Genomic DNA, 57671 nt, shown 5'->3' with positions numbered 1-57671 from the left:
GCCAGCCTGGACAACAAGGCGCGGCAAGACCTGACGCGAGTGCTCGACTATATAAAGCAGCAAGACAAAATGTCTGGGCAAGTGACGCTGGTGGGGTTTGGCGATGCCAAGAGCGACCCGGCACGCGCCGATCTGTTGTCGAAACTGCGGGCCATGGCGGTACGGCGGGAGTTGGTGAAAAGCGGCGTGGTGTTTCGCGAGATACGCGGATTCGGTGCCGAAATGCCGGTGGCGGCCAATAGCGCCGATGAAGGAAGGATCAAGAATCGGCGGGTTGAGGTTTGGGTGTATTGAATCTGATGTTGATGTGCTGGATCGACTGACGCCATCGCGAGCAGGCTCGCTCCCACAAGGGATCAGCGCTCGCCAGTAGATATCTGGCGACACGCGATCAAATGTGGGAGCGAGCCTGCTCGCGAAAGCAGGCGCTGCGGTCTTACTGCCCGCTACGCATCATCTCCTTCGGCACATACTTGCCGATTTCGAACTTGCCGATCGCCGCGCGGTGCACTTCGTCCGGGCCGTCGGCCAGGCGCAGGGTACGCTGCATCGCGTACATGTAGGCCAGCGGGAAATCGTTGGAAACCCCTGCTCCACCATGAATCTGGATCGCCCGGTCGATCACCCGCAAGGCAACGTTTGGCGCGACGACCTTGATCTGCGCGATCTCGCTGCGGGCCACTTTGTTGCCGACGGTGTCCATCATGTACGCCGCTTTCAACGTCAGCAGGCGTGCCATGTCGATTTCCATCCGCGAATCGGCGATCTTGTCGACGTTACCGCCCAGCCGCGCCAGGGGTTTGCCGAATGCCGTACGGTTCACGGAGCGTTTGCACATCAGTTCCAGTGCGCGCTCGGCCATGCCGATCGAACGCATGCAGTGGTGAATCCGGCCCGGGCCAAGACGACCTTGAGCAATTTCGAAGCCGCGGCCTTCCCCCAGCAGGACATTTTCGTACGGCACCCGGACGTTTTCGAACAGCACTTCGGCGTGACCGTGAGGCGCATCGTCGTAACCGAACACCGGCAGTGGACGCAGGATTTTTACCCCGGGGGTATCCAATGGCACCAGAATCATCGAGTGCTGCGCGTGGCGTGGCGCGTCAGGATTGCTCAGCCCCATGAAAATCAGGATTTTGCAGCGCGGGTCGCAAGCACCCGAGGTCCACCATTTCTTGCCGTTGATCACCCACTCGTCGCCATCGCGCACAGCGCGGGCAGCCATGTTGGTGGCGTCGGAGGACGCAACGTCCGGTTCGGTCATGGCGAAGGCCGAGCGGATCTCGCCGCGCAGCAAGGGTTCGAGCCAACGTTGTTTTTGCTCTTCGTTGGCGTAACGCACCAGCACTTCCATGTTGCCGGTGTCCGGTGCCGAGCAGTTGAACGGCTCTGGCCCCAGCAGCGAGCGGCCCATGATTTCCGCCAGAGGCGCGTATTCAAGGTTGGTCAGCCCGGCACCCAGCTCGGACTCAGGCAGAAACAAATTCCACAAGCCTTCGGCCTTGGCCTTGAGTTTGAGTTCTTCCATGATCGCGGTCGGCTGCCAGCGATCGCCTTCGGCGACCTGGCGCTCGAACACGGCTTCGGCGGGATAAACGTAAGTGTCCATGAACGCTGTTACGCGCTCACGCAGTTCCTGAACCTTGGGCGAATAAGCGAAATCCATGAGCGAGATACCTTCTTGGGGGAGGTTGTTTAGGTCATGCAATCGATGCTAGAACAGCGTTGATAATTTACCTAGCCTATTCTCGGCGTGTATAAACATTCATCACCGATATATGATCGACTGATCGTCACGGTCAGTCCGCCCACACAATAAGAGAGCCGCGTAATGAATCTGAGCAAGGTCGATCTCAACCTTTTCATCGTCTTCGACGCGATCTACACCGAAGCCAACCTGACCCGCGCCGGGCAAATCATCGGCATCACCCAGCCGGCGGTGTCGAACGCGCTGGCGCGCCTGCGCGAGACCTTCAACGATCCGTTGTTCGTGCGCACCGCCCAAGGCATGGTGCCTACGCCCATGGCGCAGAACATCATCGGCCCGGTGCGCAACGCCCTCTCGCTGCTGCGCGTGTCGGTGCAGGAAAGCCGCATTTTCAACCCGCTGCAAGCGGTCAAGACCTACCGCATCAGCATGACCGACCTCACCGAAGCGGTGATCCTGCCGCCGCTGTTCCAGCGCCTGCGCCGCCTGGCGCCGACGGTGATCATCGAAAGCTTCCTGTCCAAACGCCGCGAAACCACCAAGGAACTCGCGGCCGGTCGCCTCGACTTCGCGGTCGATGCGCCGCTCAACACCGACCCGCAGGTACGTCACGTCAAGTTGATGGAGGACCGCTACGTGTGCGCCATGCGCAAGGAGCACCCGCTGGCGGGCAAAGAGAAACTCAGCCTGGATGATTACCTGGGCTTGACCCACATCCATATTTCCAGCCGCCGCAGCGGCCTCGGCTATGTCGACCTGGCGCTGGGCAAGATGGGCATCCAGCGCAAGATCGCCCTGCGTTCCCAGCATTACCTGATGGCCTCGCAAGTGCTACAACAGACGGACATGGTCATGACCGTGCCGGAACGCTTCGCCCGGCGTAACGACCTGCACGCCTTTTATCTGCCGGTCAACGATGTGCCGCCAGTGGAAACCCATCTCTACTGGCACGAAAGCACCGACCAGGACCCGGCGAACCGCTGGATGCGCGAGCAGATGATCGAGTTGTGCCAGCAGGTGACGGCGCAGGAGAAAAAGCTCGAGAAGGTGTAGGGCTTGATACCGAGGTGCCCCCATCGCGAGCAAGCTCGCTCCCACAGGGTTCTCTGTCTTACGCAAATATTGTGTTCACTGCAGATCCAATGTGGGAGCGAGCTTGCTCGCGATGGGGCCAGTCAGAACAGCGAAAACCTCTGCCCCTTGACGTAAACGTCAACCTACCATTAGCTTAGCGCCATGACCTTTTGCGAGCGCTTCCATGAGCAGCCAGACCTACAGCATTTCCGACCTCGCCCGCGAGCTCGACATCACCACCCGGGCCATTCGCTTTTATGAAGAGCAAGGCCTGCTCAGCCCTGAGCGTCGTGGCCAGGAACGCATTTACTCTCCCCGCGACAAGGTCAGCCTGAAGTTGATCCTGCGGGGCAAGCGCATCGGTTTCTCGCTGGCGGAATGCCGCGAACTGATCGAGCTCTACGACCCGTCCAGCGGTAACACCAAGCAGTTGCACAGCATGCTGGCGAAAATCAGCGAGCGCCGTGAGCAGCTTGAACAGCAGTTGCTGGACATCGAACAGATGAAGCTTGAGCTCGATACCGCCGAAGAGCGCTGCGTGCAGGCGCTGGAGCAGACGCTCAAAAACCAGGAATCAATTCAGTAAACCCACATTATCCACTGTGGGAGCGAGCTTGCTCGCGATAGCGGAGTGTCATTCACCAAAAATGTTGAATGTGAAGCCCTCATCGCGAGCAAGCTCGCTCCCACAGGGTTCTCAGCGCATTCAGACAATCAGCACAGGTCGATCCCCATGCCCCTCCCCACCCACGTACGCATTGTCGAAGTCGGCCCACGCGACGGCCTGCAAAACGAAGCCCGGCCCATCAGTGTTACCGACAAGGTACAACTGGTCGATGCATTGACCGCAGCCGGGCTCGGCTATATAGAAGTCGGCAGCTTCGTGTCGCCCAAGTGGGTGCCGCAGATGGCCGGCTCCGCCGAGGTCTTCGCGCAGATCCAGCGCAAGCCGGGCGTGGTCTACGGCGCGCTCGCTCCCAACCTGCGCGGTTTCGAAGATGCCCTCGCCGCCGGGGTCAAGGAAGTGGCCGTGTTCGCGGCGGCTTCAGAGGCGTTTTCCCAACGCAACATCAATTGCTCGATCAGCGAAAGCCTGGAGCGTTTCGCGCCGATCATGGACGCCGCCAGACAACACGGAATTACCGTGCGCGGGTATGTGTCCTGTGTGCTGGGCTGCCCCTATGAAGGTAACGTCGCCCCGGAGCAGGTCGCCATGGTCGCTCGCGAACTGTATGCCATGGGCTGCTATGAGGTCTCGCTGGGAGACACCATCGGCACCGGCACCGCTGGCGCAACCCGCAAGATGTTTGAAACGGTAGCAAAGGATGTGCCCCGGAAAAAACTCGCCGGGCACTTCCACGACACCTACGGTCAGGCCGTGGCCAACATCTATGCCAGCCTGCTGGAAGGCATCTCGGTGTTCGACAGCTCCATCGCCGGCCTGGGCGGCTGCCCCTATGCCAAGGGCGCCAGCGGTAACGTCGCGACCGAAGACGTGGTTTACCTGCTCAACGGCCTGGGCATCGACACCGGAATCGACCTCGACGCCTTGATGGTTGCCGGTCAACAGATTTGTACCGTACTGGGTCGCCCTACCGGTTCCCGCGTGGCCAAGGCCCGAAGCGCACAGTGAGTGCGCTGACTGTGTCCGGGTGTTACCGCACGGACACAAACGTGGGCGCAAGCGAGTAACACGGAAACAAAATGCAGGGTTTTACCTGGAGCGCAAAACCCTAAAAATCTTCAAATCATTGATTTTAAAGACTTTTAAAAAGTTGGCATGGCTCCTGCTATATCTATCGCACAACAAGAATAAAAAAATTGCGGCAAACCTAATAAAAACAAGACGTAACGACTCTGACATAACAAAAACAACACGGCAGAGACGCAGCTAACAGATTTTTTTGGAGAAGATGTGCTTTTCAGGGTGCTTTTAGGAGTTACCCGCAACCGGACAGAGAATAATAAAACTACCTTCAGGTAGCTCCCGTATCGGTTGGATCGCTCAGCGAGAAAGTAGATCAGCGCTCAAAAAAATACGTTTGCTCTTGATCCCGAATGGGGATCGCCAAAAACAGCGGTAAAGGGCAACGGTTGCCAAAAACAACAACAGACCGACCCTCAATAATAAAAAAAGAGCACGCGCAACGAAATTAAAGGGGAGCTTCGGCTCCCCTTTGTGCTGTCTGGCATTTGTGTTTTACACCAATCCCTGTGGGAGCGAGCTTGCTCGCGATGGCGGCGGATCAGTCAGCACAAATGTTGAATGTCACACCCTCATCGCGAGCAAGCTCGCTCCCACAGGGGATTGTGGTCAACCCTGCTTGCTACGCAACTCCGCGACGCTGATCTCGCGCATCCGGAATTTCTGGATCTTGCCGGTCACGGTCATCGGAAACTCCTCGACGAACTTGAAGTAGCGCGGCGTCTTGAAGTGCGCGATGCGCTCCTTGCACCAGGCTTGCAGTTCTTGCTCGGTGGCGCTGTGGCCGGGGTGGAACTTGATCCAGGCGACGATCTCTTCGCCGTAGCGCGAGCAAGGAATGCCGATCACCTGAACGTCCGCAATGGCCGGGTGAGTGAAGAAAAACTCCTCCAGCTCCCGCGGGTAAATATTCTCACCGCCACGGATGATCATGTCCTTGTTGCGCCCGGCAATGCACACGTAACCCTCATCGTTCATGCTCGCCAGGTCACCAGTGTGCATCCAGCCAGCCTGATCGATGGCTTCTGCGGTGCCTTCGGGGTTATTCCAGTAACCGAGCATCACGCTGTAACCGCGGGTGCACAGCTCACCGATGGTGCCGCGCGGTACCAGGTTGCCCGCTTCATCGATGATCTTGCTTTCGAGTTGTGGCTGGGTGCGGCCGACGGTGGTCACGCGCAGTTCCAGATCGTCTGAAGGGCCGGTCTGCAACGACACCGGACTGGTTTCCGTCATGCCGTAGGCAATCTGCACTTCGCTCATGTGCATTTCGCTGATGACACGACGCATCACTTCGATAGGACAGGTTGCGCCCGCCATGATCCCGGTGCGCAGGCTCGACAGGTCGAACCCGACACGCTGGGGTTGATCGAGCATGGCGATGAACATGGTCGGTACACCGTACAGCGCCGTGGCTTTTTCTTCCGCCACAGTGCCGAGGGTCAGCAACGGATCGAATGCGTCGTTCGGGTAAATCATCGTACTGCCATGGGTGATGCAGCCCAGGTTGCCCATGACCATGCCAAAGCAGTGATACAGCGGCACCGGGATCACCAGCCGATCGGCTGCCGTCAGACCCAGGCTTTCGCCGACCATGTAACCGTTGTTGAGGATGTTGTAGTGACTGAGGGTCGCACCCTTGGGAAAACCGGTCGTGCCAGAGGTGTACTGGATATTCACCGGCTGATCGAAATGCAGGCTGTCCTGGCGCTCATGCAGTTGCTCGACCGTCACGCTGCCCGCCAGACCGGCCAAGTGCGACCACGGCAGGAAACCGCTCGGCGGCTGCGCATCCAGGCTGATGACGCCACGCAACTGCGGCAACCGTTCACTGCGCAACTTGCCGATGGATTGCCCGGCCAGCTCCGGCACCAGGCCTTGCAGCATCGCGTGATAGTTCGAGGACTTGAAGGCCCCGGCACAGACCAGCCATTGGCAACCGGATTGCTTCAACACGTATTCGAGTTCAGAACTGCGATAGGCGGGGTTGATGTTGACCAGGATCACGCCGATTTTCGCCGTGGCGATCTGGCTGATGCACCATTGCGCACAATTGGGCGCCCAGATACCGAGACGGTCACCCGTCTGCAGACCCAACGCCAGCAGTGCTCTGGCGTGCAGGTCCGCGGCCTCGGCCAATTGCCGCCAGCTGAAACGCAGCTGTTGATGGCGCACCACCAGCGCCTCCCCGTCCGGGTATTGCGCGACGGTGTTGTCGAACGCCTGGCCGATGGTCATCGCCAGCAAGGCTTTGTCCTGGGAACCACGGGTGTAACTGCGTTGCGGGCTTGCACTGGGTTGATCCATGACGACCCCTGTTGTCTTTATTTATGGGCTGCGAATGGTCCACTGTAGGAGCTGGCTTGCCAGCGAAGAGGCCAGCACGTTCAGCATCGATGTCGACGGATCCGACGCCTTCGCGGGCAAGTCGGATCGCCGCACCGCCGCTCCTACAGGATTCATTGACCTTACTCTCGCTCAAGTTGACGTTAACGTAAAGGGTGATTGACAGCCATTCATCGCAGGTTTACGTTAACGTAAAGGTGAGAACCCATTGACAGCCTCGCCAACCGACAAAAAAGCCAAAAGGTGACCCATGAGCTATCCATCCCTGAACTTTGCCCTCGGTGAAACCATCGACATGCTGCGCGATCAGGTCCAGTCCTTCGTCGCCAAGGAGATCGCCCCGCGCGCCGCTCAGATCGACATCGACAACCTGTTCCCCGCCGACCTGTGGCGCAAATTCGGCGACATGGGCCTGCTGGGCATCACCGTACCGGAAGAGTACGGCGGCGCCGGCCTGGGTTACCTGGCCCACGTTGTCGCAATGGAAGAAATCAGCCGCGGCTCGGCCTCGGTGGCCCTGTCCTATGGCGCGCACTCCAACCTCTGCGTCAACCAGATCAACCGCAACGGCAACCACGAACAGAAAACCAAATACCTGCCGAAACTGATCAGCGGCGAGCACATCGGCGCCCTGGCCATGAGCGAGCCGAATGCCGGTTCCGACGTGGTCTCGATGAAGCTGCGCGCCGACAAGCGCGGCGATCACTACGTGCTCAACGGCAGCAAGACCTGGATCACCAACGGTCCGGACGCCAACACCTATGTGATCTACGCCAAGACCGACCTGGAAAAGGGCCCCCACGGCATCACCGCCTTCATCGTCGAGCGCGACTGGAAAGGCTTCAGCCGCAGCAACAAGTTCGACAAGCTCGGCATGCGCGGTTCGAACACCTGCGAGCTGTTTTTCGATGACGTCGAAGTGCCGGAAGAAAACATCCTCGGCGTGCTCAACGGCGGCGTGAAAGTGCTGATGAGTGGCCTCGACTATGAGCGAGTGGTGCTCTCGGGCGGCCCGACCGGGATCATGCAGGCGTGCATGGACCTGATCGTGCCGTACATCCACGACCGCAAGCAGTTCGGCCAAAGCATCGGCGAATTCCAGCTGATCCAGGGCAAGGTCGCTGACATGTACACCCAACTCAACGCCAGTCGCGCCTACCTTTATGCGGTGGCCCAAGCGTGCGAGCGCGGCGAAACCGCCCGCAAGGACGCCGCCGGCGTGATCCTCTACAGCGCCGAATGCGCGACCCGAATGGCCCTCGACGCGATCCAGATTCTCGGTGGCAACGGCTACATCAATGAATTCCCGGCCGGCCGTCTGTTGCGTGACGCCAAGCTGTACGAAATCGGTGCCGGCACCAGTGAGATCCGTCGCATGCTGATCGGTCGCGAACTGTTCAACGAAACCCGCTAAACGGAGCTGCACATGGCTACCCTGCATACCCAGCTCAACCCACGTTCTGCGGAGTTCGCCGCCAACAGCGCGGCGATGCTCAAACAGGTCGACGCCCTGCACACCCTGCTCGCCCAAGTGGCGCTAGGTGGCGGCCCGAAGGCGCAAGAACGCCACACCTCGCGAGGCAAATTGCTGCCTCGCGAACGTATCAACCGCTTGCTGGATCCGGGTTCGCCGTTTCTGGAGATCAGCCAACTGGCGGCTTACGAGGTGTATGGCGAAGACGTCCCCGCCGCTGGCGTGATTGCCGGGATCGGCCGTGTGGAGGGCGTCGAATGCATGATCGTCGCCAACGACGCCACCGTGAAAGGTGGCTCGTATTACCCGCTGACGGTGAAAAAACACCTGCGCGCGCAGACCATCGCCCAGCAGAACCGCCTGCCGTGTATCTACCTGGTGGATTCGGGTGGTGCCAACCTGCCGCGTCAGGATGAGGTCTTTCCGGACCGCGAGCACTTCGGGCGGATCTTCTTCAACCAGGCCAACATGAGCGCCATGGGCATTGCGCAAATTGCCGTGGTCATGGGCTCCTGCACCGCTGGCGGCGCGTACGTACCGGCGATGGCCGACGAAGCGATCATGGTCCGCGAACAGGCGACGATCTTTCTCGCCGGCCCGCCGCTGGTGAAAGCCGCGACCGGTGAAGTGGTCAGCGCCGAAGACCTCGGCGGGGCCGATGTGCACTGCAAGATTTCCGGTGTGGCCGACCATTACGCCGAGAGCGATGAACACGCCCTGGCACTGGCACGCCGCAGCATCGCCAACCTCAACTGGCGCAAGCAAGGTGAGGTTCAGCAACGCACACCAATCGCCCCGCTCTACAGCAGCGACGAGTTGTACGGCGTGGTCCCGGCCGACGCCAAGCAACCGTTCGACGTGCGCGAAGTGATTGCGCGGCTGGTGGATGGTTCGGTGTTCGACGAGTTCAAGGCGCTGTTCGGGACAACGCTGGTCTGCGGTTTTGCTTACCTGCACGGTTACCCGATCGCGATCCTCGCCAACAACGGCATCCTGTTCGCTGAAGCGGCGCAGAAAGGCGCGCACTTCATCGAACTGGCGTGCCAGCGCGGCATCCCGCTGCTGTTCCTGCAGAACATCACTGGCTTCATGGTCGGCCAGAAGTACGAAGCTGGTGGCATCGCCAAGCACGGCGCGAAACTGGTGACGGCGGTGGCTTGCGCCAAGGTACCGAAGTTCACGGTGATCATCGGCGGCAGCTTCGGTGCCGGTAACTACGGCATGTGCGGTCGCGCCTACGATCCGCGCTTTTTGTGGATGTGGCCGAATGCGCGTATTGGCGTGATGGGCGCCGAGCAGGCGGCCGGCGTACTGGTGCAGGTCAAGCGTGAGCAGGCCGAGCGCAGTGGCCAGGGTTTCAGCGCCGAGCAGGAAGCCGAGATCAAGCAACCGATCCTCGACCAATACGAAGAACAGGGTCACCCCTACTATTCCAGCGCGCGCCTGTGGGACGACGGTGTCATCGACCCGGCCCAGACCCGCGACGTACTGGCCCTGGCCTTGTCTGCGTCGTTGAGCGCGCCAATCGAACCGAGCCGCTTCGGCGTGTTCCGGATGTGATTTTCTGTGGGCGCGGGCTTGTGTGGCGAGGGAGCTTGCTCCCGTTCGATTGCAGAGCAATCGTAAAATCGTTTCGCGAACCAGCCCGCCCCCGCAAGGACCGTGGAGACGGACGAATATGAGCGACTTCAACACCCTCGAACTGCTGACCGACCCCCGTGGTTTTGCCACGCTGTGGCTCAGCCGCGAAGAAAAGAACAACGCCTTCAACGCCGAAATGATCCGCGAACTGATCCTCGCCCTCGACAAAGTCGCGAGCGATGCCAGCCTGCGATTTTTGATCCTGCGTGGTCGCGGCAAGCATTTCAGCGCCGGCGCTGACCTTACCTGGATGCAGCAATCGGCCGAACTCGATTACGCCACCAACCTTGATGACGCCCGGGAACTGGCGGAGTTGATGTACAACCTGGCCAAACTGAAAGTCCCGACCCTGGCGGTGGTGCAAGGCGCAGCCTTTGGTGGCGCACTGGGTCTGATCAGTTGCTGCGACATGGCCATCGGTGCCGATGACGCGCAGTTCTGCCTCTCGGAAGTACGCATCGGCCTGGCGCCGGCGGTCATCAGCCCGTTCGTGGTGCAAGCCATTGGCGAACGCGCTACCCGTCGCTATGCCCTGACCGCCGAGCGTTTCGGCGGGCAACGGGCCCGGGAAATCGGTTTGTTGTCGGAGAGTTATGCAAGTGCCGAGCTGGAACAGAAAGTCGAACAGTGGATCGACAATCTACTGCTCAACAGTCCGGCCGCGATGCGCGCCAGCAAAGACCTGTTGCGCGAAGTCGGCGACGGCTCACTGACCCCGGCATTGCGCCGCTACACCGAAAACGCCATCGCCCGCATTCGTGTCAGCCCCGAAGGCCAGGAAGGCTTGCGTGCCTTCCTGCAAAAGCGTCCGCCGAGCTGGCAAGCCGAATCCACCAAGGAGCCCCGCTGATGAGCGCACCTGTCCTCACCACCCTGCTGGTGGCCAACCGTGGCGAAATCGCTTGCCGGGTGATGCGCACCGCCAAGGCGCTGGGCCTGACCACCGTGGCCGTGCACAGCGCCACCGACCGTGACGCCCGGCACAGCCGCGAAGCCGACATTCGCGTCGACCTGGGTGGCAGCAAAGCCGCCGACAGTTATCTGCAGATCGACAAACTGATCGCCGCCGCCAAGGCCAGCGGCGCCCAGGCGATTCACCCCGGCTATGGCTTCTTGTCGGAGAACGCCGGGTTCGCCCGCGCCATCGAAAACGCTGGCCTGATTTTCCTCGGCCCGCCGGCCTCGGCCATCGACGCCATGGGCAGCAAGTCCGCGGCCAAAGCCTTGATGGAAACCGCTGGCGTGCCGCTGGTGCCCGGTTATCACGGCGAAGCCCAGGACCTGGAAACCTTCCGCACCGCCTGCGAACGCATCGGCTACCCGGTGCTGCTCAAGGCCACCGCGGGTGGCGGCGGCAAAGGCATGAAAGTGGTCGAGGACGTCAGCCAACTGGCCGAAGCCCTGGCCTCGGCCCAGCGTGAGGCGCAATCGTCGTTCGGCGACTCGCGGATGCTGGTGGAGAAGTACTTGCTTAAACCACGTCATGTGGAAATCCAGGTGTTCGCCGACCAGCACGGCAACTGCCTGTACCTCAACGAACGCGACTGCTCGATTCAGCGCCGCCACCAGAAAGTCGTCGAAGAAGCGCCAGCACCCGGCCTGAGCCCGGAGCTGCGACGCGCCATGGGCGAAGCCGCTGTGCGTTCAGCGCAGGCCATCGGTTATGTCGGTGCCGGCACCGTTGAGTTTTTGCTGGATGCGCGGGGCGAGTTCTTCTTCATGGAGATGAACACCCGCCTGCAAGTGGAACACCCGGTCACCGAAGCCATCACCGGCCTCGACCTGGTGGCCTGGCAGATTCGCGTGGCACGCGGCGAAGCGTTGCCGATGACGCAAGACCAGGTGCCGCTGGTGGGGCACGCGATCGAGGTGCGGCTGTATGCCGAAGATCCGGGCAATGACTTCCTGCCGGCGACCGGTCGCCTGGAGCTGTATCGCGAATCCGCCCAGGGGCCGGGGCGTCGAGTGGACAGCGGTGTTGAAGAAGGCGATGAAATTTCGCCGTTCTACGACCCGATGCTCGGCAAGCTGATTGCCTGGGGCGAAGATCGTGAACAGGCGCGATTGCGCCTGTTGAGCATGCTCGACGAATTCGCCATCGGCGGATTGAAGACCAACATCAATTTCCTGCGGCGCATCATCGGTCACCCGGCATTTGCCGCTGCCGAACTCGATACCGACTTCATTCCACGCTATCAGGAACAGTTGCTGCCGACGCCAGCGCAACTCAGCGACGACTTCTGGCAAGCCGCCGCCCAGGCGTTTGCCCAGAGCCTGCCGCCTGCCACCCGCGCCGATGACCCGAGTTCGCCGTGGGCGGCGCGTAATGGCCTGCGTGCCGGATTGCCGAGAGCAATCACCCTGCACCTGAGTTGTGAAGGCCAGGACCGGGCGCTCACGCTGAGCGACATCAATGCCCACAGCGCTCGGCTCAAGGGCGAGCAGTTGCTGACCGAGCAGGCGGGTGTGCGCCGTCAACACCGCGCAATACGCCGTGGCGAACAGGTGTATTTGCAATGGGATGGCGAGTTGCGCCGCATCGAGGCTTACGACCCGATCAGCGCCGTCGAGGCCAGCCACAGCCATCATGGCGGGCTGACCGCACCGATGAACGGCAGCATCGTCCGCGTGCTGGTGGAGGCCGGGCAATCGGTCGAAGCCGGGGCGCAATTGGTGGTACTGGAAGCGATGAAGATGGAGCACAGCATTCGCGCGCCCCATGCCGGGGTGATCAAGGCGCTGTATTGCCTGGAAGGCGAGATGGTCAGCGAAGGCAGTGCACTGGTCGAACTGGAAGAAGCGTGAAATGAAGATCGGTCCTGCGCATCGCGAGGACCGATCTGATCAGAACCTGGCAGTTGCCTGAACCACTACGCCGATGATTCGACATTCGTCGGTGTACAAGGCTTTCGGATACGTCGGATTGAGCGGCACCAGATAACGCTGCCCGCCCTCTTCGATGAGCTTGCGGAACGTGGCTTCGGCGCTGTCCGGCCACTGGGCAATGACCAGTTTGCCGGGCACCGCTTCCACCGCCGGGTCCACCAGGATCAGCATGCCTTCCGGGATGCTGATGCCAGTGGGTGCGGTCATCGCATCACCTGCCACTCTCAACCAGAATGCCGGTCCCTGCGCGTGATAATCGGACAATTCAAAGCGCCCTTTCCCATACACCGCGACCTCGCCATCGCGCACTTCGGCAGGTTCGCGCCAGTCACTGACCGGGTAGCGGAAGTACGGATTGTACTTGTGTGTCAGAGGGACTTCGTCGTCCGTTGATGCCTGAGGTTCCCGGATTACCAGCGCCACTTCGAGAAACTCAAGGCCCAGCGCCCGCAGGACACGGTTCATGTCGTCGATGCCGGGTTCACGACGTTTGTTGAGCCAGTGGCCAATGCCGCCCTGGGACATCCCGAGGCGCTCGGCAAGTATCTCTTGAGTGATTTTGAGTTCACTCATCTTGGCCTTGACCAATTCTATCCATTTATCCATGTGCGGCACGATACGTGGGTGACTCCGGCCATCAAAACACAAGTTGTAGTATTTAAATACTCGTCACAAATACAGTACGTATTATTATCAATTCACGGATCTGAAACTGCCACGGAGCTTGCCATCGCCATGAACCAACCCACCAATGAACTGCCGAACATACAAATCGACACCACCCTCACCTCGTCTCTGGACTCAGAGGCGGCACAACGCGCCCTGGACTATTACTTGAAACCAGCTATTTCAGAGGAAGTGACCGAACCGCGTTTTTTTGATGTGAACCGCAACATCAGTGGCGAAGAGGCGCTGGTCCATGCTTTGGACCTGTTGCGCTGTGCCGCCGCCACCGCGTACGAATCAGCCAATCACCTGCAAGGCGCAAACCGCGACCTGGCATTTTCGACGGTGCACATGATCGACATGGCCAAGGCAATGGTCGATCGATCACTGGAGGGGTATGCAAACGGCTGAGGTGAAATCGCAAAATAGGAGGGCAGGAAAGAATTTTCCTATAGGACAGGTAAAATCGCTTGACCCTCAAATAGGAATGATTATTATTGTCATGGCTGATCGCAAGATCAGTCGATGGACCAGGTGACCTTAGGTCGGTCTCCTGGACTATCTCCTCATCAGGCTAATCACGGTTTTTGACCCGGCTTTTTGCCGGGTCTTTTTTTGCCAGTTTTTGAGAATCAGTAGCACACTCTCCAAGCTGCGGCAGCTTCAAGGAGGATGCCCTCAACGCCTCGCCCTCTCTCGTGTTCTTTAATACACCGCTATATGTGAGTCCGTTCGTGGCTCTGTCCCGCCGCATAACACGCCGGTTTCAGGATCGCGCAAGATGATCTGCCCACGCCCGTAACTGGTGAGATCGCACGCCACCTGAACCTGGTGCCCGCGACGCGCCAGTGCCGCAACCATATCCCGCGAAGCGTCCTGCTCAATACCCACCTTCATGTCCCCCAACCATTGCCAACGCGGTGCGTCCAGCGCGGCTTGAGGGTTGAGTCCGAAATCCACCAGATTCATGACCATCTGCACATGCCCTTGCGGTTGCATGTAGCCGCCCATGACACCAAAGGGGCCCATCGCCTCACCGTCTTTTGTAAGGAACCCTGGAATGATGGTGTGGAAGGTCTTTTTGCCAGGCGCCAGGCAATTGGCGTGCCCGGGATCAAGGCTGAACTCTTCACCGCGGTTTTGCAGGGCGATACCGCTGTCAGGCAACACCACGCCGGAGCCAAAGCCGTGATAGTTGCTCTGGATGAACGAAACCATGTTGCCCTGCGCATCGGCGGTGGCCAGATAGACCGTACCACTGGCGTGGGGATCACCCGGCAGGGGCGCCACGGCCTGCTCACCAATCTGCGCCCGGCGGTGAGCGCAATAGTGGTCGCTGAGCAGATCGTCCACCGCCACCCGCATGTGCTCCGGATCGGTGATGTAGTGCAAACCATCGCTGTAGGCGAGTTTCATGGCCTCGAGTTGACGATGCCAGGTCTGCTGGCTGTCGCGATGATCGAAATCAAAGCCCTCGAGAATCTTCAGCGCCATCAACACCACGAGTCCCTGACCACTCGGAGGAATCTCCCAGACGTCGACACCACGATAGTTGACCTTGATAGGCTCAACCCACTGGGCGCTGTAGTCCTGCAAATCACTGGCGCGCAGATAGCCGCCCGTGGCCCGCGAATGCGCATCCAGCCTCTGCGCCAGCGCGCCACGATAAATACTTTCACACTCGGTGGCGGCCAATTCGCTCAAGGTCCGTGCCTGGGCCGGGTTGCGGAACAGTTCGCCGGCGCGGGGGGCACGGCCTTCGATCAGGAAGGTCTCGAACCAGCTCTCGAGCACGTCGCTACGGTCCGGAGTGAAATCCTCCAGCGCGGCTTGCCACTGCAAGGCCACCACTGGCGAAACGGGAAATCCGTCCCGCGCCAGACTGATCGCCGGCTGCAGCAAGTCCGCAAAGGGCAGACGACCGAAACGCCGGGACAATTGCGCCCAGGCCGACGGGCAGCCGGGCACAGTGACAGGCGTCCAGCCATGCAGCGGCATTTTTTCATGACCGGCCGCTTTCACTGCCTCAATGCTCAGGGCTTGCGGGGCGGCGCCGTTGGCAGCAAGGCCATGCAGTTTGTCTTGGGTCCAGACCAAGGCAAAAGCGTCACCACCGATACCACAACCGGTGGGCTCGACCACCGTCAATGCGGCTGCCGTGGCGATGGCCGCATCGATGGCATTGCCGCCGCGACGCATGATTTCAATTCCGGCTTCGGCCGCCAGCGGTTGCGAGGCGGCGATCATGCCGCGCTTGGCGAAAACGCTTTGACGTTGTGAGGTGTAGGGATACTCATGGGCAGAAAACTTGAACATGGCAGGACTCACACAAAAGTAATGTTCATAAAAACCTGCAGGAGCGAGCCGGCTCCGGGCGGCGTTCCGACGATGGACTCAAGAGCACCGCGTTTTTCCAGGAAGCCCGCTTCATCGTTAACGTCCATCGCAAGCAGGCTCGCTCCTACAGCACGCGGCTGAGGAACGCCCGGGTACGGGCATGGCGGGGTTGGCTGAAGATCTGTTCGGGTGGCCCCTGCTCGATCAGCTCGCCTTGATCGAGGACCACCACCCGATCGGCCACTTCGCGGGCAAAGCCCATTTCGTGGGTGACCACGACCATGGTCATGCCCTCCTCGGCCAACTCCTTCATGACTTGCAGCACTTCACCCACCGTCTCCGGGTCAAGGGCGCTGGTGGGCTCGTCGAACAACATCGCCTGGGGTTTCATCGCCAGCGCCCGGGCGATGGCCACCCGCTGCTGCTGCCCACCGGACAGCATCGAAGGGTAGTGATCCGCCTTCTCGGCCAACCCGACCCGCTTGAGCAACGCCTGCGCCTGCTGCACCGCTGCCGCGCGAGGCACGCCGAGCACATGGATGGGCGCCTCGATGATGTTTTCCAGGGCCGTCATGTGCGGGAACAGATTGAAGCGCTGAAACACCATGCCGATGTCCCGGCGCTGACGCGCAATGTTGCGCTCCGAGTCCCGGACCAGGCTGCCATCGGCACGGGTGCGATAACCCATGGGCTGGCCGCTGACACGGATTTGCCCGGACTGAATGTCCTCAAGCAGATTGATGCAGCGAATAAAGGTGGTTTTGCCTGAACCAGAGGCGCCGATCAACACCACCACTTCACCCCGTTTCACTTGCAGCGAAATGCCCTTGAGAATTTCCAGGTCACCAAACGACTTGTGAATATCCAGCGCTTCGATGACCAACTCTTCACTCATGTGCGCCATCTCAACGCCCTCTCAACAGTTTCATGGTGTTGCGACCGAACATGCGGCTGGCGGCCGGAGCCGGACGATCGGATTGGCCGAAGCGCGCCTCTAGCCAGCGCTGGAAAAAGCCCCAGAGCGTGGTCAAGGCCAGGAAGTAAATGGCAACCACCAGGTACAACTCGAACACCCGGAAGGTCGCCGAGGTCACCATTTGCGTGCTGAGCAACAACTCCTGCACGCCGATCACGCTGACCAGCGTGGTGTTTTTCAACATCACGTTGAACTCGTTGCCCAGCGGCGGAACGATGACCCGGAAGGCCTGGGGCAACACGATACGGCGCATCAACTTGGGAAACGTCATGCCCAGGGACCGCCCGGCTTCGTACTGGCCCTTGTCCACCGCACCGATGCCGGCCCGAATGATCTCGGCCATGTACGCGCCTTCGTTGAGGCCCAGGGCAATGATCGCAGCCTGAATGTTGCCCGGCACGATGAACCAGCCGAGGTCCAGGTCTTCGAAGCGGAAAATGCCACCGGCCGCCAACGCCGTGTACAGAAATACGATCTGCACCAGCAACGGCGTGCCGCGCATCAGCCAGACATAAAAGCGCACCGGGTATCGCAACAGCGGGTTACTCGACAGTTTCATCAACGCCGCGATCAACCCCAGCACACAGCCGAGCAACATCGCCGACACACTGATCAGGCACGTCAGCCACAACCCCGTCAGGTAGACATCACTGGGCTGTAACAGGTATTGCCAGAACACATCCCAATTGAAGTTCATCAGGTTCGTCCTCAGTCCAGTTTGTCGCTGCCGACATGCCATTTACTGAGGAGTGCTTCGTAACTACCGTCGGCACGCATGCCTTGCAAGACTTCGGTCAGCGCGACAGTCAATTGCGGATCACTTTTGCGCACACCGAAACCGGTCAGGATGCGGTTGAACGCAGGCACCGCCGATTGAAACAAGTCAGGGGCCAGTTGCTGGTAGTGGCCGGCAGACTCGACCGTGGTGCCGAAAGCGTCCACCTGGTTGATGCGCAAAGCCTGGAATGCATCGGCATCGACGTTGTAGACCACCAGTTTCATCGGTGCCTTGCCGGCCGCTTCGAGTTTTTCGTTCTCTTTGCCCAGCAGCACGCGGATGGTTGAACCATTACTGACCGCGACCTTGAGCCCCGATAAGTCTTCCAGCGTGTTCACCGATTTCGGATTGCCTTTGGGCACCACGATGGACTGGCTGGAATACATGAAGTTGACGATGTCGATCACCTCACGGCGTTCGGGCTTGTCGAACAGTTGATCGACGATCATGTCGCACTGTTGCGCCAACAGCGCCGGGATCAGCCCGGCGAATGGAGAGATCCGCCATTCGACTTTTTTGTCACCCAGACGCTGGGCAATCGCCTCGCCCATATCCACCTGAAGTCCGACCGGTTTTTGCTTCAGGTCAAACGACACCAGCGGCGGCGAATCCATGCCGGAGCAATAGACGATCTTCTCGCTCTTGCTTAACCGCTCGGGTAACTCGGGGGCGGCAAACGCCCATTGGGAACACAGACTCAAGGTGAACACCGCAACTAACGCGCAAGGCTTTTGCATGGCATGACTCCAGGTGGCTGCAACGAATGCCCTCTGTAGGCGCTGCCGCAGGCTGCGATCTTTTGATCTTTTCAGAAGCAACATCAAAAGATCGCAGCCTGCGGCAGCGCCTACGGGAAATGTGTTTGTTCTTCTATTGATGAGCCTCAAGAAACTGAATCAGGCGCGGAATCGTTCCTTCGATGTGCTCGCAAACCACCGCCGCCGCTTTATCCGGATCGCCGGTACGCAACGCGGTCACGATCGAAGCGTGTTCGTCCCGGGCACTGCGGGGCTTGTCGGCGTGTTGCAGCCACAGGCGCATGTGCGGCTCGATCACCGAATACAGCGCCGAAATTTGCCGCATCAGGCGCGGGCGTTCACTCAGGCTGCACAGGTATTCATGGAAGGCGCGATGACGGCTGACCCACTCGGCACCGTCCTCGCGGTAGTCGTCCATCTCGTCGAGCAGACGCTCCAGATGGCTGAAATGGCGCTCGGTCATTTTGCTGACAGCCACCCGGATAGCGAGCCCCTCAAGGGCACTGCGCATCTCGAACACTTCACGCATTTCGTCGATGTTCAGGCCCCGCACGATGGCGCCGCGGTTGGGCCGCAACGTCACCAGGCCATCGGCATCCAGACGGCGGAACGCTTCGCGCACCGGCATGCGGCTCATGCCGATTTCGCCGGCGATGTCCTCGGCGATCAGCCGTTCGCCGGTGCGGTAACGTCCTTTGCAAATGGCCTCCAGGAGAAAGTTGTAGGCCTCCTCCTCAGCAGTGACAGGCTGGCGCTCGGTATAGGCAGGGGCGAATTTCATCAGTGCACCTTTTGTATTTTTGTATCCAATTATCCATAAATCCAAAACAGCACATTGCGTGCCAGATTCAGCGCATGTATTGCAGGTATTTGATTGCATTGATGTATCAGCCATGACGACGACTGGTTACACCCGAGAGTATTGATCCGGAACGAGTTGAAATGCCCCATCCTGTCACCTGAAGGCCTCAAAACGGTGCTGGTGGTAACACGGATGATCGCTACGCTTGGTTGGAGGACTTCGTGGCAAACCTTGAGTCGCAAAGTGAACAGGCGTCTTGGTGGTGAGACGGTTTTTCTGCGCTCCTAAGGCCCTGCACTTGCGTGTAAAGTGGCCGCCATAAAAATCTTGATCAGGAACCCAACCGTGGCTAAATCCTCCCTCGACATCAGTGCCAATTTCGACAGCGGCAACATCCAGGTAATCGATGTCAGCGACCCGCTCAAGCCCCTGCTGGCGATCCGCCCCGATACCAAAAGCAACCATTTCCAATGGTTCCACTTCAAGGCCAGCGGCCTGCATGTTGGCCAGGAGCACTGGTTTCGCCTGAGCAATGCCAGCCAATCCTCCTATAACAAGGCCTGGACCGGTTATCAGGCGGTGGCGTCCTACGATCACGTCAACTGGTTCCGCGTACCGACCATTTTCGAAGGCGACTGCCTGCGTTTCGTTCTCGAAGCCGAACAGACCCACGCCTGGTTCGCCTACTTCGAACCCTATAGCCGCGGCCGCCACGACTGGCTGATCGAGCAGGCGCTGACCAAAGCCGGCACCGAACTGCTGGCCACCGGCAAAAGTGTCGAAGGCCGCGACATCCAGTTGTTGCGCAAAGGCACCGGGGCCGAGGGCCGACGCAAGGTATGGATGATTGCCCAGCAACATCCGGGCGAACACATGGCCGAGTGGTTCATGGAAGGCGTGATCGAACGCCTGGAAAAACACGACGACCCTGTGCTGAATAAACTATTGGCCAGCGCCGACCTGTACCTGGTGCCAAACATGAACCCGGACGGTGCTTTCCACGGCAATCTGCGCACCAACGCCATGGGCCAGGACCTCAACCGCGCTTGGCAGAGTGCCAGCCAGGAAATCAGCCCGGAAGTCCTGTTCGTTCAGCAGCAGATGGAAAAGTACGGCGTCGACATGTTCCTCGACGCCCATGGTGACGAGGAAATCCCCCACGTATTCACCGCCGGTTGCGAAGGCAACCCCGGTTACACGCCGCGGATCGAAAAGCTCGAGGAGCACTTCCGCAGTCATCTGAAGCACACCACAAAAGACTTCCAGACCAAGTACGGCTACACCCGCGACGAACCGGGCCGGGCCAACATGACGCTGGCCTGTAACAGCGTCGGGCAGAAGTACGACTGCCTGTCGTTGACCCTGGAAATGCCGTTCAAGGATCACGACGATCATCCGAACCCGTTGACGGGCTGGTCAGGCAAGCGGTCGAAACAGTTGGGCAAGGATGTGCTGACCACGCTTGCCGATATGGTCGATACCTTGCGCTGACAAACCTCACAGGTGCTGCAGCCGGTGCACCTGTGGCGAGGGGGCTTGCCCCCTCGCCACAATGGCTAGCCAGCATCCTCTCAACCGCGATCCTTGCCCCGCAACATGCTGTCCAGCACCTCATCGCGACGCACCCAACCGTGAAACAACGCCGCCGCCAAATGCAGCAACACCGTCAGAAACAACAGATACGCCAGATACCCGTGCGCCTTGCGCAAAAACGCAAACACCTGCGCGTTCGCCGGCACAATCGACGGTAGTTGCAATGAACTGCTGAGCATGACCGGCTCGCCCGACGCCGAAATCATCGCCCAGCCCAACAGCGGCAGAACCAGCATCAAGGCGTACAGCAACACATGCGACGCCTTGGCCGCTCGCGCCTGCCAACCCGGCAAGTCCGCCGGCAATGGTGGCTGTGTGGTGGAGAAACGCACCACCAGGCGCACGATCACCAACAGCAAAATCGCGATGCCCAAGGGTTTGTGCAGATGAATCAGCCATTCGTGACGCTCGGACACCGAGGCGACCATGCCGGCGCCGATAAACAGCATCGCAATGATCATCGGCGCCATCAGCCAGTGCAGCAGGCGCGCCAGCGGGGCGAAGTGGTTCGGTTGGTTGCTCATTGCTGGGCCTCCTGTTTGGCGGCGGGCAACTGGCTGACTTCGCTGGTGCGACGCAGGTAGGAATTGGCGTAAGCGGCTGAACGGGTGGCGAGCAACGGGTCGTCGGAACCTTCGATCCCGGCGGGCAACACCAGCGGATCGTAGTTGATGTCACGGCATTCACCGTTGAGTTGCGGTTGAGTCTTTTCAAGCACCAGGGTGCCAGCGTTCAACACCTTGCGCCCTTCGGGCCAGGCCTTGCTGGCGTCGTTGACCGGATCGCCGGGGTTGGCCAGGGTGATGTTCAACTGCCAGCGCAACGGGCTGGCGGCGATTCGCTGAACCAGGTCTTTCTCCAGGAAATCATTGCCCTCCGGCACCGTACCCCCGGGTGCGTCCTGGGCCAGTGGCACCATGTTCCAGCGCACGGCCTGGCGTTGGCCGGCCGCGTTGACCAGGTAGAACGCATTCACGCTGTTGTAGTTTTCGGTCACGTAACTGGCCGACGGCTTGGCGGTCTTGATCCAGGCCAGGAACGGTGCGGCTTGCGGGTGCGAAGCAAAAAACGCCGATACAGCCTTGGGGTCCGGTTTGCCGGTCGCCGGGTCTGGCGTCTGGGCTTTTTGCAGTTGATAGAACGCCTCTGGCGTCCCCACCGGGAACACCGGCATGCTGTTCATCCCGGTGCGCCACTGCTGGCCGTTGGCCTGAGTGAAGCGCAAGGCCATGCTGCGGATCGGCACGGCACTGTCCGGCGCGTTTGGGTTGCCGGACCCCAAGGCGAAACGCCCCACCACCGGTGTCCGTGCTTCGTTGAACACTTGAGCGGTGGAATAGCTGCGCGCCTCAAGGCTGCTCTCGAAATGCCCGATCACGCACACGCCTTTGGAATGGTTGCGACGCAAACCCGGATGCACGCCGTTGTTGGCTTCCAGCACGTTGATCAGTTTTTTCGGGGTCAGGCGCTGTGGGTCCAGGGTGCCGTTGACGTAGGCAAATGCCCCAGCCACTGCGGCAACGACCACCGCAATGCCCGCCAGACGCAATGTCAGGCTCGCCGCACTCAAGGGTGGCCGGGGTGGCGGTGATGATCGATCTACCATGAAAGACTCCAGGGCCATCGGCCACAAGTGAGAAGAATCAAGCAGACGAACCGCACGCAGGTTTATTCCCACATCCGGTGTTTATTTTTTCTGACGTGGAATAACCTCCGGTACCGGACGTCTTCCTAGTCCCAAGCGTAGCGACTAGTCAGAACTTCATGAACGATATCGACGAACAACTGAGGGAAATCATTCCCCGATTGCGACGCTTTGCCGTGTCGTTGACGCGCAACACCAGCAGCGCTGACGACCTGGTGCAGGCGAGCCTGGAGCGGGCATTGTCGAGTTGGAGCGGTAAACGCGCCGAGGGCGACTTGCGCGCCTGGCTGTTCTCGATTGTCTATCGGCAGTTTCTCGATGCGCACCGCCGCTCCCGGCGCTATGCACGCATGCTCGAATTCTTCACCGGGCGTGACGATGCCCAGCCCTCGGTGGAGCGCACCGTTATCGCTCAATCGACCCTCAGCGCTTTCGACCGACTGCCCACCGAGCAACGCGCGCTGCTGCTCTGGGTGTCGGTGGAAGGCCTGAGCTACAAAGAGGTCGCCGGGATTCTCGACGTACCCACCGGCACCGTGATGTCCCGCCTGTCCCGGGCTCGCCAGGCCCTGCGCCAACTCAGCGATGGCGATATCAACCGCCCTTCCCTGCGGAGACTCAAATGATCAGCATGCCCCCCAGCGAGCGTGACCTGCACGCCTACGTCGACCACCAACTGAGCGACGCCGATCGACGCCTGGTGGCGACTTTTCTGGCCACTGACCCGCAGGTGGCCGCGCAAGTGCGCGCCTGGCAGCAGGATGCCCAGAGGCTGCGCGCAGCCCTGAGCGGAGCCTTGCAACAACCCTCGAACCCGGACCTTGATCCGGCCGTGATACGCCAGCGCCTCAAACGCCAATCCCGTCGACACCTGGCCAGTGCCGCGGTGTTGCTCATCGCGGTCAGCGTCGGCGGTTTCAGCGGCTGGCAAGCGCGGGAGATGACACTGGCGAGCTCTCAGCTCCCGATGACCGATGCCCTGCAGGCCTATCGCCTGATTGCCCAGCAAGGCATCCTGCCGGCCGATTACAAAGTCGGCGACGACGGTGACATGCAGGGATGGCTCGACCACTACTTCACCCGGGCCAATCGCCTGCCCGACCTCTCGGGTGCCGGGTTCAAGCCGGCTAGCGGGCGTTTGCTGAGCACCGAGCAAGGCCCGGCGGCGATGGTGGTCTACGAGAATCAGGGCGGGCAGAAAGTCAGTTTCTATGTGCGCCCGCCAGGGCCGAAAAATTTCCTGCTGCCCAGGGGCAGCCGCAGTGATGGTGAGTTGCAGGCCGAGTACTGGTCGGGAAGCGGCTACAACTATGCGATGGTCAGCCCCGCGGACACAGCGGCGGCGCAGATGCTCAAACAGACCACTCAGTTCTGATCCCCCCTGTGTGCGAGCCTGCTCCGGGCGGCGTTCCGACGATGACCGCCTGACAGTCGCCACAGCTTTCCCGCTATCATGTCGCCCATTTTCAGGGCCCCGTGCCCTCCCCTTGGTCAATGGCGAACCTGTTCATGCATACCCTTGCTCAATTGCGTAACGGCGAGTTGTCGGGCATCACGCGGCTGGATCTGGTCGACGGCCTCACCGAATTCCCCCGGGAGATTTTCGATCTGGCGGACTCGCTGGAAGTGCTCAACCTTAGCGGCAATGCCTTGAGCGCCCTGCCGGAGGACTTGCATCGCCTGACCCGTTTGCGCGTGCTGTTCTGTTCCGATAACCGCTTCACCGAGTTGCCGGCCTGCCTGGGCCAATGCACCGCACTGACGATGATCGGCTTCAAGGCCAACCGCATCGCCCTCGTGCCCGCAGCGGCGCTGCCACCGCTGCTGCGCTGGTTGATCCTGACCGACAACTGCATCGAAACCTTGCCGACCGAACTGGGAGAGCGCCCGTTCCTGCAAAAGCTCATGCTCGCCGGCAATCGATTGCAAGCGCTGCCGGAGTCATTGCGTCAGTGTCATCGGCTGGAACTGATCCGCATCGCCGCCAACCGGTTGACCGGGTTGCCGCAATGGCTGCTGGAGCTGCCGAGCCTGACCTGGCTGGCCTATGCCGGTAACCCGCTGGAAACCGAAGCCGACGCCGCGGCCCTCGACGCCACACCGCGGATTGACTGGTCGGCATTGCGTCTGGAGAAGAAACTCGGCGAAGGTGCCTCCGGGGTGATTCATCAGGCCGCCTGGCAAGCGGCTGACCTGCCACCCATGGACGTTGCGGTGAAGCTCTACAAGGGCGAAATGACCAGCGACGGTTCGCCATTGCACGAGATGAACGCCTGCATCACCGCTGGCCTGCACCCGAATCTGATCCGCGTCGAAGGGCGGATTGTCGATCACCCGCAGCAAACCGCCGGGCTGGTCATGCAGTTGATCCCGCCGAGCTTTCGCAACCTCGCCGCGCTGCCGAGCCTGGCGTCGTGCAGCCGCGACATTTACCCCGACGATTTGCGTTTCAGTGCCGCGGTGGCGCTGCGCATTGCCTCGGGCATTGCCTCGGTGGCCGAGCACCTGCACGGTCATGGCATCACCCACGGCGACCTCTATGGGCACAATATTCTGTGGAATGAACAGGGTGATTGCTTGCTGGGGGATTTTGGCGCGGCGTCGTTCCACGGAATTTCCGACAGCCTTGAAAGCCGTGCCTTGCAGCGGATCGAGGTGCGGGCGTTCGGAGTATTGCTGGGGGAGTTGCTGGCGCGAATCGACTCGGGGTTGAGCGATGAACTGCGTCGGGTGCTGGAGGATTTAGAACAGCGTTGCTGTCAGCCGCAGGTGCTGGCGCGGCCTGGTTTTGGCGAGATCGTTCAGGAATTGAATGGTTGGTGACCGCTGCGCGGTCAATCGCGAGCAAGCTCGCTCCCACAAGGATAGCGTTAAACCTGTGGGAGCGAGCCTGCTCGCGATGACGGCCTGCCAGACAACAGGGCCGTCACTGACACAAAGACTTAACCCGCCAACCCGACAAACATGTCCTGCACGTCGTCGTGGTTATCGAGGCCTTCGAGGAACGCTTCGACTTCCGCCATCTGCTCATCGCTCAGGCCGCTGACCGGGTTTTTCGGCTGGTAGCCCAGTTTGGCCGACAGCACGGTGAAGCCTTGTTCCGGCAGGGCTTTCTGTACCGCGTCGAGGTCGGTCGGCTCGGTCAGGAACAGGGTTGCACCCTCTTCACCCGGTTCGAAATCCTGTGCACCGGCTTCGATGGCGGCCATTTCCGGATCGGCGTCCGGGGTGTCCGGCGACGCTTCGATCATGCCGACATGGTTGAAGTCCCAGGCCACAGAGCCGGAAGCGCCCAGTTGGCCCTTGCGGAACGCCACGCGGATCTCGGCCACGGTGCGGTTGATGTTGTCGGTCACGCATTCAACGATCAACGGTACCTGATGCGGGGCGAACCCTTCATAAGTCACGCGATGGTATTGCACGGTCTCGCCCAACAAGCCCGCGCCCTTCTTGATGGCGCGATCCAGTGTTTCCTTGGGCATCGAAGCTTTCTTGGCCTGTTCAACCACCAGGCGCAAGTGCGCGTTGGTAGCAACATCAGCGCCGTTACGCGCAGCAATGGTGATTTCTTTCACCAGTTTGCCGAAGATCTTGCCCTTGGCATTGGCTGCCGCTTCTTTGTGTTTAACCTTCCACTGTGCGCCCATTTCTCACTCTCTTATCTGTGGCATCTGTGGCGCCGAGACATCTATTGGCCGACGCTTTGTGCAAGTTTATACGGCCTAAAGTTGGCAATCGACCAAAAAATCCCGACTTGCATCGACATCTTCACCAGCGGTTGTAGGGCGATTCGGAAATGTCGCTTTAACGTGCCCGCAATGCGCTGGGGTTTCGTACGCTTTGCACCCTATTCCACGGCAGCAGCGTGTTCGATGCACAACGACAAGGAAAGTCCCACCACCCTGACACTTCTGGACGATGACCTGCATTTCCAGGTGGTCCGGTTCAGCGGTCATGAAGCACTCAACCAGCCCTATCGATTCGATATCGAAGTTATCGGGCTGGCACCGGCCCTGAACCTTGAGCGATTGCTGCGCCAACCGGCGTTCCTCGAATTTGGCCACGACCAGGGCATTCATGGCGTGCTGCACAGCGCCAGTTGTGAACATCGAAGCGGGCACCGGGTCGCTTACAGGGTGGTGCTTGTATCCCGTGTCCAAGTACTGGAGCAGCAACGACGCCGACGGGTTTTCCAGCGCGCCAGCGTGCCCATGATCCTGCGCCAATTGCTCGAGGAGCACGGGTTGCCCGCCAGCAGTTATCGCTTTGAACTGGCAACCGGGCACTATCCCCTGCGACCTTTTTGCATTCAGTACGATGAAACCGACCTGGCGCTGCTGCAACGACTGTGCGAAGAAGAAGGCATCCACTACCACTTCGAGCATCAACACGACGGCCATGTCCTGGTGTTGGCCGATGACAGCCTGAGTTTCCCCCAGGAACCGCTGCTCATGCCGATGCGCAGTGACGCCCTCGAAGAACATCAGGAATCGGTGATCCGCGAACTGTTCCAGCGCCATGACACAACATTCTCCCCCGTGCGCCCGGGTGCCAGCAATCCTGGCGCAGCGGACACCAGCGACGGCGCAGCCAATCACTCGTTCGCCACGACGAGACACTTTCCCGCCCACGAACAACAGCATCGCGATCAGCTCAGCCGTCGACAACTGGAACGTCTGCGTTGCCGACACCTGCTGATCCACGGCCAAAGTAACCAGGGCGCATTACGCAGCGGCCGGATCGTTCAGGTGGCCGAACATCCACTGGCGAATTTCAATGATCAATGGCTGGTCACCGAAATCCGCCATCAGGGGCATCATTCGTCGATTCTGTCCGACGACTCCCCGGACATCACCCCGGGCTACTGCAATCAATTCAGCGCCATCCCCTGGTCGACCGTATTCAGGCCCTCGCTCAAACAACCCAGGCCGAGCATTCCCGGGTATCAGCCCGGCCAGGTGTGCGGCCGGGTCGGGCAACCGCCGAGGGTGGATGAGGATGGCCGGGTTCAGGTGAACCTCTGGCCCGGCACACAATCAGTGGCAGAGGCGTCCGATGGCCTGTGGCTGCCGCTGGCGCTGACCACCGCCGAGGACTGGCTCGACCCGTCCCGCCTGCCCTTGGCCGGCAGCGAGGTACTGGTGATTTTCCTCGACAGTGACCCGGATCGCCCGGTGCTCTGTACGGCCATGGGCCCTCGACCACAACCTCGCGGCCCTCGTCCGCGTGAGCCCCGTGGCGATACCCGCCTGCTGTTCGACTGGCTGCTCAGCCGCTCGGAGCTTGCGCCCTGACACTCAGCCCTTGTCAGCCTTGCCGGCCGCGGCGGCGAACTTCGCCAGGCGCACATCCAGATGCCGCGGCCGACGCCCGTGATCCTCTGCGCGCTCCTTGCGGCGGATGGCGTTGCGCACCATCAGCGAGCCGATGTAGCGAATCGGTTCCGGCGGAAAAAAACCCAGCGGTCCGTTGACCAGTGGCGAACGGGTCCAGGGGTTGTCCAGGCCCAGGACCATCGACGCCAGAATCTGCCCGCCCATATGGCAGGGCCCGACACCGCTGCCGGAGTAGCCAAAACCGTAGAACACATTGCCACTGGCGCTCATCTGCCCGAAAAACGGCAGCCCGGTCACCGAACGGTCCGACGGACCATTCCAGGTCGCTTCGACCTTGACGTCGGCAAACGCCGGGAAGAAATCCGCCAGGCTGTTCTGCAACAAACCGGCGTAAGGCGAAGGTTGATCGAACACCGGCAGCATGCGCCCGCCATAAGCGAAGGTATTGCCGCCCTTGCCGAGCATGATCCGGCCGTCCGGGGTGTTGTGGTAGTAGTGCACGAAAATCCGCGAATCGAGCACCGTGACGCCACTGGTCAGGCCGATTTCGTCGAGCAAATCCGGCCGTGGCTCGGTGATCAGCATGTCGCTGGAAACGATCGCCACGCTGCGCTCGAACTGCGGGAACGCTCGGGCCATCCAGGCGTTCATCGCCAGCACCACCCGGTCGGCGCGGACGGTGCCGCCGGGGGTTTGAATACCCACCGGCCTGCCCTCTTCCAGCCCGGTCATCGCGGTGTTTTCGTAAATCCTCACGCCCATTTGCAGGGCAACCCGACGCAGACCGCGCACCAGCTTGCCCGGTTGCACACTGGCCGCGGCCGGGGAAAACCAGCCCTCCAGGTGCTTGCTGGAACCGGCCACGCGCTGCACATCGGCCACCGGCCGCTGGGTAAACGAGTTGATGCCATGGCGCTCCAGTGCGGCGATGACCGCATCGGTCGAGCCGCATTGGGCACGGTTGGTGGCGGTGTAGAGCGTACCGTCGAGGCGGTAGTCGGCGTCCACCGCATACTGTTCGCAGAAGGCGCCGATGGCATGGATGCTGCGCTCGGACTCCTTGACCAGGCGCACCGCCTCTTCAACGCCAAACAAACGCTCAAGGGTGAAATACTTGGCCGACCACGACAGTGCACAACCACCGTTGCGCCCACTGGCACCGGCACCGCAGATATCCGCTTCGATCAGCAACACGTCCAGCTGGGGGTTCTGTTCCTTGAGCATGATCGCGGTCCACAACCCGGTATAACCGCCGCCGACGATGCACACGTCGGCTCGGCTATCGCCTTGCAGTGGCGGACAGGATTCGGATGCATCAGCCTTCAAGGCCTGGTCCAGCCAAAAGGGTCTCATGGGAAATCTCCAGTCAATGGCCCACACGCCAGCCTGCCGCAGACGCAGCAGGCGACGAGGGACAGGCTTCAGGTGCGCAGGGGTTTGATGGTCATCGCCCGATTGGGCACGAACGGGTAGTTGGTTTTCAGGCCGCCCGGGCGGCTGTTCCAGTGCGGGATCAGCACCAGCGCCGAGAACATGGCGCAGCCGGCGAAGACGATGAACACGGTAACGGTGTCGAAGTAGCCCGGCAGCAGCCCACCGAGAATCGCCCCGACCGAGCCGCAGCCGTTGACGAAACCGGCGGCTGTGGCGCCGGCCTTGGCGGTACCGAAGTCGATGGCCGCCGCGCCGCTGATCATCGAGTCCGGCCCATAGAGGGTCAGACCCATGACGAACAGCAGCGCCACCACCAGCAGCACGCTGCCGGTATGCAGGGCGCCCATGAAAAATGCCAGGGACACCGTTAGCGCCAACAGACTGATCACGCAGGCCGGCATGCGCCGGGCGCCGAACAGTTTGTCCGAGGCCAGGCCGATCATGATCGGTCCGAGCAATCCGGCCAGTTCAAACGCGGTCGGAATGATCGCCGCGCCGACCTTGCCCACCGAGGGCATCTGTTCGAAAACGATCACTGGCCCCCACAGCAGAATCGCGTAGCGCGCCGGTTTGAGCATGAAGTACGCCAGCCCGAGCACCAGCACCGTGCGGTTGCGCAGGATTTCCTTCAAAGGCTCCCACATGCTGATTTTGCTTTGCGCCTCGGCTTGCTCGGCGGTCAGCTCGGGTTCCGGCTCCACCGCCGGCAAGCCGACGTCTTCCGGTTTGTTGCGTTGGAAAATAAAAAACAGCACGGCGACCAGCCCAACCACCGCCGCACTGGAAACAAACGCCGCATGCCAGCTGCCGATGAGCGTGTACGCCCACCAACCGGCAAACGGCGACGCCACGAGACCGCCAAAGGCGTAGCAGGAACTCCACAGGCCCAATACCCGCCCGCGTTGCTCGGAGGGAAAGAAGCTGCCGAGGTTCTTGCACAGCCCCGACCAACCGGTGGACTGCGCCAGGCCTTGTATCAGCATGCAGGTAGCGAAAATCGGTAAGGTTGCGAAGTTGCCCATCACCAGCGCCGCGGCAGCGGAAATCAGCAATCCGCCGAGCACTACCACCCGCGGCCCGAAGCGGTCGGCGAGGATGCCCCAGGTGAATTGGCCGACGGCGTAGGCCGTCAGGTAGATAGCGTCGAGGTTGGCCATGGCCATTTTATCGAGCATGAAGGTCGGGTCTTCGCCAATACCGAGTTTGGCGACCGAGAAGGCTTTGCGGGTGAAGTAGAACGCGGCGTAGGCGAGCCAGGTGATCGCGAAGATCTGCACGCGCCAACGCTTGATGGTGCCGATGTGCTTGTTCATTGTGGTTCTGACCTCAGGGTGTGAGTGTGCCGGCAGAATTGGAAGAAAACGCCTGTGTTTTTATTGTTGAGCACTGCGATATCGCCCTGTCCCTACGGCGGATACCGGTCAGATGAGTCCTGTAGTTGCACGCACAGGCTCATGGCACCCGCTGCTGTTCGACTGACCCGTCAGCGGGGCTGAGGTGGATAAAAACAATTACTGATTAATAAGTGAAATCGATTTATCGTATTTCAAATATAAGGTCAGCTTGTTACTGGAGATTCCCATGTCGGTGTCCCACGCCCAGCTCAAAGCCTTCCATGCCGTGGCGGTCCATGGAAGCTTTACCAAAGCCGCCGAGCGGCTTTTTCTGACGCAGCCAGCGATTTCCGACCAGGTGCGCAAACTCGAAGAGCGCTACGGCGTCTTGCTGTTTCACCGCAACAAGCGCTCGGTGCGCCTGACCGATCTGGGCGAGCGCCTGCTGAGCGTTACACAGCGGCTTTTTGTGATTGAGGCCGAAGCGCAGGAGCTGTTGCAGGATTCCCAGGCCTTGCAGACCGGCAGCCTGATTCTGGCGGTGGATGCACCGGTGCATGTGCTGCCGCAGATTGCCCGCTTCTGCGAACGCTACCCCGGGATCAGCGTGAAGATCGAAACCGGCAACACCGATGAGTCGCTGTTTCGACTGTTCAACTATCAGGCCGACCTGGCATTGCTGGGCCGTGACGTCAGCGATGAACGCCTGATTTCGCTGCCCCTGCGTAACGACCCTATGGTCGCGTTTGTGTCGCGCAATCACCCTTGGGCCGATCGCGAATCCATCACCCTCGCGGACCTCGACGACACGCCGCTGGTGTTGCGGGAAATCGGTTCGGTGACGCGTCAGACCCTGGAGGAGGAAATGCAACGCGCCGGGTTGCGCATTCGCCCGGCGATTCAGGTCGAGGGTCGGGAGGCGGCGCGGGAAGCGGTGGTGGTCGGGATTGGGGTGGGCGTGGTGTCGGCTGCCGAGTTTGGCGCCGACTCCAGGGTTTGTGCACTGCCGATTACCGATTGCGAACGACGCCTGACTGAAACACTGGTGTGCCTGCGCGAGCAGAGTTCGCGGCGGGTGGTGGCGACGTTTCTCGAGATGGTGCGCGAGAGTCTGGTGTAGGCAGGTCCGACGCCATCGCGGGCAAGCCACGCTCCCACAGGATTTATGTCGGTTATCTATTTTGTGTACGGCGCAAAACCTGTGGGAGCGTGGCTTGCCCGCGATGGCCGCACCTCGGTCTACCTGCCCGGCGCCAACCCGAAAAATGCCTGAATCAAGCGCAAATCCCGTCGCCGCTCCATGCACCCGATCATGTGCCGATTCACCAACCCCTCGCCAATGATCGGCACCGCCGCCACTCGCGGGTCGTGGCTGACTTCCACCGACGACACCACCCCCACCCCCAGTTCGGCTGCCACGGCTTCGGTCACCGCTTCGCGGCTGTCCAGTTCCAGCAGCACCCGCGGATTGACCCTGGCCTGGGCGCAAGCCTCATCGAAGGTGCGCCGGGTAATCGAACCCGGTTCGCGCAGCACCATGATCACCTGGTCCAGCTCCCTGAGCTGCACGCCTTTGGTCTTCTGCGCCCAAGGATGGCCATCGGGCACCAGCGCGCAAATCCGTGATTCGTTCAACGCCTGCAGATGCAAGCCCTTGCGTGGCTCGACTTCGGTCAACACCGCCACGTCGGCATGTTCGGACAGCAGCGCCGCCAGGGTTTCCTGGGCGTTGCCCAGGCGCAGGTTCACCGTGATCCCCGGATAGCGCGCGCGCAGGCTGGCAAGCATCGGCATGACCATGTGCGGGCCGTCCGCCGCCACCTCCAGACGCCCGGTCAGCAGTTGCCGGTTGGCTTCGAGCATCACCTGCGCCTCTTCGGCCAGGCCGAACATCGCCCGGGTGATGGCCGCCAGTTTGGTGCCCTCCTCCGTCAGTTCCACTCGGCGGGCGGTGCGGCGCAGCAAGGTGATCTGGTAGTGCTCCTCCAGGGCCTTGATGTGCCCGGTAACCGCCGGCTGGCTGATGAACAGCCGCGCCGCCGCCCGGGTAAAGCTGCCTTCCCGCGCCACGGCATCGAATGCGCGCAGCTGAAACAGGTTCATGAATAACCCTCACTGATGGCTGGCATAACAACAAACAATTTGATTGATAACACGGCAAATTGCAATTTAGGCACCAACGCTTCATCCCATCGATTGCGAGGACACGAGAATGAGTACTGCCGAACCCATCCTGCTCACCCCCGGCCCGTTGACCACGTCGGCCCGCACCCGCCAGGCGATGATGATCGACTGGGGTTCATGGGATGACCGTTTCAATCAATTGACCGCCAGCCTCTGCGAGCAACTGCTGGCCATCATCAACGGCGCCGCCTCCCACCACTGCGTACCTTTGCAAGGCAGCGGCACTTTCGCGGTCGAAGCGGCGATCGGCACGCTGGTGCCTCGCGATGGCAAGATTCTGGTACTGATCAACGGCGCCTACGGCAAACGCCTGGCGAAAATCTGTGAAGTGCTCGGCCGCGCCTACAGCACCTTCGAAACCGCCGAAGACGAGCCGACCACCGCCGCCGACGTCGACCGCCTGCTGCGCGCCGACACCGGTATCACCCACGTCGCCCTGATTCACTGCGAAACCAGCACCGGCATCCTCAATCCGCTGCCGCAGATCGCCCAGGTCGTCGCAGAACACGGCAAGCGCCTGATCATCGACGCCATGAGTTCCTTCGGTGCCCTGCCGGTGGATGCGCAGCAAGTGCCGTTCGACGCACTGATCGCCGCCTCAGGCAAGTGCCTGGAAGGTGTGCCGGGCATGGGTTTTGTCTTCGCTCGCAAAGAATCCCTGGCCAACGCCACCGGTAACTCGCATTCGCTGGCCATGGACCTGCAGGACCAGCACGCCTACATGGCCAAGACCGGCCAGTGGCGTTTCACCCCGCCGACCCACGTGGTCGCGGCGCTGCACGAAGCCCTGCTGCAATACGACGAAGAGGGTGGCTTGTCGGCTCGACACGAACGCTATGCCGCCAACTGCCAGGCGTTGATGGAAGAGATGGGCAAACTGGGGCTGCGCAGCTTCCTGCCGGCGGCCATTCAGGCGCCGATCATCGCCACCTTTCATGCCCCGAAAGATCCTCGCTACCAGTTCAAAGCGTTCTACGAACGGGTCAAGGCCAAGGGTTACATCCTCTACCCCGGCAAACTGACCCAGGTCGAAACCTTCCGCGTCGGCTGCATCGGCCATGTCAACCCGGCGCAAATGCGCGAAGCGGTGGCCGCGATTGCTGAAGTGTTGCGCGAGATGGAAGTGCTGGAAATCTAAGCCACACCGCATTCCCCTGTAGGAGCGAGCCTGCTCGCGATGAGGCCAGGTCAGTCGACACACATGCTGGATGAAAGACCGCTATCGCGAGCAGGCTCACTCCCACAAAGAGCCGAATTCCAATTTAGTCATTTATTACAGGATTTGAGACATGAACTACTCCAACCCAACCAAACTGCAAGCCGCCATCCTCGACTGGGCCGGCACCGTGGTCGACTTCGGCTCCTTCGCCCCGACGCAGATTTTCGTCGAGGCGTTCGCCGAGTTCGATGTCCAGGTGTCCATCGAAGAAGCCCGTGGCCCGATGGGCATGGGCAAGTGGGACCACATCCGCACCCTGTGCGATCTGCCGGAAGTTGCCGAGCGTTATCGCAAAGTGTTCGGCCGCACGCCGACCGACGATGACGTCACTGCGATTTACCAACGCTTCATGCCGCTGCAGATCGAAAAAATCGCCGAACACTCGGCGCTGATTCCGGGGGCGCTGGAGACCATCGCCAACCTGCGCCAGCAAGGGATCAGGATCGGTTCCTGCTCCGGATACCCGAAACTGGTCATGGACAAAGTGGTCGAACTGGCCGCCACCAACGGCTACGTCGCCGACCACGTGGTCGCCACCGACGAAGTCCCGAACGGCCGCCCATGGCCCGCCCAGGCACTGGCCAACGTCATCGCCCTGGGCATTGACGATGTCGCCGCGTGCGTGAAGATCGATGACACGGTGCCGGGCATTCTCGAAGGTCGCCGCGCCGGTATGTGGACCGTGGCGCTGATCTGTTCGGGTAACGCCCTGGGCCTGGACTACGAAGGTTATCGCGCGCTGGGAAGCGACCAGCTGGACAGCGAGCGCAAGCGCATCCACGGGATGTTCGAGAGTTCGCGCCCGCATTACATGATCGACACCATCACCGATCTGCCGGACGTGATCGCCGACATCAACAAGCGCCTGGCCAACGGCGAAATGCCGCAGTCCAGCTAAAAAACGTACCGCCCTCTGTAGGAGCGAGCTCGCTCGCGATGGTCTCAAGAATGCCGCGGTTACCCAGTGGGTATGCGTCATCGTTGGCGACCATCGCGAGCGAGCTCGCTCCTACAGGGTTTTTTCTGTCCATTACCCGAAGCAGAGCATCCCGCGACTGATCGCCACAGACAAATCCGGTGAAACAGGATTACAGTTAACGCTCACCGTCGGACATGAACGGTGGCTTTACACCGGACCTCTGAGGAACACCGTATGCCGTGGAAAAACTCCGAATCGCGCTACAGCACCGTATCGATCGCACTGCATTGGTTGATGCTGGTCCTGCTGGCACTGGTTTACGCCTGTATCGAGTTTCGCGGGATCTTTCCCAAGGGCAGCGGCGGGCGCACGCTGATCGTCGAATCACACTTCATGCTTGGCCTGACCGTATTCGTTCTGGTCTGGGTGCGATTGTTCGCTCGCAGTCTCGGCCCGGCCCCGCAGGTCTTCCCTGCCTCACCGCACTGGCAAACGACGCTGGCCAGGCTGATGCACTGGGCGTTGTACATTTTCATGATAGTCACACCGATTCTCGGGTGGCTGGTCACCAGCGCCAAAGGCAATCAGGTGATGTTCTACGGTGTCGACCTGCCGATGCCGATAGCGGAAAACAAGGACCTGGCCAAACAACTCCAGGGCTGGCACGAGCTCGGCGCTACGATCGGCTATTGGCTGATTGGCCTGCATGCCGTGGCGGCGCTGTATCACCATTATGTGGTGGGCGATAACACCTTGCTGCGGATGATGCCCAAGGGCGTGAACCGCGACTCCTGAAACGAATGAATTCCAATGTGGGAGCGGCGGTGCGGCGATCCGACTTGCTCGCGAAGGCAGTGTGTCAGGCCATACAAAATCGACTGATACTCCGCCTTCGCGAGCAAGCCCGCTCCCACACTGGATCGCAGCACCGCTCAGGTTTGTGAATTGAATCCCCGCCGCCCCTGCAAGCCGCCGGTGTGGACGAAGATCAGCCGCGTACCCCGGGTGAACTCGCCCATCACGACTTGTTGCTTGAGGGCCATGAGTGCCTTACCGGTGTACAGCGGCTCAAGGGGAATGCCACTGGCCTGTTCGGTCTTTTCGATGAACTCGAGCAGCAGCGGATCGACCTTGGCAAAGCCACCGCGGCTGGCATCGAGCAGCTCATACACCGCATCGATCAGGCCCGCTTCCTGCACGATCCGCTCGACCTGCTGCGCCACCCCATGATCGTCAGGAACTGCCAGGGCACCGTACACCGGATGATCCCCTGCCTCGCCCAGCACCAGGCCCGCCAGGGTCGTGCCGGTCCCGCAGGCCAGCCACCAGGCGTCATAGTCACTCCAGCCCAATCCCTCCAGTTGCGCACGAACGCTGGCCCGCAGTTGCATGCAACCCAAGGCGCCAGGCAAACCGCCTCCCCCCTCAGGCACCGGATGCAGCGTCGGGTAGCGGGTGTGCCAGGGTTGCCAGAAACCCGCTTCATGCCTCGCTCGATAGCCTGCGTAACCCAGCCAGTGCAACTGCATGCCGAACGCCTGCAAGTCTTTGGCCGTCGGGGTTTGCTGAGGGTGCCCGCGCAACAGGCCAACGGTGGCAAAGCCCAAACGCTTGCCCGCTGCCGCCAACGCGTGGAGGTGATTGGAGTGCGCGCCACCCAGGCTGATGATGCCTTCGGCGCCAACGCGATCGGCGGTCTTCAGGTGCTCGATGAGTTTGAACCATTTGTTGCCGCTGATCAGCGGGTCGATCTGGTCCAGACGCAGGATTGCCACTTCGATACCGGCGTGAGTGAGCCAGTCTAGATCAAGGCGTTCGAGGGGGGCTTGGGGTAACCAGGTGTCGGAAGGGAGAAGCATCGATGCTGGCTCTGGGTGAAGAGCCAGCATCTTAACAGCTGACTGATTACGTAGATTACAACTGCGCCGCCAACCGTGAACCCTGGTTGATCGCCCGCTTGGCATCCAGCTCTGCCGCGACATCCGCGCCGCCGATCAGGTGCACGCTCTGCCCCGCCGACACCAGACCGTCATGCAATTCGCGCAGCGGATCCTGCCCGGCGCAAATCACGATGTTGTCCACTGGCAGCACCTGCGGCTCTCCGGTTTCACCGACGCGGATGTGCAGGCCTTCGTCGTCGATCTTCAGGTATTCAACACTGTTGAGCATTTGCACCTTTTTGTTCTTGAGTCCCGTGCGATGAATCCAGCCGGTGGTCTTGCCCAGGCCGTCACCGACCTTGGACGCCTTGCGTTGCAGCAGGAACACCTCGCGGGCCGGCGCATGGGGCGCGGCCTTGATACCGGCAACACCACCGCGTGCCTCCAGGTGCGTATCGATGCCCCATTCCTTCCAGAACGCGGCGCGATCCTGACTGGTCGCGACGCCTTCATGCACCAGGAACTCGCAGACGTCGAAACCGATACCACCGGCACCAATCACCGCGACGCGCTTGCCGACGGGCTTGCGCTCCAGGATCACGTCCAGGTAGCTCAGCACCTTGGCGTTTTCCACCCCCGCAATGGCCGGCAGTCGCGGCGCAATGCCGGTGGCCAGAATGATCTCGTCGTAGCCGCCCTCGACCAGTCCGGCCACGTCGACGCGAGTGTTCAGGCACACCTCGACATTGGTGGTCTGCAACTTGCGACTGAAGTAGCGAATGGTCTCAAAGAACTCTTCCTTGCCCGGAACGCGCTTGGCGATGTTGAACTGACCGCCGATTTCGCTGGCCGAATCGAACAGCGTCACCTGATGACCACGCTCGGCGGCCACGGTCGCGGCGGACAAACCGGCCGGGCCGGCACCGACCACGGCAATTTTTTTCAGTTGCTGCACCGGCAGATAGTTAAGCTCGGTTTCGTGGCAGGCACGCGGGTTGACCAGGCAACTGGTCAGCTTGCCGCCGAAGGTGTGATCGAGGCAGGCCTGGTTGCAACCGATGCAGGTGTTGATTTCATCGGCGCGACCTGCAGCGGCCTTGTTGACGAAATCCGGGTCGGCGAGGAACGGTCGCGCCATGGACACCATATCGGCATCGCCGTCAGCCAGAATCTGTTCGGCCACTTGCGGCGTGTTGATGCGGTTGGTGGTGATCAGCGGAATATTGACCGAACCCCGCAGTTTGGCCGTGACCTTGCTGAAGGCCGCGCGCGGCACTTTGGTGGCGATGGTTGGAATCCGCGCTTCGTGCCAGCCGATACCGGTGTTGATGATGGTCGCACCGGCCTGCTCGATGGCCTTGGCCAGTTGAACGATCTCGTCCCAGGTGCTGCCGCCTTCGACCAGGTCGAGCATCGACAGACGGAAAATAATGATGAAGTTCGGGCCGACCGCTTCACGCACGCGGCGGACGATTTCCACCGGCAGGCGCATGCGGTTTTCATAGCTGCCGCCCCAGCGGTCGGTACGGTGGTTGGTGTGAGCGGCGAGGAACTGATTGATGAAGTAGCCTTCCGACCCCATGATTTCTACGCCGTCGTACTCGGCGGTTTGTGCCAGTACCGAACAGGTGACGAAATCGCTGATCTGCTTCTCGATGCCCTCCTCGTCCAGCTCCCTGGGCTTGAACGGGTTGATCGGCGCCTGGATCGCGCTCGGCGCAACCTGTTTCGGGCTGTAGGCATAACGACCCGCGTGGAGGATCTGCATGCAGATCTTGCCGCCTGCCTCGTGCACGGCACGGGTAACGATGCGGTGTTTCAGCGCTTCTTCTTCGGTGGTCAGCTTGGCTGCACCGGAATACACGCCACCCTCTTCGTTCGGGCCGATACCGCCGGTGACCATCAGGCCGACACCGCCACGGGCACGCTCGGCAAAGTACGCCGCCATGCGCTCGAAACCACCCGGTTTCTCTTCAAGGCCAGTGTGCATCGACCCCATCAGGGTGCGATTGCGCAGTGTGGTGAAACCCAGGTCAAGCGGAGCCAACAGGTGCGGGTATTGAGCGGCGGTCATCGGTAACTCCACATCGAGCGATCACGGAAAGTGCAGGAGCTCTATGGGCCCCATCAGTCATGTTCGACAGACTAAGAGTCGCGCCGCTGGTGCTCAATGACCGTAACTGACAACTTATTGATCGAAATGAGCAGGAGTATTCGGCAAACGGGAATGACTCAAAACAAAAACGCTTGGGGCACTGTGCACGGCACAGCCCCCTTGAGTTTGGTTTTCGGTTAGTTGGCTTCTTTCACCGCACTGAGAAACGCACAAGTTCGCTCCTGTTGCGGGTGTTCAAAGATCTGTGCGGGCGTGCCCTGTTCGTGAATCTGCCCCTTGTAGAAGAAACACACTCGATCGGCGAATTCCCGGGCGAAGCCCATCTGGTGCGTGACCATCAGCATCGTCAGGTTGTGCTCGGCGCCGAGTTTGCGGATCACGTTGAGTACTTCGCCGCACAGTTCCGGGTCGAGTGCCGAGGTCACTTCGTCAAACAACATGACTTTGGGCCGCATGGCCAGAGCCCGGGCGATCGCCACCCGCTGTTGCTGGCCGCCGGACAGCTGCGAAGGGTAATGGCCAAGCTTGCTGCCCAGACCTACCAGCTCCAGCAAGTCCGCCGCCCGTTCGCATGCTTCGGCGCGCTTCATGCCAAGGACTTGCACCGGCGCTTCGATGACGTTTTGCAAGGCCGTCATGTGCGGGAACAGGTTGAAGCTCTGGAATACCATGCCGATCTTGCCGCGCACCCGGCGGATATGCCGATCATTGGCTGGCACCAGCACGCCGTTGCGATTGGGCATGTGGGTCAACAAGTCATCCTCGACGCGGATCAGCCCGTCATCGATGCCTTCGAGGGTCATCAGTACCCGCAGCAGCGTGGATTTTCCCGAGCCGCTGGGGCCGATGATCGCGACTTTCTCACCCGGTGCAACATCCAGGTTCAAGTGGTCGAGCACCGTGAAATTGCCATAGCTTTTGGTGACGTCCTGAAAGCTGACAATCGGCTTGTCCGGTTTCGCTTCATGCATGGCAGTGGCCTCTTGCGGCAGTAGCGGTGTCAGGTTACCGCGCCGGGAAAGGTCGTTGGATGTCGAGAGTGGAGAAGTCATTAGCGTAGCTCCAGGCGCAGTTCGAGGCGCCGTACCAGATAAGCCAGGGCGATGCTCAGGGCGAGGAAAAACAGGCCGACCATGGTGATCGGTTCCAGATAGCGGAAGTTCTCGGAGCCAATGTTCTTGGCCTGCTGCATGATCTCGACCACGGTAATGGCCGACAGCACCGGTGTATCCTTGAGCATCGCCACCAGGTAGTTGCCCAAAGGCGGCAGGATCGGCCGCAGGGCCTGGGGCAGGATAATGTTGCGGTAGGCGCTGTACGGGGCGATGTTCAGTGCTGTGACGGCTTCCCATTGCGCCCGTGGTACCGCGTCCAGACCGCCGCGATAAACCTCGGCGATGTAGCAGGCGTAATGTACGCCAATACCAATAATCCCCACTTGCATGGCGGTCATGCTCACCCCGAAATTGGGCAGCACGTAGTAGAGGAAATACACCTGGATCAGCAGCGGCGTGCTGCGGATGAATTCGATCATCCCGGCGATCGGCCACGACAGCCAGCTCCGGCGGCTGCGTCGGCCGATGGCCAGAAACAACCCCAGCACAATGGCGATCAGGAAACCGATCAGAGTAATGCCCACGGTGTTGAGCGAAGCGCGCAGCAAATCAGGGAGAATCTGCCAGGCGTAAGTCCAGTCGAACAGGGTCATGACAGACCTCCACGCATTCTGCCGCGCGCCAGACGACGCTCAACGCTGCGCATGCCAAGGTTGATCGCTTGTGCCAGAACGAAGTACATCACCAGCGCAAGGCTGAAAATTTCCAGGGTCTGGAACGTGGCCTGATCCAGTTGCCGAGCCCGGAAGCTCAGGTCGGACAAGGTGATCAGCGATACCAGGGAGGTATTTTTCAGCAATTCGATCAGCAGGTTGGTGCCCGGCGCGATGGCCGCCAGCAGCGCCTGGGGCAGAATGATTCGCCGAAAACGCTTGTAGCCGCTGAAGTTCAGTGCGGTCGCCGCTTCGTACTGCCCCTTGGCCACGGAGCTGATCGCACCGCGCATCACTTCCGCGCCATAAGCGCCGATGTGCAACCCAAGGCCGACGATGGCCACGCTGTAGGGGCTTAGCTCCAGATTGAACGGTGGCAGCGGCAGAACGAAAAACAGCCAGAACAGCTGCACCAGCAACGATGTGCCGCGAAACACTTCAATGTAAGCGATGGAGAACCAGCTCAGCGCTCGCCAGGGCGACATGCGCCCCAACGCCGCCGGAATGGCTACGACAATCGCCAGCAGTGAGCCGAGAAATGTTACCTGGAGCGTGACCCAGGCGCCTTGTATCAATAGCGGTAGTAGTTCACCCATGGTTAAAACCTGACCATCCGGATTAAGCAGGGAAATCGGCATCGCGCCTTCGCGCCATGCCTGTTTCGACTATTGAGCGCAGAGCTCGGCAGCCGTTTTGCTTGTAACGTTGGATGGGTCGAAACCGAACGGGGCGACCGTCTTGAGGTGCTCTGGGGAACCCAGCCACTTTTTCAGTTCGGCGTTGACCGCATCCCGCAGGTCCTTGTCTTCCGGGCGGAAGGCAAGCGCGCCGTAACCGGTGTGCGACGGGTCATCCTTGAACTCGGTGACCGCCTGGACCTTCTCACCGCCCTTGGCGGCCAGGCCTTTCATGGTCAATTGGGTGCCCACGGCCGCATCGGCACGACCGGCGCGTACGGCTTGCAACTGGGCGGTGGTGTCCGGCACCTGGAGGATTTGCGCATCCTTCACGCCGGTATCCCGTGCATATTTCAGGTTTACCGTACCGGCCATAATCGCCAGTTTCACATCCGGATTCCTGGCAATGTCTTCATAGCTGTGCAGGTTCTTCGGGTTGCCCTTGGCGGTTAGCAAAGCATCCGGCAACTGGTATTGCGGATCGGTAAACAACACCTGTTTGCAGCGCTCCGGAGTGATGTACATGCCAGCGGCAATCACATCGAAGCGACCGGCGCGCAAGCCAGGGATCAGCGAGCCCCACTCGGTCAGGACGCCATCGACTTCTTTGATGCCCATCTTGGCAAAGATGGCTTTGGCGATTTCCGGCGATTCACCGGTGACCCGGCCATCGGTTTCGGTAAAGGCAAACGGTGTTTCGTTGGCATAACCGATACGGATACTGCTGTTCTTTGTGATGGTTTCCAACGTCGTAGCGGCATGGGCGCTGGCGGCCAGGCCGAACATCGCGCAAGCCACGAACAGGTGGCGCAAACCATGGGTAGTGCCGGGAAGGGAATTGCTCATCGATAAAATCTCCTGTTTCTTGTGGACCCGTCGTTGACGGCTCTGTGGTAGGAGGCAGTGTGACAAGAGCAAAGCGTACGAGGGCTGGTCCACCTGTTGAGCGCAAGCGTGGGGAGACAGTTCCGGTACAGATCGATTGATTATTGTTGGCGGCTGGTTCAGCAGCCTGTGCATCGACCTTGGACCGAGCATACAAAAGCCCTGCGCCACATTGCATTGCACTAGGACAATTGCTTTGCATGGTTTCCCGCGGGATGCTGTCGGCACTGGCAAACACGTGGGTTCGGCGCCGATGGACAAGTGGAAAGCAGCACTGCAAATCGCCCGCAGCGGCGAGTCGAAATACAAGATCCTGGTCCAGGCGATTGCCGACGATATCGAGCAGGGTGTGCTGGCCAATGATCAGCGGCTGCCACCGCAACGTAATGTCGCCGATGCCATGGGCATCAGTGTGCAAACCGTCACCAATGCCTACAAGGAGCTCGAGCGCCAGGGCCTGGTGAGGTGCGAGGTCGGGCGCGGCAGTTTTGTTTCGCGGCGAATGAGCGACCGGGTCGCCACTTATATTCTCGACAGCCCCGAACGGGCGCTGGTGGATTTTTCCATCGCGCGGATCATGCACACCCGTGAGCATGACCAGTTCTGGCGTGAAACCTGTCGCGAACTCAGCACCGAAGAGGATCAGCCCTGGATTCACGCGTTTCGCCCGATTGCCGGTTTCGAGTCGCACCGTGAAGCGGCGATGCACTGGATCGCGCGGCAAGGCCTGCGGGTAGAGCGCGACGACATCCTGATCACCAACGGCGCTGCCCACGGGATTTTTCTGGCGTTGGCATCTCTTGCCGGCCCGGATGATGTGGTGCTTTGCGAAGGGTTGACCGACCACGGTGTGATCGGCAATTCCCAGGTGCTCGGGTTTACCCTCAAGGGGCTGGAGATGGACCGGCATGGCATCGACCCCGAGCATTTCGAGGACATGTGCAGCAACGAACGCATCACCGCGCTGGTCTGTACGCCAAACCTGAACAACCCGACCACCAGCCTGATGCCGGACAGCCGTCGACGGGAAATTGCCGAGATCGCCCGGCGGTTTGGCGTGCACATTATCGAAGACGATGTTTACGGCCCTCTGCTGGACGAGCGCCGGGCGCCGCCGATCAGCCACTATTTGCCGGAACTGTCGTTCTATTGCACCAGCATGACCAAATCGGTGCTCACCGGTTTGCGCGTCGGTTATCTGGTGATGCCAAAGCGGCTGGCGTTGCGCACCGAAAGTATTTTGCGGGTCAACAGCTGGATGGCAACGCCCATGGTCGCGGAGATTGCCACGCGCTGGATTCGCGACGGGCGCGCCGACACCCTGGTGGACCTGCAACGCCAACTCTTGTCCGGACGGCAAGCGATGGTCAGCGAGTATCTGGGCGAGTACCTGCTCGGCCAGCATCCCTATGCGTTGAATGCCTGGATCGGCATTCCCCCTCATTGGGAAGTCGACAGCCTGGTGCGGGCGCTGCGACACAAGCACATTGCGGTCACTTCGCCCGACCCGTTTACGGTGCGTGGCACGCCCAGGCCCCGGGCTGTTCGGGTGTGTGTCGGTGCCGAATGCAGCGACGACGAAATGCGCGATGCACTGATGGGCATGCGCGAAATCTTCGGTCAGTACCCGCAGATCCATGATTTTTGAGCCGGCAATCGGTGCCCAAAAGTTTGTCGACTAAATTGCCCTAGTACATTCATCGCGACAATCCAGCCCTCTTAGACTGCGCCCAACACCTCACTTGGGACGCGGTCATGTCAGTGCTCCTGCTAAACGATATCTACCTCGCCCGCCAACGTATTCAATCGCTGGTCCGGTGCACGCCCATGGAATATTCGCCCAGCCTGTCCCGGCGGTTGGGCGTACCGGTGTTCCTCAAGCTCGAATCCTGGCAAATCACCGGCAGCTTCAAGTTGCGCGGCGCGAGCAATGCCGTGGCACTACTCAATGCCGAGCAAAAGGCGCGTGGCGTCGTCGCCGCGTCGACGGGCAATCATGGGCGGGCGCTGGCCTATGCCGCGTCGCAGCAAGGCGTGAAGGCGACTATTTGCCTGTCGCATCTGGTGCCGGGAAATAAAGTTCAGGCCATTCGCGATCTAGGCGCCGAAGTCCGCATCGTCGGCCAGTCCCAGGATGATGCCCAGCGTGAGGCCGAGCGGATTGCCTGTGAACATGGCGCGACGCTGCTGCCGCCATTCGATCACCCGGCCATCATCGCCGGGCAGGGCACGCTGGGGCTGGAGATCCTCGAACAACTGCCGGATGTCGCCCAAGTGCTGGTGCCGTTGTCCGGCGGCGGTCTGTTCGCCGGCGTGGCGCTGGCACTGAAAAGTGCCAACCCGCAAATCGTCACTCATGGCGTCAGCATGCAGCGCGGCGCGGCCATGCACGCCAGTCTCGCGGCCGGGCGTCCTGTGGAAGTCGAAGAGCTGCCGACCCTCGCCGACTCCCTCGGCGGCGGTATCGGCCTGGACAACCGTTACACCTTCAACATGACCCGCGACACCTGTGATCGCCTGCACTTGCTCAGCGAAGCCTCCATTGCCAATGCCATTCGCCATGCCTATCGCGAAGAGCGCCTGGTGCTGGAAGGCGCGGCAGCGGTAGGGATTGCCGCGCTGCTCGATGGCTTGATCGAGCAGCGTGGGCCGATCGTGGTGGTGGTTAGCGGGCGCAACGTCGATATCGATCAGCATTTGCGTGTGCTTGCCGGCGCGGATGCGTGAACCAAAACAAAAAATTCAACTGGAGCGCACGTTGATGAGTGAAGTCACCTTGTTGAGCGAAGCCGATCTGCGCGCCTGTGTAGCGCTGGACCTGCCAAGCATCGAAGCCATCCAGCAAGCCTTTGTGTTGCTGGCCACCGCCGCTGTAGCGATGCCGCCGATCCTGCGTCTGGACATCCCCGAGCATAACGGCGAAGTGGACGTGAAGACGGCGTATCTGCCTGGCTTGGAGCGCTTCGCGATCAAGGTCAGCCCGGGATTTTTCGACAACCCGAAACTGGGCCTGCCGAGCCTCAATGGCATGATGATGCTGTTGTCGGCACGCACCGGTCTGCTCGATGCCTTGTTGCTGGATAACGGATACCTGACGGCCGTGCGCACGGCGGCAGCCGGAGCGGTGGCGGCGCGAGCATTGTCGCGGGCCGACAGTCGCAGCGTGGCGCTGATCGGAGCCGGCGAGCAGGCGGCGTTGCAGCTTCAGGCCTTGCGACTGGTACGGCCGATCGACAGCGTGCGGGTCTGGGCCCGGGACTACGCCAAGGCCGAAACCTTCAGTGTCGAACTGGCGCGTGACAGCGGTCTGGCGGTCAGGCCGTGCGCGAGCATCGACGAGGCCATGGCTGACGTGGACATCGCCATCACCTGCACGCCGAGCCGCGAGCCGTTGATTGAAACGCGGCATTTGCAACCGGGCCTGCACATCACGGCCATGGGTTCGGATGCCGAACACAAAAACGAAATTGCCCCCAAGGCGCTGGCACAGGTCGATTGCTACGTGGCGGATCGCTTGAGCCAGACGCGCATCCTCGGCGAGTTGCATCACGCTCTCGCTGCGGGCGTCGTCAGCGACGAATCGGGCTTCGCAGAGCTAGGCCAGGTGCTGGCCGGCCAACGGCCCGGTCGCACAAACGAAACGCAAATCACCTTGTGCGACCTCACCGGCACCGGTGCCCAGGACACGGCCATGGCCAACCTGGCCTTCGAGCGTGCGCGCTCGGCGGGCAAAGGTTTTCAGTTCGGTAGTTAAACCGTTTTTTATCCGTGCGTCATTTATCAGAGGGCATGTGCATGTCTCAGATAGTCGTCAATCTTCCGTTCCAACGGGAGGAATACGCCCAGCGTCTGGCCAAGGTTCGAGCGGCCATGCAGACGCAGGGTATCGAGCTGTTGCTGGTCACCGATCCGTCGAACATGGCCTGGCTGACCGGCTACGACGGTTGGTCGTTTTATGTCCATCAGTGCGTGCTGCTGGCGCTCGACGGCGAGCCCGTGTGGTTCGGTCGCGGGCAGGATGCCAACGGCGCCAAGCGCACGGTGTTCATGCAGCAGGAAAATATCGTCGGTTATCCGGACATCTACGTGCAGTCCCGGGAACGTCACCCGATGGATTACCTGTCGCGGGAAGTCATCAGCGCCCGCGGTTGGGACGCGCTGACCATCGGCGTGGAAATGGACAACTATTACTTCAGCGCCGCCGCTTACCTGTCGCTGAAAAACAACCTGCCGAATGCCACTTTGGTGGACGCGGTCGGTCTGGTGAACTGGCAACGGGCGATCAAGTCGCCGCAGGAAATCGCCTACATGCGCATCGCCGCGCGCATCGTTGAAAACATGCACGGGCGGATCCTCGAGCGGATCGAGCCAGGCATGCGCAAGAATGAATTGGTGGCCGAGATCTACAGCAGCGGCATCCTCGGTGCCGACGGTCATGGCGGTGATTATCCGGCCATCGTGCCTCTGCTGCCCACCGGTGCCGATGCCAGTGCGCCGCACCTGACCTGGGACGATACGCCGTTCGAAAAGGGCGCCGGCACCTTCTTTGAAATCGCCGGTTGCTACAAGCGTTACCACTGCCCGTTGTCGCGCACCATTTACCTGGGCAAGCCGCCGCAGCATTTTCTCGACGGTGAAAAAGCCGTGGTCGAAGGCATCGCCGTCGGGCTTGAGGCGGCCAAACCGGGCAACACCACCGGCGACATCGCGGTGGCGTTCTTCAAGGTGCTGGAGAAATTTGGCATCCACAAGGACAGCCGTTGCGGCTACCCGATCGGCATCAGTTATCCCCCGGATTGGGGCGAGCGCACCATGAGCCTGCGTCCCGGCGACACCAGCGTGTTGCAACCGGGCATGACCTTCCACTTCATGCCGGGCCTGTGGATGGACGACTGGGGGCTGGAGATCACCGAGAGCATCCTGATCACCGAAACCGGCGTCGAAACCCTGTGCAACGTGCCACGCCAACTGTTCGTGAAGGATTGAACCATGAGCGAACTGCCTGACAACCCGATCAGCGCCACGGTGGATTTCACCCGTGAAGGCGTGCAGCACGGTTTTCTCAAACTGCCGTATTCCCGGGACGATTCGGCCTGGGGGGCGGTGATGATTCCGGTCACGGTGATTCAACGCGGTCAGGGACCGACCGCGCTGCTCACCGGTGGCAACCATGGCGACGAATACGAAGGGCCGGTGGCGCTGAGCAAACTGGCCCAGAGGCTGAGCGCTGCCGAGGTGAGTGGGCGGGTGATAATCGTGCCGTTCATGAACACCCCGGCGTTCCATGCCGGACGGCGCACGTCACCGATCGACAAGGGTAATCTCAACCGCAGTTTTCCCGGCAAGCCGGACGGCACGGTGACCGAGAAAATCGCCGATTACTTCACGCGTACCTTGCTGCCATTGGCCGACATCGTGCTGGACATTCACTCCGGCGGTCGCACCCTGGATTTTCTGCCATTCGCCGCTTGTCATGTGCTGCCGGATAAACAGCAGCAGGCGCAATGCGAGGCCGGGATGCGTGCCTTCAATGCGCCGTACAGCATGCGCATGCTGGAACTCGACGCCGGGGCGATGTATGACACCGCCGCCGAACGCCAGGGCAAAGTCTTCGTTACCACCGAACTGGGCGGCGGCGGCTCCTCCACGGCGCGCAGCGTGGCGATTGCCGAACGCGGCGTGCGAAATCTGCTGGTGCATGCCGGGATCCTTGAAGGCGAGGTACAACTCGCACCCTCGATCATGCTCGACATGCCCGACGGCGATTGCTTCATCGCCAGCGAGCACGACGGCCTGCTGGAAATGTGCCGTGATCTGGGGGAGAACGTGAAGCAAGGTGAAGTGATTGCCCGTGTCTACGATGCCACCCGCAGCGGCGTGGCGTCGATGGAATACCGTGCAGCGCGCAGCGGTCTGCTGGCGGCGCGGCATTTTCCGGGACTGGTGCGGTGTGGCGATACCATTGCGGTAATCGCCGACGTACTGACCTGACATCAATCCCTGTGGGAGCGGGCTTGCTCGCGAATGCGGTGTGTCAGACACCGTTGATGTTGACTGACACACCATATTCGCGAGCAAGCCCGCTCCCACAGGGTCTCCTAAATATTCACGAGATCGTCACCCATGCACAAACTCGATCGCTATGACCTGAAAATCCTGCGAATCCTCGCTGAAGACGGGCGTATCACCAAATCGAGCCTGGCCGAGGCGATCAACCTGTCGGTAACGCCTGCGTGGGAGCGGGTGCGCAAACTCGAAAGCCTGGGCTTGATCAAGGGCTACCGGGCGCAGATCGACTGGAACGCGGTGTTCAAAAGCCAACAGGTGCTGGTGGAAATCACCTTGGCCCGACACACCGCACAGGATATGCGGCGTTTCGAACAGCGCATGAACGAGGCTGCCGAAGTGGCGTTCTGTTACGCCACCGGTGGCGGCGTCGATTACATGGCGATGATCCAGGCACCGGACATTGACCATTACCAGCGCTTCATCGACCAGTTGTTGCTCGACGATCTGGGCATCGAACGCTACTTCACCTACATCGTCACCAAGACGATCAAGACCGGCGGTGCCTTGCCTGCTGAGCTATCTCAAGATTCCTGAACGCACCGCAAATCCGAATGTGGGAGCGAGCCTGCTCGCGAAAGCGGTGTAACAGTCAGCGTGGATGTTGAATGTTGTGGCCTCTTCGCGAGCAGGCTCGCTCCCACAGTGCTTTTGCTTCAACCGCAAAAATCCGCTGTTCACCCCCGCTCAATCAGAAAAAACCACCTGCCGCACCCCGTTCAAACGCCAAATCCTCAACGCCCGGCTGCCCTAGCATGGTTCCACGCACACAGTTCGGAGTGAACGCCATGACCTACAAACATCCATTGCTGTTCAAAGCGCTTTGCTACGTCGATGGGCACTGGGTGCACAGCGACAGCGGCCACAGCATCGCGGTACATAACCCGGCTGATCAAAAACTGATCGGCCATGTGCCGATGCTCGACCAGCCGCAGATAGTCGCCGCTGTCGATGCGGCGCACCGCGCGTTCTCCAATTGGCGTGAACAAAGCCTGGAGGTTCGCGGCGCGATCCTGCGACGCTGGGCGGCGCTGATCCTGGAGCACCAGGAAGACCTAGCGCGGATTCTCAGCCTGGAGCAGGGCAAGTCCCTGGCTGAGTCCCGCGGCGAAATCGCCTACGCCGCCAGCTTTATTCCCTGGTTCGCCGAAGAGGCCCGGCGCCTCTATGGGCAAAACATTCCCAGCCATATCCCCGGCGCACACCTGGGGACGGTCAAGGAACCGGTCGGCGTCTGCGCGCTGCTGACCCCGTGGAATTTCCCCTCGGCCATGATTACCCGCAAAGCGGCCGCTGCCCTGGCTGCCGGCTGCACTGTGGTGATCAAACCGGCCCATGAAACGCCGTACTCGGCGTTCGCTTTGGCGCAACTTGCCGAAGAAGCAGGTTTCCCGGCCGGTGTGTTCAACGTGGTGCTGGGCGAGCCGCAAATGGCCATGCAAACCCTGGTGCAGGACAGTCGCGTGCGCTCGGTGAGTTTCACCGGCTCGACCCGCGTGGGTAAGTTGGTGCTGCAAGCGGCGGCTGCGGATGTGAAGAAGGTCTCTCTGGAACTGGGCGGCAACGCACCGTTCATTGTCTGCGCCGATACCGATCTTGAGCTGGCGGTAAAAGTCGCGGTCGCCGCCAAGTTTCAGACCTCCGGCCAGGATTGCTGCGCGGCCAACCGCATCATGGTCGACCGCTCGATCTACCCGGAATTTCTCAAGGGTTTTGCCTCGGCGGTGCGTGAACTGCGGGTCGGCCCGGCAATGGTGGGCGATCGGGAGCAGAACGTCGATATCGGCCCGTTAATGCATCAGGCCGCCTTCGATGTCACCGCCGAACGCGTGGCCGATGCTCTGCAAAAGGGGGCTCAACGGTTGGTGGGCGGCGAGGCCCATGCCCTCGGCGGCCTGTTCTATCAGCCGACTGTACTGGCCGATGTCACCCCGCAGATGCGCATTTACCGCGAAGAGAATTTCGCACCGATAGCCGGGGTGATGCCGTTCGACACCCTCGACCATGCGGTCGAGATGGCCAACGACACCGAATACGGTCTGGCCGCCTACATTTGTTCCAATCGTCTGGACCTGATTTACCCGCTGATTCGTCGTCTCGACCACGCCATGGTCGCGGTCAATGGCGTCAAGTTCACCGGCCATCCGATCCCGTTCGGTGGCATGAAAGCCTCGGGGCTGGGCCGTGAAGGCGGCACCGAGGGCTTCGAAGCCTTTGTCGAAACCAAATACTTTTGCCTGCACCATCAAGGCCAGTTCTGAGGAGATCTACCATGAGCCAAGAATTCGACGCGCTGTTCGAGCAAGACCGTGCGCATTTCATGCACCCTTCGACCCACGCCCATGACCACGCCAGTGGCGCACTCAAGGGACGCATCATCAAGAGCGCCTCGGGTATCCGCATTCGCGACCACGAAGGCCGCGAACTGATCGACGCCTTTGCCGGCCTGTACTGCGTGAACATCGGCTACGGCCGTACCGAAGTCGCCGACGCGATCTACAAGCAGGCCAAGGAGCTGGCCTATTATCACACCTATGTCGGGCACTCGACCGAAGCGATCATCGAGCTGTCGAGCCGCATCATCGACTGGGCGCCGCAAGGCATGAAGAAGGTCTACTACGGCCTCTCCGGTTCCGACGCCAACGAAACCCAGATCAAACTGGTGCGCTACTACAACAACGTATTGGGTCGCCCGCAGAAGAAGAAAATCATCTCCCGCGACCGTGGCTATCACGGCTCTGGGATCATGACCGGCAGCCTGACCGGCCTGCCGAGCTTCCATCAGCATTTCGACCTGCCAGCCGAAGGTATCAAGCACACCGTGTGTCCGCACTGGTATCGCAAGGCGCCGACCGGCATGGATGAAGCCGCGTTCGTGCGTTATTGCGCCGACGAGCTGGAGAAGATGATCCTGGCCGAAGGGCCGGACACCGTCGCCGCGTTCATTGGCGAACCGCTGATGGGCACCGGCGGCATCATCGTTCCGCCGGCCGGTTACTGGGCGGCGATCCAGGCGGTACTGAACAAATACGACGTGCTGTTGATCGCCGACGAAGTGGTCTGCGCCTTCGGTCGCCTGGGCTCGAAGATGGGCAGCCAGCGTTATGGCATGCGCCCGGACCTGATCACCACGGCCAAAGGCCTGACCAGCGCCTATGCGCCATTGTCGGCCGTGATTGTCGGTGAAAAGGTTTGGGACGTGATTGAAAAAGCCTCCGAATCCCAAGGTGCCATGGGCCATGGCTGGACCTATTCCGGGCATCCGATCTGTGCGGCGGCGGCCTTGGCCAACCTCGACATCCTGGAGCGGGAAAACCTGACGGCCAACGCCGAGAAGGTTGGCAGCTACCTGAACCGTCGATTGCGGGAAGTCTTGGAAGGTCATCCACTGGTGGGTGAAGTGCGTGGTGACGGCATGCTCGCCGCCGTCGAATTCATGGCTGATCGTGAACAGCGCACACCCTTTGATGCCGCCTTGAAGGTCGGCCCGAAAGTATCGGCGGCTTGCCTTGAACGCGGCATGATTGCCCGGGCGATGCCCCATGGCGACATTCTTGGCTTTGCCCCTCCGTTGATTTTGACTGTGGAAGAGGCCGACCTGATCGTCGACATCACCAAAAGCGCGGTCGACCAAGTGGCCAATGAGGTGCTGGGCTGATTCCATCGGGTCTGAGCTTTAGACCATCATCGAGCAGGAGGCGGCTTCACAGCCGCCGTCCTCTCACGCTACCGTAGGTACGGTTCCGTATACGGCGGTTCAGCGTACTCCAACACCACTTCCAGCGGATGACGCAGTTGCCTGTCGGCTAAGCGCTTCACCTGGCTGCGGCAGGAATAACCCGTCGCCAGCGCTTCGCCCTTTTTATCCAGGTTGCCAGCCCATGACTGCTCAAAAATGCTCCGTGAGTTGCCTTGGTTACGTGCTTCATGGCCAAAGGTTCCGGACATGCCGCAGCAGCCGGTCGCCTCAGTCGTCAGCTTGAGCCCGAGCCGGGCAAAAACGGCTTCCCATTGCGAAGTGCTGGCCGGGACATTGGTTTTCTCGGTGCAGTGCGCCAACAAACGGAATGTCCCGGTCGCAGGATGCGGGTTTTCCGGCAACGCATTGAACAGCCATTCCTGAGGCAGCAAGACCTTCGGGCAATCGTTGAGCCCTGGTACTTTCTGATATTCCTGGCGGTAGACCAGCGTCATCGCCGGGTCCAGTCCCACCAGCGGTACGCCGCAGTCGGCGAGCGCCTTGAGCTGATTGCCGTTGCGGATCGCCGCCTTGGCGAAGGCGCCGAGGAAACCCTGCACGTGCAAAGGCTTGCCGTTGGCGCTATAGGGCGCCAGAAACACCCGATACCCCAACTGGTGCGCCAACTGGATAAAGCTCGCCAGCAACGGTGTTTCGAAGTAACGGGTGAAGGCGTCCTGCACCAACACCACGCTGCGCTCACGTTGTGCCGCGGTCAGTTCGCGTAGAGCCGGCACACTGGCGACGGCGACCTTGCAGCGGGTCAGCGTGGCCTGCAAGTCATGGCGGTGGATCAGCGGGCTGTCGAGCATGCCGACCTGTCGCTCCAGCAGGCGACTTACCCATTTCGAGCCCATCACTGCGTTGTACAGGCCCGGCGCATAAGCCATGTAGGGAATGGTGAACTCCAGCGAGCCGATCAGGTAGTCACGCAGCGGACGTTGATAGCGACCGTGGTACAGCTCCAGAAAACGCGAACGGAACTCCGGGACGTTGACCTTGACCGGGCATTGTCCCGCGCAGGATTTACAGGCCAGGCAGCCCGCCATCGCGTCATAGACCTCATGGGAAAAATCCGCCTCGCCACGCGAACGCGCCAGGTTATTGCGTAACCGCGCCGGCAACCCGCTCAACCACGACAACTTGCCGCGGGCTGCTTGCAATACGTCAATATTGGCCGCGCCTTGCAGACGCAACCATTCGCGAATCAACGACGCCCTGCCCTTCGGCGAATGCTGGCGCTCACGGGTGGCTTTCCACGACGGACACATCGCATCAGAGGGGTCGTAGTTGTAGCAGGCGCCGTTACCGTTGCAGTGCATGGCGGTACCGAAGCTTTGCCAGACGCGCTCGTCGATCTGCCGATCCAGATCACCGCGCAGCGTCACTTCGTTGACCTTGAGCAAGCCTTGGGCAGCATCCGCCGGCGTGCAGATCTTCCCGGGGTTGAGCTGGTTGTGCGGGTCGAACGCGCCCTTGAGCGATTGCAAAGCCGGGTACAACTCGCCAAAAAATTCGGGGACGTATTGCGAACGCAAACCCTTGCCGTGCTCGCCCCACAGCAACCCGCCGTAACGCCGGGTTAATTCAGCCACGGCGTCGGAAATCGGTTTGACCAGCGCGGCCTGGGCCGGGTCTTTCATGTCCAGCGCCGGGCGCACGTGCAGTACGCCGGCATCGACGTGACCGAACATGCCGTAGCTCAGGCCATAACTGTCGAGCAATGCACGAAACTCGGTGATGTAGTCGGCCAGCTTCTCCGGTGGCACGGCGGTGTCCTCAACGAACGGCTGCGGGCGAATCTCGCCTTCGACATTGCCCAGCAGCCCGACCGAGCGTTTGCGCATGGCGTAGACACGGCTCACAGCTTCGGCACCTTCGGCGAGCGTGTGGCCCAACCGCTCGATAGACGTGTCGGTCTGCAGATGTTGCACAAACGACGCCACGCGAGCGTTCACGTCCGCCACGTCTTCCCCGCTGAACTCCACCAGATTGATGCCCAGCGTTGGACGTTCGGCGTCGGCCGGGAAGTACTCGGCGACGCTGTGCCAGACGATGTCTTTCATCGCCAGCAGCAACACCCTGGAGTCCACGGTTTCGATGGACAACGGCTTGTGCGCCAGTAACGCATTGGCGTCACGCAGCGCATCCATGAAGCTGCCGTAACGCACGTTCACCAGCACCGAATACCCGGGAATCGGCAGCACGTTGAGCTTGGCTTCGACAACGTAGCCCAATGACCCTTCCGCACCACACAGCACACTGTTTAGGTTGAAACGCCCTTGCTCGTCGCGCAGGTGGGCCAGGTCGTAACCGGTCAGGCAGCGGTTGAGTTTGGGGAATACCGACTCGATCAGGTCGGCCTGGGTCTCCTGGATATTGCGCGCCACCCGGTACACTTCGCCGATACGGCCGGACTGCGCGCAAGTCGCCTCCAGCTCCACTTCGGACAGCGGATGGCTGTGCAGACGCTCACCACCGAGCAGTACGCTGTGCAGTTCCAGCACATGATCGCGGGTCTTGCCATAGGTGCAACTGCCCTGGCCGCTGGCGTCGGTGTTGATCATGCCGCCGAGGGTGGCACGGTTGGACGTCGACAGCTCCGGCGCGAAGAACAGCCCGTGCGGCTTGAGCGCGGCATTGAGCTGGTCCTTGACCACGCCCGCCTGCACCCGCACCCAGCGCTCGGCGACGTTGATTTCGAGAATGGTGTTCATGTGCCGCGACAAGTCGACCACGATGCCATCGGTCAATGACTGCCCGTTGGTGCCGGTGCCACCACCGCGCGGGGTCAGCTTGATCTGGCGGAAGCGTGGCTCGGCCATCAAGGTCGCGATGCGTGCGATGTCATCCGCATCCAGGGGGAACACCGCCGCTTGCGGCAGGCGCTGGTAAATCGAGTTATCGGTCGCCAGCACGGTGCGGGTGGCGTAGTCAGCGCTGAGCTGGCCGCGAAAGCCGCTGGCACGCAGGGCTTGCAGAAACTCCGGGTACTGGGCCGCGGGTGCAACGGTGGGCAACTGAGCGATCATCGCAGGCTGTTCTCTTGTCGGTCTAATCACGGGAAAACTCAAAACACTTGTCGCCTGAGCATTAATGGGTCAGCCTCAGGTCGTCGGCTACGCCAATGATCCTGCAGGCTCTGGCACCGGACAAACGGATAATCCTGCCGCTATCGATGACTTTTACGAATGAATTACCGTCACCTCACCCCTTCGATGTCGTTGCTGCTGGCTTTTGAAGCCGCCGCCCGCCATGAAAGCTATACCCGCGCCGCGATGGAACTGTCACTGACCCAAAGCGCCGTGAGCCGGCAAGTCCAGGCGCTGGAGCAACAACTGGGCCTGACGCTGTTTCGCCGTGAAGGCCGGCAAGTGCAACTGACCGATGTCGGTCGTCTTTATCAGCGGGAAATGAGCGAAGCGCTCGGGCGCATCCGCAGCGCCACGTTGCAGGCCATGGCTTATCAATCGGGCAGCGGCACGTTGCGCCTGGCCACCTTGCCGACCTTCGGCTCGAAGTGGTTATTGCCGCGGTTGCATGACTTCTACAAAACCCATCCCGGCATGCTGGTGCACATCAATTCCCGGATCGATGCCATCGACTTTGAAACCAGCGGGATCGATGCCGCGATCATGGTCGGCAGCGCCAACCTGCCGGGCCTGATCAGCCATCGCCTGCACACCGAAGAACTGATGGTGATCATTTCGCCAGAAGCGGCCGAAATCCATGACGCCTGGACCCCAGAGCGCATTGCTGGCCAGACGCTGCTCAACGTCGCAAGCAACGCCAACGTCTGGGGTGAGTGGTTCAGCCACTACGCCCTGCCCCATCGGATGATGCGGCTGGGGCCGAGTTTCGAACTCACCTCGCACTTGATCCAGGCCGTCAGGGCCGGCATCGGCATCGGTCTGGTGCCACGTATCCTGGTGGCCGACGAGTTGGCCAACAACGAACTGATCAGCCTCGATCAGCCCTTCGCCAGCCAGCGCAGTTACTACCTGGCCTATCCGCCGCGCAACGAGATGCTGCCTTCACTCGTCGCGTTTCGTACTTGGCTGCTGGAACAGATCTGACGGTTACCGCCCAAGGAACGCGTAGCCGAAACCCACCACCTTGGCGTCTTCGCCGTAGCCGCCCAGGAACGAAACACCCACCGGCAGGTTGCCCTCGATGATGCCTGCCGGAACGGTGATCTCTGGAAATCCCGTGGCCGAGGCAATGTACGACGACGCGTAGGTATCGCCGGACTTGCACAGGTAACTGTCATCGCTCACACCGTGCACCACCGAAGCCGGGCAGTTGATGGTCGCGAAGAACAGGCTGTCGACTTTGTTCTGCTTCATGATGCCCATCAGTTGCGCGCGCAGCTGTGGAATCTTCCGGGAAAGAATGGAGATGTACTGCGGCGAATCGGCACTTGTAGCATTCGCTACCGCTTCCAGCCCGGCCAGGCGTGCCGGGTTCATTCCATGCGCAGCGTTTTGCGCCTGATTTTGTTTGGCCAGGTCGAGAAACTGCGCAAGCGTTCGCGGTTGGTTTGGATTGAGGGTGGCGAGGTAGCGTTCGAATTGCGGCTTGAATTCGCTCTCCCCCACTGGGCCGAGCACGTCGCTCCACAGGGTTTCAAAGGTTTTTGGCAATTCGATGGAGACGACCTGCGCACCGCGCTTGCCGAGGGTTTCCTGCGCAGCTTTAAAGACCGCATCCACCTGCGGGTTCGCGCCCTTGAAATTGCTGATTACGCCGATGGTCTTGCCTTGCAGCGAGGTACGGCTCAGTGCCGGTTCGAACTGTATTTTGTCTGCAGCAAGGTCGAAGGTCGCCGCGTCGCTTTGGTCCTGGCCCTTGATCACATCGAGCACGATGGCCTGATCCAGCACGCCGTTGGTAATGACACCTGCGGTATCGAACGCGAGTGACAGCGGAATGATGCCGCTACGACTGATCAGCCCCAACGAAGGTCGAAAACCCACCGTGCCGGTGACGCTGGCCGGCGCGCGGATCGAGCCGCTCGTATCCGACCCCAATGCGAAGGGTGCGAACGCCGCCGCCACCGAGGCGGCAGAACCGCTGCTGGAGCCGGAAGCATCGCGCCTGGTGTTCCGCGGGTTCAGCGTCTGCCCGCCAAACGAGCTGTAGCCAAACCAGCCAAAGGACGCGGCCAGTTCCGACAGGTTGGCTTTGCCGAGCACTATGGCTTGCCCGTCGATCAGCTTCTTGACGGTGAAGGCATCCTGGCTTGGCACCGACGAACGCAGTACAAAGGAACCCCCGGAGGTGACCATACCGGCGGTGTCAAAGTTGTCCTTCACCACGAACGGAATACCGGCCAGCGGTGCGTACCTGGCAGTGGGATTTTTCGCCCGTTCAGCATCCCACTTGCGGGCCTGATCGATCGCCTGTTCATTGATGGTCACCAGCGCATTGATGTTCTGGCCCTGGTGATTGTTCGCCTGAATGTTATCCAGATAGTGCTGCACCAAATGTTCGGAACTGAGAGTCCCGTTGTCCAGCGCATGACGCATGTCGGCGAGGGTCATGCGTTCGATACTGTCATCCGCCTGAACACTTGCTGCCATTAGCAAAAACGAGCACGCCACGAACTTTTTATTCAACTGCATTGTTATTCTCCGAGTGGGTACAGGCGAACGAATCCAGCTCGCACCTGATTGGATGCAAGGGAATGAATGGGAGGCGGGAAAAAAAGCGTGGGCACGCTCTC

At 60.8% G+C, this 57671-nt stretch carries 49 protein-coding genes (1 of these 49 running past the window's edge); 27 read left to right on the top strand and 22 right to left on the bottom strand.

What is annotated here, in order from left to right; genetic code table 11:
* Nucleotides 1-294 carry the end of a substrate-binding domain-containing protein gene (locus ACM6IK_RS22965; protein WP_414876138.1) on the top strand. It extends 1047 nt beyond the left edge of the window, so only the last 294 of its 1341 coding nucleotides appear in the window; its start codon lies beyond the left edge, outside the window; it ends in the stop codon at nt 292-294.
* Nucleotides 295-436: 142 nt separating this feature from the next.
* Here ACM6IK_RS22965 and ACM6IK_RS22960 read toward each other — a convergent pair whose 3' ends face one another.
* Complete coding sequence (locus tag ACM6IK_RS22960) at nt 437-1666, bottom strand: acyl-CoA dehydrogenase (protein ID WP_414876137.1); 1230 nt, start codon at nt 1664-1666, stop codon at nt 437-439.
* A gap of 165 nt (nt 1667-1831) precedes the next feature.
* Between ACM6IK_RS22960 and ACM6IK_RS22955 the strand changes: the two genes are divergently transcribed.
* From ACM6IK_RS22955 to ACM6IK_RS22945, 3 genes are all read left to right on the top strand, one after another.
* The gene (locus ACM6IK_RS22955) at nt 1832-2761 is read left to right on the top strand and encodes a LysR family transcriptional regulator (protein WP_414876136.1); all 930 of its coding nucleotides are present in this window, start codon (nt 1832-1834) and stop codon (nt 2759-2761) included.
* A gap of 205 nt (nt 2762-2966) precedes the next feature.
* Nucleotides 2967-3368, top strand: coding sequence for a MerR family transcriptional regulator (locus tag ACM6IK_RS22950; protein WP_414876135.1), 402 nt, complete (start codon nt 2967-2969; stop codon nt 3366-3368).
* Between the two features lie 147 nt (nt 3369-3515).
* Nucleotides 3516-4415, top strand: coding sequence for a hydroxymethylglutaryl-CoA lyase (locus ACM6IK_RS22945; protein WP_414876134.1), 900 nt, complete (start codon nt 3516-3518; stop codon nt 4413-4415).
* Between the two features lie 681 nt (nt 4416-5096).
* Here ACM6IK_RS22945 and ACM6IK_RS22940 read toward each other — a convergent pair.
* Nucleotides 5097-6794, bottom strand: coding sequence for an AMP-binding protein (locus ACM6IK_RS22940; protein ID WP_414876133.1), 1698 nt, complete (start codon nt 6792-6794; stop codon nt 5097-5099).
* 289 nt (nt 6795-7083) lie between these two features.
* Between ACM6IK_RS22940 and ACM6IK_RS22935 the strand changes: the two genes are divergently transcribed.
* From ACM6IK_RS22935 to ACM6IK_RS22920, 4 genes are all read left to right on the top strand, one after another.
* Nucleotides 7084-8247 carry an isovaleryl-CoA dehydrogenase gene (locus ACM6IK_RS22935; protein WP_414876132.1) on the top strand — a complete coding sequence of 388 codons (1164 nt, stop codon included), beginning with the start codon at nt 7084-7086 and terminating at the stop codon, nt 8245-8247.
* A 12-nt stretch (nt 8248-8259) separates the two neighbouring features.
* The gene (locus tag ACM6IK_RS22930; RefSeq protein ID WP_414876131.1) at nt 8260-9867 is read left to right on the top strand and encodes a carboxyl transferase domain-containing protein; all 1608 of its coding nucleotides are present in this window, start codon (nt 8260-8262) and stop codon (nt 9865-9867) included.
* A 118-nt stretch (nt 9868-9985) separates the two neighbouring features.
* On the top strand, nt 9986-10798 hold the full coding sequence (locus tag ACM6IK_RS22925; protein WP_414876130.1) for a gamma-carboxygeranoyl-CoA hydratase: 813 nt from the start codon (nt 9986-9988) through the stop codon (nt 10796-10798).
* Nucleotides 10798-12753: an acetyl/propionyl/methylcrotonyl-CoA carboxylase subunit alpha gene (locus ACM6IK_RS22920; protein WP_414876129.1), complete on the top strand. Its 1956-nt coding sequence runs from the start codon at nt 10798-10800 to the stop codon at nt 12751-12753. Before ACM6IK_RS22925 ends, ACM6IK_RS22920 begins: the two co-directional genes overlap by 1 nt.
* Before the next feature lie 39 nt (nt 12754-12792).
* Here the strand turns inward: ACM6IK_RS22920 and ACM6IK_RS22915 are convergent, their stop codons facing one another.
* Nucleotides 12793-13440: a LexA family protein gene (locus ACM6IK_RS22915; protein ID WP_414876128.1), complete on the bottom strand. Its 648-nt coding sequence runs from the start codon at nt 13438-13440 to the stop codon at nt 12793-12795.
* Between the two features lie 129 nt (nt 13441-13569).
* Here ACM6IK_RS22915 and ACM6IK_RS22910 point away from each other — a divergent pair, with 129 nt between their 5' ends.
* Nucleotides 13570-13911, top strand: coding sequence for a DUF6124 family protein (locus ACM6IK_RS22910; protein WP_414876127.1), 342 nt, complete (start codon nt 13570-13572; stop codon nt 13909-13911).
* Nucleotides 13912-14205: 294 nt separating this feature from the next.
* On the opposite strand, the gene ACM6IK_RS22905 is transcribed toward ACM6IK_RS22910, so the two are convergent.
* The 5 genes from ACM6IK_RS22905 to ACM6IK_RS22885 form a co-directional block, all read right to left on the bottom strand.
* Nucleotides 14206-15816 (bottom strand): gamma-glutamyltransferase family protein, encoded by a 1611-nt coding sequence (locus tag ACM6IK_RS22905; RefSeq protein ID WP_414876126.1) that lies wholly within the window; start codon nt 15814-15816, stop codon nt 14206-14208.
* A gap of 145 nt (nt 15817-15961) precedes the next feature.
* The gene (locus ACM6IK_RS22900) at nt 15962-16741 is read right to left on the bottom strand and encodes an amino acid ABC transporter ATP-binding protein (protein ID WP_414876125.1); all 780 of its coding nucleotides are present in this window, start codon (nt 16739-16741) and stop codon (nt 15962-15964) included.
* A gap of 1 nt (nt 16742) precedes the next feature.
* Nucleotides 16743-17510: an amino acid ABC transporter permease gene (locus ACM6IK_RS22895; protein WP_414876124.1), complete on the bottom strand. Its 768-nt coding sequence runs from the start codon at nt 17508-17510 to the stop codon at nt 16743-16745.
* 11 nt (nt 17511-17521) lie between these two features.
* Nucleotides 17522-18328, bottom strand: a complete 807-nt coding sequence (locus ACM6IK_RS22890; protein ID WP_223544044.1) for an ABC transporter substrate-binding protein — start codon at nt 18326-18328, stop codon at nt 17522-17524.
* A gap of 133 nt (nt 18329-18461) precedes the next feature.
* Nucleotides 18462-19130, bottom strand: a complete 669-nt coding sequence (locus tag ACM6IK_RS22885; RefSeq protein WP_414876123.1) for a GntR family transcriptional regulator — start codon at nt 19128-19130, stop codon at nt 18462-18464.
* A 366-nt stretch (nt 19131-19496) separates the two neighbouring features.
* Between ACM6IK_RS22885 and ACM6IK_RS22880 the strand changes: the two genes are divergently transcribed.
* Entirely contained in the window at nt 19497-20642 is a 1146-nt protein-coding gene (locus ACM6IK_RS22880; RefSeq protein WP_414876122.1) for a M14-type cytosolic carboxypeptidase, read from the top strand.
* Nucleotides 20643-20722: 80 nt separating this feature from the next.
* Here ACM6IK_RS22880 and ACM6IK_RS22875 read toward each other — a convergent pair whose 3' ends face one another.
* Nucleotides 20723-21268, bottom strand: coding sequence for a cytochrome b (locus tag ACM6IK_RS22875; RefSeq protein ID WP_414876121.1), 546 nt, complete (start codon nt 21266-21268; stop codon nt 20723-20725).
* Nucleotides 21265-22350: a catalase family peroxidase gene (locus tag ACM6IK_RS22870; protein WP_414876120.1), complete on the bottom strand. Its 1086-nt coding sequence runs from the start codon at nt 22348-22350 to the stop codon at nt 21265-21267. Before ACM6IK_RS22870 ends, ACM6IK_RS22875 begins: the two co-directional genes overlap by 4 nt.
* 158 nt (nt 22351-22508) lie before the next feature.
* Between ACM6IK_RS22870 and ACM6IK_RS22865 the strand changes: the two genes are divergently transcribed.
* From ACM6IK_RS22865 to ACM6IK_RS22855, 3 genes are all read left to right on the top strand, one after another.
* Nucleotides 22509-23015 carry an RNA polymerase sigma factor gene (locus ACM6IK_RS22865; RefSeq protein ID WP_414876119.1) on the top strand — a complete coding sequence of 169 codons (507 nt, stop codon included), beginning with the start codon at nt 22509-22511 and terminating at the stop codon, nt 23013-23015.
* Nucleotides 23012-23764 carry an anti-sigma factor family protein gene (locus ACM6IK_RS22860; RefSeq protein ID WP_414876118.1) on the top strand — a complete coding sequence of 251 codons (753 nt, stop codon included), beginning with the start codon at nt 23012-23014 and terminating at the stop codon, nt 23762-23764. Before ACM6IK_RS22865 ends, ACM6IK_RS22860 begins: the two co-directional genes overlap by 4 nt.
* Nucleotides 23765-23898: 134 nt before the next feature.
* Nucleotides 23899-25212 (top strand): leucine-rich repeat-containing protein kinase family protein, encoded by a 1314-nt coding sequence (locus ACM6IK_RS22855; protein WP_414876117.1) that lies wholly within the window; start codon nt 23899-23901, stop codon nt 25210-25212.
* 119 nt (nt 25213-25331) lie between these two features.
* Here the strand turns inward: ACM6IK_RS22855 and ACM6IK_RS22850 are convergent, their stop codons facing one another.
* Nucleotides 25332-26036: a YebC/PmpR family DNA-binding transcriptional regulator gene (locus ACM6IK_RS22850; RefSeq protein WP_007976978.1), complete on the bottom strand. Its 705-nt coding sequence runs from the start codon at nt 26034-26036 to the stop codon at nt 25332-25334.
* A gap of 225 nt (nt 26037-26261) precedes the next feature.
* Between ACM6IK_RS22850 and ACM6IK_RS22845 the strand changes: the two genes are divergently transcribed.
* The gene (locus ACM6IK_RS22845; RefSeq protein WP_414876344.1) at nt 26262-27683 is read left to right on the top strand and encodes a type VI secretion system Vgr family protein; all 1422 of its coding nucleotides are present in this window, start codon (nt 26262-26264) and stop codon (nt 27681-27683) included.
* Between the two features lie 3 nt (nt 27684-27686).
* On the opposite strand, the gene ACM6IK_RS22840 is transcribed toward ACM6IK_RS22845, so the two are convergent.
* Together ACM6IK_RS22840 and ACM6IK_RS22835 are read right to left on the bottom strand one after the other, a co-directional pair.
* On the bottom strand, nt 27687-29078 hold the full coding sequence (locus ACM6IK_RS22840; RefSeq protein WP_414876116.1) for an FAD-dependent oxidoreductase: 1392 nt from the start codon (nt 29076-29078) through the stop codon (nt 27687-27689).
* A gap of 68 nt (nt 29079-29146) precedes the next feature.
* A complete protein-coding gene (locus ACM6IK_RS22835) occupies nt 29147-30472 on the bottom strand; it encodes an MFS transporter (protein ID WP_414876115.1) in 1326 nt (441 codons plus the stop codon).
* A gap of 268 nt (nt 30473-30740) precedes the next feature.
* Between ACM6IK_RS22835 and ACM6IK_RS22830 the strand changes: the two genes are divergently transcribed.
* Entirely contained in the window at nt 30741-31613 is an 873-nt protein-coding gene (locus ACM6IK_RS22830) for a LysR family transcriptional regulator (protein WP_414876114.1), read from the top strand.
* 119 nt (nt 31614-31732) lie between these two features.
* Here the strand turns inward: ACM6IK_RS22830 and ACM6IK_RS22825 are convergent, their stop codons facing one another.
* A complete protein-coding gene (locus tag ACM6IK_RS22825; RefSeq protein ID WP_414876113.1) occupies nt 31733-32596 on the bottom strand; it encodes a LysR substrate-binding domain-containing protein in 864 nt (287 codons plus the stop codon).
* Between the two features lie 109 nt (nt 32597-32705).
* Here ACM6IK_RS22825 and ACM6IK_RS22820 point away from each other — a divergent pair, with 109 nt between their 5' ends.
* The 3 genes from ACM6IK_RS22820 (at nt 32706) to ACM6IK_RS22810 (ending at nt 35610) form a co-directional block, all read left to right on the top strand.
* Nucleotides 32706-33815 (top strand): 2-aminoethylphosphonate--pyruvate transaminase, encoded by a 1110-nt coding sequence (locus tag ACM6IK_RS22820; RefSeq protein WP_414876112.1) that lies wholly within the window; start codon nt 32706-32708, stop codon nt 33813-33815.
* A 151-nt stretch (nt 33816-33966) separates the two neighbouring features.
* Nucleotides 33967-34794: a phosphonoacetaldehyde hydrolase gene (gene phnX, locus ACM6IK_RS22815; protein WP_414876111.1), complete on the top strand. Its 828-nt coding sequence runs from the start codon at nt 33967-33969 to the stop codon at nt 34792-34794.
* A gap of 255 nt (nt 34795-35049) precedes the next feature.
* Complete coding sequence (locus ACM6IK_RS22810; protein WP_414876110.1) at nt 35050-35610, top strand: cytochrome b; 561 nt, start codon at nt 35050-35052, stop codon at nt 35608-35610.
* A gap of 137 nt (nt 35611-35747) precedes the next feature.
* Here the strand turns inward: ACM6IK_RS22810 and ACM6IK_RS22805 are convergent, their stop codons facing one another.
* The 6 genes from ACM6IK_RS22805 to ehuB form a co-directional block, all read right to left on the bottom strand.
* Entirely contained in the window at nt 35748-36674 is a 927-nt protein-coding gene (locus ACM6IK_RS22805) for a 1-aminocyclopropane-1-carboxylate deaminase/D-cysteine desulfhydrase (protein ID WP_414876109.1), read from the bottom strand.
* Nucleotides 36675-36729: 55 nt separating this feature from the next.
* Nucleotides 36730-38769, bottom strand: coding sequence for an FAD-dependent oxidoreductase (locus ACM6IK_RS22800; protein ID WP_414876108.1), 2040 nt, complete (start codon nt 38767-38769; stop codon nt 36730-36732).
* 218 nt (nt 38770-38987) lie between these two features.
* Complete coding sequence (gene ehuA, locus ACM6IK_RS22795) at nt 38988-39863, bottom strand: ectoine/hydroxyectoine ABC transporter ATP-binding protein EhuA (protein WP_414876107.1); 876 nt, start codon at nt 39861-39863, stop codon at nt 38988-38990.
* Entirely contained in the window at nt 39863-40519 is a 657-nt protein-coding gene (gene ehuD, locus ACM6IK_RS22790) for an ectoine/hydroxyectoine ABC transporter permease subunit EhuD (RefSeq protein WP_414876106.1), read from the bottom strand. Before ehuD ends, ehuA begins: the two co-directional genes overlap by 1 nt.
* Entirely contained in the window at nt 40516-41175 is a 660-nt protein-coding gene (gene ehuC / locus ACM6IK_RS22785) for an ectoine/hydroxyectoine ABC transporter permease subunit EhuC (RefSeq protein WP_414876105.1), read from the bottom strand. The genes ehuD and ehuC overlap by 4 nt, the downstream gene beginning before the upstream one ends.
* Nucleotides 41176-41244: 69 nt before the next feature.
* Nucleotides 41245-42102, bottom strand: coding sequence for an ectoine/hydroxyectoine ABC transporter substrate-binding protein EhuB (gene ehuB, locus ACM6IK_RS22780; RefSeq protein ID WP_414876104.1), 858 nt, complete (start codon nt 42100-42102; stop codon nt 41245-41247).
* A gap of 292 nt (nt 42103-42394) precedes the next feature.
* Between ehuB and ACM6IK_RS22775 the strand changes: the two genes are divergently transcribed.
* The 8 genes from ACM6IK_RS22775 to ACM6IK_RS22740 all read left to right on the top strand — a co-directional run bounded on the left by ACM6IK_RS22775 (nt 42395) and on the right by ACM6IK_RS22740 (nt 51865).
* Nucleotides 42395-43789, top strand: coding sequence for a PLP-dependent aminotransferase family protein (locus ACM6IK_RS22775; RefSeq protein WP_414876103.1), 1395 nt, complete (start codon nt 42395-42397; stop codon nt 43787-43789).
* Between the two features lie 107 nt (nt 43790-43896).
* The gene (eutB, locus tag ACM6IK_RS22770; protein ID WP_414876102.1) at nt 43897-44868 is read left to right on the top strand and encodes a hydroxyectoine utilization dehydratase EutB; all 972 of its coding nucleotides are present in this window, start codon (nt 43897-43899) and stop codon (nt 44866-44868) included.
* A gap of 34 nt (nt 44869-44902) precedes the next feature.
* Nucleotides 44903-45895, top strand: coding sequence for an ectoine utilization protein EutC (eutC, locus tag ACM6IK_RS22765; protein WP_414876101.1), 993 nt, complete (start codon nt 44903-44905; stop codon nt 45893-45895).
* Nucleotides 45896-45936: 41 nt separating this feature from the next.
* Entirely contained in the window at nt 45937-47127 is a 1191-nt protein-coding gene (gene doeA / locus ACM6IK_RS22760) for an ectoine hydrolase DoeA (RefSeq protein ID WP_414876100.1), read from the top strand.
* Nucleotides 47128-47130: 3 nt separating this feature from the next.
* Entirely contained in the window at nt 47131-48132 is a 1002-nt protein-coding gene (gene doeB / locus ACM6IK_RS22755) for a N(2)-acetyl-L-2,4-diaminobutanoate deacetylase DoeB (protein WP_414876099.1), read from the top strand.
* Between the two features lie 132 nt (nt 48133-48264).
* Entirely contained in the window at nt 48265-48744 is a 480-nt protein-coding gene (locus ACM6IK_RS22750; RefSeq protein ID WP_414876098.1) for an Lrp/AsnC family transcriptional regulator, read from the top strand.
* 251 nt (nt 48745-48995) lie between these two features.
* On the top strand, nt 48996-50468 hold the full coding sequence (locus ACM6IK_RS22745; protein WP_414876097.1) for an NAD-dependent succinate-semialdehyde dehydrogenase: 1473 nt from the start codon (nt 48996-48998) through the stop codon (nt 50466-50468).
* An 11-nt stretch (nt 50469-50479) separates the two neighbouring features.
* Entirely contained in the window at nt 50480-51865 is a 1386-nt protein-coding gene (locus ACM6IK_RS22740; RefSeq protein WP_414876096.1) for an aspartate aminotransferase family protein, read from the top strand.
* A 68-nt stretch (nt 51866-51933) separates the two neighbouring features.
* On the opposite strand, the gene ACM6IK_RS22735 is transcribed toward ACM6IK_RS22740, so the two are convergent.
* Nucleotides 51934-54978 carry an FAD-binding and (Fe-S)-binding domain-containing protein gene (locus ACM6IK_RS22735; protein WP_414876095.1) on the bottom strand — a complete coding sequence of 1015 codons (3045 nt, stop codon included), beginning with the start codon at nt 54976-54978 and terminating at the stop codon, nt 51934-51936.
* A gap of 159 nt (nt 54979-55137) precedes the next feature.
* Between ACM6IK_RS22735 and ACM6IK_RS22730 the strand changes: the two genes are divergently transcribed.
* Nucleotides 55138-56022, top strand: coding sequence for a LysR substrate-binding domain-containing protein (locus ACM6IK_RS22730; RefSeq protein WP_414876094.1), 885 nt, complete (start codon nt 55138-55140; stop codon nt 56020-56022).
* 3 nt (nt 56023-56025) lie between these two features.
* Here the strand turns inward: ACM6IK_RS22730 and ACM6IK_RS22725 are convergent, their stop codons facing one another.
* Nucleotides 56026-57570, bottom strand: a complete 1545-nt coding sequence (locus ACM6IK_RS22725; RefSeq protein WP_414876093.1) for an amidase family protein — start codon at nt 57568-57570, stop codon at nt 56026-56028.
* Between the last annotated feature and the right edge of the window lie 101 nt (nt 57571-57671).

It is taken from the genome of Pseudomonas sp. IT-196MI5 (assembly GCF_949767415.1).
Classification (GTDB): domain Bacteria; phylum Pseudomonadota; class Gammaproteobacteria; order Pseudomonadales; family Pseudomonadaceae; genus Aquipseudomonas.
This window is presented reverse-complemented; position numbering and strand designations above follow the sequence as displayed.

Bases quoted from the DNA above. Each gene is read 5' to 3' on its own strand.
- ACM6IK_RS22960 (WP_414876137.1), bottom strand. From the start codon at position 1,666: ATGGATTTCGCTTATTCGCCCAAGGTTCAGGAACTGCGTGAGCGCGTA.
- ACM6IK_RS22955 (WP_414876136.1), top strand. From the start codon at position 1,832: ATGAATCTGAGCAAGGTCGATCTCAACCTTTTCATCGTCTTCGACGCG.
- ACM6IK_RS22950 (WP_414876135.1), top strand. From the start codon at position 2,967: ATGAGCAGCCAGACCTACAGCATTTCCGACCTCGCCCGCGAGCTCGAC.
- ACM6IK_RS22945 (WP_414876134.1), top strand. From the start codon at position 3,516: ATGCCCCTCCCCACCCACGTACGCATTGTCGAAGTCGGCCCACGCGAC.
- ACM6IK_RS22940 (WP_414876133.1), bottom strand. From the start codon at position 6,794: ATGGATCAACCCAGTGCAAGCCCGCAACGCAGTTACACCCGTGGTTCC.
- ACM6IK_RS22935 (WP_414876132.1), top strand. From the start codon at position 7,084: ATGAGCTATCCATCCCTGAACTTTGCCCTCGGTGAAACCATCGACATG.
- ACM6IK_RS22930 (WP_414876131.1), top strand. From the start codon at position 8,260: ATGGCTACCCTGCATACCCAGCTCAACCCACGTTCTGCGGAGTTCGCC.
- ACM6IK_RS22925 (WP_414876130.1), top strand. From the start codon at position 9,986: ATGAGCGACTTCAACACCCTCGAACTGCTGACCGACCCCCGTGGTTTT.
- ACM6IK_RS22920 (WP_414876129.1), top strand. From the start codon at position 10,798: ATGAGCGCACCTGTCCTCACCACCCTGCTGGTGGCCAACCGTGGCGAA.
- ACM6IK_RS22915 (WP_414876128.1), bottom strand. From the start codon at position 13,440: ATGGATAAATGGATAGAATTGGTCAAGGCCAAGATGAGTGAACTCAAA.
- ACM6IK_RS22910 (WP_414876127.1), top strand. From the start codon at position 13,570: ATGAACCAACCCACCAATGAACTGCCGAACATACAAATCGACACCACC.
- ACM6IK_RS22905 (WP_414876126.1), bottom strand. From the start codon at position 15,816: ATGTTCAAGTTTTCTGCCCATGAGTATCCCTACACCTCACAACGTCAA.
- ACM6IK_RS22900 (WP_414876125.1), bottom strand. From the start codon at position 16,741: ATGGCGCACATGAGTGAAGAGTTGGTCATCGAAGCGCTGGATATTCAC.
- ACM6IK_RS22895 (WP_414876124.1), bottom strand. From the start codon at position 17,510: ATGAACTTCAATTGGGATGTGTTCTGGCAATACCTGTTACAGCCCAGT.
- ACM6IK_RS22890 (WP_223544044.1), bottom strand. From the start codon at position 18,328: ATGCAAAAGCCTTGCGCGTTAGTTGCGGTGTTCACCTTGAGTCTGTGT.
- ACM6IK_RS22885 (WP_414876123.1), bottom strand. From the start codon at position 19,130: ATGAAATTCGCCCCTGCCTATACCGAGCGCCAGCCTGTCACTGCTGAG.
- ACM6IK_RS22875 (WP_414876121.1), bottom strand. From the start codon at position 21,268: ATGAGCAACCAACCGAACCACTTCGCCCCGCTGGCGCGCCTGCTGCAC.
- ACM6IK_RS22870 (WP_414876120.1), bottom strand. From the start codon at position 22,350: ATGGTAGATCGATCATCACCGCCACCCCGGCCACCCTTGAGTGCGGCG.
- ACM6IK_RS22865 (WP_414876119.1), top strand. From the start codon at position 22,509: ATGAACGATATCGACGAACAACTGAGGGAAATCATTCCCCGATTGCGA.
- ACM6IK_RS22860 (WP_414876118.1), top strand. From the start codon at position 23,012: ATGATCAGCATGCCCCCCAGCGAGCGTGACCTGCACGCCTACGTCGAC.
- ACM6IK_RS22855 (WP_414876117.1), top strand. From the start codon at position 23,899: ATGCATACCCTTGCTCAATTGCGTAACGGCGAGTTGTCGGGCATCACG.
- ACM6IK_RS22850 (WP_007976978.1), bottom strand. From the start codon at position 26,036: ATGGGCGCACAGTGGAAGGTTAAACACAAAGAAGCGGCAGCCAATGCC.
- ACM6IK_RS22845 (WP_414876344.1), top strand. From the start codon at position 26,262: ATGCACAACGACAAGGAAAGTCCCACCACCCTGACACTTCTGGACGAT.
- ACM6IK_RS22840 (WP_414876116.1), bottom strand. From the start codon at position 29,078: ATGAGACCCTTTTGGCTGGACCAGGCCTTGAAGGCTGATGCATCCGAA.
- ACM6IK_RS22835 (WP_414876115.1), bottom strand. From the start codon at position 30,472: ATGAACAAGCACATCGGCACCATCAAGCGTTGGCGCGTGCAGATCTTC.
- ACM6IK_RS22830 (WP_414876114.1), top strand. From the start codon at position 30,741: ATGTCGGTGTCCCACGCCCAGCTCAAAGCCTTCCATGCCGTGGCGGTC.
- ACM6IK_RS22825 (WP_414876113.1), bottom strand. From the start codon at position 32,596: ATGAACCTGTTTCAGCTGCGCGCATTCGATGCCGTGGCGCGGGAAGGC.
- ACM6IK_RS22820 (WP_414876112.1), top strand. From the start codon at position 32,706: ATGAGTACTGCCGAACCCATCCTGCTCACCCCCGGCCCGTTGACCACG.
- phnX (WP_414876111.1), top strand. From the start codon at position 33,967: ATGAACTACTCCAACCCAACCAAACTGCAAGCCGCCATCCTCGACTGG.
- ACM6IK_RS22810 (WP_414876110.1), top strand. From the start codon at position 35,050: ATGCCGTGGAAAAACTCCGAATCGCGCTACAGCACCGTATCGATCGCA.
- ACM6IK_RS22805 (WP_414876109.1), bottom strand. From the start codon at position 36,674: ATGCTTCTCCCTTCCGACACCTGGTTACCCCAAGCCCCCCTCGAACGC.
- ACM6IK_RS22800 (WP_414876108.1), bottom strand. From the start codon at position 38,769: ATGACCGCCGCTCAATACCCGCACCTGTTGGCTCCGCTTGACCTGGGT.
- ehuA (WP_414876107.1), bottom strand. From the start codon at position 39,863: ATGACTTCTCCACTCTCGACATCCAACGACCTTTCCCGGCGCGGTAAC.
- ehuD (WP_414876106.1), bottom strand. From the start codon at position 40,519: ATGACCCTGTTCGACTGGACTTACGCCTGGCAGATTCTCCCTGATTTG.
- ehuC (WP_414876105.1), bottom strand. From the start codon at position 41,175: ATGGGTGAACTACTACCGCTATTGATACAAGGCGCCTGGGTCACGCTC.
- ehuB (WP_414876104.1), bottom strand. From the start codon at position 42,102: ATGAGCAATTCCCTTCCCGGCACTACCCATGGTTTGCGCCACCTGTTC.
- ACM6IK_RS22775 (WP_414876103.1), top strand. From the start codon at position 42,395: ATGGACAAGTGGAAAGCAGCACTGCAAATCGCCCGCAGCGGCGAGTCG.
- eutB (WP_414876102.1), top strand. From the start codon at position 43,897: ATGTCAGTGCTCCTGCTAAACGATATCTACCTCGCCCGCCAACGTATT.
- eutC (WP_414876101.1), top strand. From the start codon at position 44,903: ATGAGTGAAGTCACCTTGTTGAGCGAAGCCGATCTGCGCGCCTGTGTA.
- doeA (WP_414876100.1), top strand. From the start codon at position 45,937: ATGTCTCAGATAGTCGTCAATCTTCCGTTCCAACGGGAGGAATACGCC.
- doeB (WP_414876099.1), top strand. From the start codon at position 47,131: ATGAGCGAACTGCCTGACAACCCGATCAGCGCCACGGTGGATTTCACC.
- ACM6IK_RS22750 (WP_414876098.1), top strand. From the start codon at position 48,265: ATGCACAAACTCGATCGCTATGACCTGAAAATCCTGCGAATCCTCGCT.
- ACM6IK_RS22745 (WP_414876097.1), top strand. From the start codon at position 48,996: ATGACCTACAAACATCCATTGCTGTTCAAAGCGCTTTGCTACGTCGAT.
- ACM6IK_RS22740 (WP_414876096.1), top strand. From the start codon at position 50,480: ATGAGCCAAGAATTCGACGCGCTGTTCGAGCAAGACCGTGCGCATTTC.
- ACM6IK_RS22735 (WP_414876095.1), bottom strand. From the start codon at position 54,978: ATGATCGCTCAGTTGCCCACCGTTGCACCCGCGGCCCAGTACCCGGAG.
- ACM6IK_RS22730 (WP_414876094.1), top strand. From the start codon at position 55,138: ATGAATTACCGTCACCTCACCCCTTCGATGTCGTTGCTGCTGGCTTTT.
- ACM6IK_RS22725 (WP_414876093.1), bottom strand. From the start codon at position 57,570: ATGCAGTTGAATAAAAAGTTCGTGGCGTGCTCGTTTTTGCTAATGGCA.